The following is a 50,741-nucleotide window of genomic DNA, read 5'->3' on the forward strand; positions in this document are numbered from 1 at the left end:
CGGTTGCCGAGGCGATCGCCCGCGCCATTTCGCAAACCGTGGTGGTTCCCAGGTCGCCGCTAGCCGAGATCGCCGCCGTCATCGGCGGCTCGGCGCTGGTCATCGGCGCCGACACCGGCCTGACCCATCTCGCCAGCGCTTTCGGCCTGCCGACGGTGGCGATATTCCTCGCTACCGAGCCTGGCCTGACCGGTCCGCGCGGGCCATTCTCATCGACGCTGCTAGCCAGGCCCGGCCACAGCGTCACGCCGCCGGAGGTGATGGCGGAAGCCGAAAGGCTTGTGGAGCGCCAGACGCTTGGTCAGGCCGGTGGCCGCTGATTTGCTCAATCAATTCAATCGGAAAGGTCAGCGTTGCCCCTTCCCTTCTCCCCTTGTGGGAGAAGGTGGATTGGCGCGCAGCGCCAAGACGGATGAGGGGTGTTGGACGGAGTGCGGAGGGAGCCAAGCTGGAACACCCCTCATCCGACCTCGCTTCGCGAGGCCACCTTCTCCCACAAGGGGAGAAGGCAGAGCAGCGCCAATCCCCTAGATGAACTGCACCTGGACGATCTCGTAGCCCCTGGCGCCGCCTGGCGCATTGACCTCAATGGCGTCGCCGACTTCCTTGCCGATCAGGGCGCGGGCGATCGGCGAGGAGATCGAGATGCGGCCGGACTTCACGTCCGCTTCCTGGTCGCCGACGATCTGGTAGGTCTTTTTCTCCTCGGTATCCTCGTCGACCAGCACCACGGTGGCGCCGAACTTGACCTTGTCGCCGCTGAGCTTGGTGACGTCGATCACCTCGGCCCGCGCGATCAGGTCCTCGAGTTCGTTGACCCGGCCCTCATTGAGGCTCTGTGCCTCTTTTGCCGCGTGATATTCGGCATTTTCGGATAGGTCGCCATGCGAGCGCGCTTCGGAAATCGCCTCGATGATACGCGGCCGCTCCTGTTGCTGGCGCCAGCGCAGTTCTTCCTTCAATGACGCGAACCCCTCGCCTGTCATCGGGACCTTGTTCATAATGCCTGACCTTTCCTGCCGCCGCCCCCGCAATCGGGAGCGACCTTGTCGATGGTACAAAAAGAAAACGGTCCGGCAGCCTCGGGCTAACGGAACCGTCTCACCACAATTTCGCAAGATATAGCAATCTTCGCGGGTTTTTCACGTCCAAAAAGTCGGTTTTTGAAAAATCATCCACCGATTGCACGGCTGACCCCACGTCAAGCGGCGGTTTCCAAGATCGTATCGTGTACCGTGATGCCAAATCTCGGTTGTGGCCAACATGTGCAGCACAGCAAAAAACCGGCTGCGATCGCTCACAGCCGGTTATGAGGAGCGTTCCGGAGGATCAGCTCCTCATGAAATGATCGATCTGCTCCGACAGCATGCCGTATTCGCGAGACCCCTTGCCCGTGCGCTTCTCGATCTCGCGGAGCTGTTCCTGGGCGCCGGCAAGATCGCCGATCTGCAGGTGCGCCTCGCCGAGATATTCGCGCACCAGCGTGTAATTCGGGTCGATGCGCAGCGCTTCCTCGTAATAGCCGAGGCCGACGGTGACGCGGCCGGAATGGCGGTGCGAATAGCCGAGATAATTGAGGATGCGCGGATCCTGCTTGTTGGCGGCGAGGCTGAGCACGCCGATCGCCTCGTCGTAGCGTCCATCCATCGCCAGCGCGCGACCGGCATCGTAGATGCTGTCGTCGTCCAGCATGCCTTGCTTCGGGGAGACGCATTTCTTCTGTTTCTTGTCCCACGCCTCCCCCTTCTTGCACTGGGACTGGCCGCCGCCATTGCCGCCGCCACCGCCACCTCCCCCGCCTTCACCAGCCGAAAACGCCGGAGCCGCAATCAGCGGCAGGGCGGCGATGGCCATGGCGTAAATCAGCAATCGTCTGCGCATCGAATTCTCCTTTGAACCTGACAATGCAACACTAACGCCGGCCCAACGCCGTTTCGTCCCGGAAAATGTCATCCTATCTCAAAACCGCGATCTCTCCCAGCAAGGCCATCTTATCCGGGAAGAGAGGGCATCGAAATCATGCTTCACGATCAACGCCGCCGCGCAAGATAATGTGACGAGCGCTGCAAATCCGCTATCATCGGGCCGACCGAGCACGAAGCAGGGAGACGGCCGGTGCAGCAACGCGTTGAACGAGACTGGGAGCTTTCGATCGGTCCCGACACCGTGCGCCTGTTCATCCTGAAGGCGAAGGCGCTCAGCGCCGCCGTCAACGAAGACTATGCCGACGGCGCCGAGCACGAGGTAGAGCTCGACGGCAACGCGCACGACAACCACCATCATGACGGCCTTGCCGAGGAAAGCTCCGAAGATCTCACCGAAGAAGAACTGCGCGAGCTGATCGACGATCTCAATGTCGACGAAGCGGCCGAACTGATTGCGTTGGCCTGGGTCGGCCGCGGCGACTATGACGCGACGGAATGGACGGACGCGCTGTCCGCCGCCCGCGAGCGCGCCAACAAGCGCACGGCAAAATATCTGCTCGGCATGCCGCTGCTGGCGGACTGGCTCGAGGAAGGCTTGGAAGCGATCGGCGCGTGACGGCGCGGTTACCGATTGTGATCGGCCGCCCCCCTCGCTCAAGGCAACTTCCCTGCATTCTGGCCGTTGCGACGTAATGGCGGCGTTTGGCTTTTTCAGATTGGGCAGATTGCTGCTGGCCGTTGCGGCTACGCCGCTGGCGGGACCCGTTTTAGCCAAGGCACCCGACCTACCGCAAACTGCACCAGTTCCGCAGCTCAACCAGCAAGTCACTCCGCCGCCACCAACCGAGATCCCGGTCCCCGAACCGCGCCCGGAGGATGCTCCGGAGCCGCCGGCGATTGCACCGCAGCCGCCCGAAAAGCCGGCACGGGCTGAGCCGCCGGCAGGCCCACCAGGCGCGCCACCAAACCCGGCCGAGGCAGACGAGAAGGCGGAGCAAAAAATCCTTCCTGATCCTCGATCGGCCGCCATTGCCGGGAGAGAAATGCCGGCCGAGGAATTGGCCTGCCGCAGGCGGCTGAAGTCGATGGGCGTCGATTTCGAGGAGCGCAAGCCAGAGCATGATACGTCAGTCGGTTGCTCGATCCCCTACCCGATCGCGCTGAAGACGCTCGGCAAATCCATCGCCATCGGCCCGGAGCCCGAGCTGAATTGCCAGATGGCGGAAGCGGCCGCCCGCTTTGCTGCGTCCGTCATCCAGCCTGCCGCAAAGGCCGAGTTCGGCGCGGATATTAAATCGATCGGCCAGGCCTCCGCCTTTGTCTGCCGGTCGCGCAATGGCGGCGGCAAATTGTCGGAGCACGCCTTCGGCAACGCGCTCGACATCGCCAGCTTCAAGCTTTCGGACGGGAAGGAGATCGATGTCGGCCCGGCGCCGCCGGAAAAGGACGCGAAATTCCTGAACGCAGTGCGCAAGGCAGCCTGCGGACCGTTCAAGACCGTGCTTGGCCCCGGCAGCGACGCCGATCATTCGCAGCATCTCCACTTCGACCTCGAACCGCGCCGCAACGGTGGTACGTTTTGCCAGTGACCTTAGCCTATGGGGGCGCCGCAATTTGGCCGCAGGCGTGAACGGCGCCGCTGATTTTTCCTTTACTCTTCAGGTTTAGAGTCTGTGCCATCTGGGGACAGGAACCCTTCCGATGGCCGGGCTATTTCGCGCTGCGCTTGCCGCTGTGCGGCACACAGAATGCGCGCGCATAGCCGGCAGGCTTGCCGCCCTGCTTGCCATTGCGGCGGTCTCGGCCTGCAATACCGGCAGCGTGCTGTCGCTGCAGCCGGCCGTCGATGTCGGCAGCCAGACCGCTGCCGTCCCGCCCAATTCCGACCCGCAATATTCCGGCGCGCAAGATTCCGGGCCGCAATATTCGGGTATGCAGCGCCTCGTCCCGTCCAATCCCTTTATGACGGCCGCCTATCCGCGCCTGGACAACCCGATGTCGCCGGCCGAACAGATGCCGGCCACAGAGATCGATTGCCGCAAGGAATTGAAACGCCTCGGCGTCGTCTACACCGACGTTGCGCCGATCCATGAAGGCCAGTGCGGGATCGACTATCCGGTCAAGGTCTCGGCCATCGGCAGTGTCGAGATGAAGCCGGCCGCGACGCTGACCTGCGACATGGCCGCCACCTTTGCCGGCTGGACCAGGAACGAACTCGTGCCGTCGGCCCGCTGGCGCTATTTCTCAGGCGTCAAGACCATCCACCAGGGCTCGAGCTATTCCTGCCGCAGGATTGCCGGCGAAGGTGTTTTGTCGGAACACGGCAAGGGCAATGCGCTCGACGTGATGAGCATCGAACTCAACAATGGCGACGATATCGACGTCCGCAAGCCCGGCCTGTTCGCCTTCCGCACCCGCGGCTTCCTCAACAATGTCCGCGCCGACGGCTGCCAGTATTTCACCACCGTGCTCGGCCCCGGCTACAATTACGATCACCGCAACCATTTCCATTTCGACATCAAGAACCGCAAGAACGGCTATCGCGCCTGCCGCTGATTGCAGCCCCTGCCCAAGACTTGCTGCGCCGGTTAAGATGGTGCGCAGACGCTTGGGTGGTGCCTCTTGAGCCAACGAAGCCTGCGACGACGTGCAACGACCTGGCTGGTGGCATGCTGTGCCGCCTATCTTTCGCTCGCCTATTTCGCCGCGCCTGAGTTCTGGACGTTGCGGGACCGCAATTTTCGCAATCAGCAATTCGAGATGGTGACGCACACGCCGCAAGGCATTCCGGGCGATCCGATCAATGTCGGCCTTGTCGGCACCAAGAAGGAGCTTGTCCATGCTTTTGCCGTCGCCGGCTGGGATACGGCAGACGCCATCACGCTGAAGACGGCCATCGAAATCGGCGAAAGCGTGCTGTTTGACCGCCCCTATCCCGACGCGCCGGTCAGCCGGCTGCTGTTCGAAGGCCGCGCCCAGGACCTCGCCTTCGAAAAGCCGGTCGGTGACAGCGCCGACCGGCGCCACCATGTCCGCTTCTGGCAGACCGATGCGACCGGAGACGACGGCCGGCCGCTCTGGCTCGGCTCGGCAAGCTTCGACCGCGGCGTCGGCCTCAGCCATGACACCGGCGCGATCACTCATCACATCGGCCCCGACATCGACGCCGAGCGCGATGGGCTGATGCGCGACCTCTCCGCCGCCGGCATGCTGATCTCGACCAGCGAGATACCAGGCGTCGGCGCCACAAAGGCCGGGCGCAACGGCGAAGGCGATCCCTATTTCACCGACGGCAAGACCATCATCGGCGTCCTGCTGCAACTGCCGTAGGCGCGCGATCAGCCTTCCCGTCTGACAGCCATTTCGTCCCGACGGGGTCAGGGCATGGTGATCACGATCTTGCCGAACGGTCCCGTCTCCAGACGCTCAAATGCCTGCGGCACCTCGTCGAAGCCAAACACCTTGTCGATTACCGGCTTGATGGCAAGCGTCTCGATCGCCTGGTTCATTCGCTCGAAAGCGCGACGGTGGCCGATCGATATGCCTTGTACGACGATCCGGTTGCGCAGGAACGGAATGATCGGGAAGCTGAGTTCCATGCTGCCGAGAAGGCCGATAACCGACAGCCTGCCGTCGGCACCCAGCGCATTGAGCGAGCGCCGCGCATTGTCGCCGCCGACCATTTCCAGCACATGGCTGACGCCGGCCCCGTTTGTCAGTTCGCGCGCCGCCTCGTCCCATGCCGGCTGGCTGCGATAATTGATCCTCTTCCAGGCGCCGAGCGCCTTCGCCCGCTCGAGCTTCTCGTCGCTGCTCGAGGTGATGATGGTGCGCAGGCCGAAGGCGGCGGCAAATTGCAGCGCAAACAGCGACACGCCGCCGGTGCCTTGGATGAGAACGGTTTCGCCCGGGATCGACTTGGCCGCCTCGACCAGCGCGAACCACGCCGTCAGCGCCGCAATCGGCAGCGTCGATGCCTCGACGTCGCTGAGCGACGGCGGCGCCGCCACGGCGGCATCCTCATGAAAAAGCACATGCTCGGACAGCATGCCGGGCAGTGACGAACCAAGCGTATGCTTGTGCAGCACCGGCGGGGCGTCGCCGTCCGGCCAGTCGGCGATCACCTGGCCGAGCACGCGCTGCCCGATGCCGAAGCGGCTGACTTCGCTGCCGGTGACGACTACTTCGCCTACCGCGTCCGATGTCGGCACGAACGGAAAGCTGAGGTCCGGTATCAGCACGCCATCGACGATCATCCTGTCCTTGTAATTCAGCGATACCGCTGTGACGCGTACCAGGAGATCATGCGGCCCGGGTTGGGGCAGCTTTCCATCAGCCGGCTTCAACCTGGACAGGCCGAAACCGTTCATCTGCCAGGATCTGTTTTCGGTGCTCATTTGGTTCGCGCTCCGTGGTTGATGATTGCGCGAGACATTTACGCCGTTTCACTATGGAGAAAAGTGCTTCCATGTGGCATGTTCTTCAACAGATTAAGGAGCAAAACTCTACAATAGGAGCGCTTCATTGGAATCGGCCAATTTGCAAGGCATCGTCGCATTCGTTCACGCGGTGGAGGCCGGCAGCTTCACCGGCGCTGGCGCACGGCTGCATGTCACCAAATCGGCGGTCGGCAAGTCGATCGCGCAGCTGGAACAGCGATTGGGCGTCCGCCTGCTCAACCGCACCACCCGCAGCCTCAGCCCGACCAGCGAGGGCCTGAGCTATTACGAAGCCTGCGTCAGGGCACTGGCCGAGATCGAAGCCGCCCGGTCGCTGTTGGCTTCCCGCAAGCAGGTGCCTTCCGGGCGGCTGCGCGTCGACCTGCCTTTGGCCTTCGGCCGGCGGTGCGTCGCCCCGCTGCTGTTCGACATTTCCAAAAAATTCCCGGACCTGACGATGGAAATCTCGTTCAACGACCGGCGCGTCGACCTGATCGAGGAAGGCATCGACCTGGCGGTGCGTATGGGCGACCTCGACGACAGCTTGTCGATCGCCGCGCGCCGCATCTATGCCCAAAGTTCGGCCATCTGCGCCGCCCCCGCCTATCTCGACGCCCATGGCAGGCCGCTATCGATCGAGGACCTGGCCAGGCACAGCCTCATCGGCTACGGCCGCGACGGCACGGTCCATCCCTGGACCGTCAGGCATGTCGACGGCCGTCTCGAAAAATTCGCGCCCAAGGCGCGGCTGGTGCTCGGCCATGGCGAACCGATGCTCGATGCGGTACTGGCCGGCTGCGGCATCGTCTATCTGCCGACATGGCTGACGGCCGACTGCATCAGGCGCGGCGAGCTCGAAATGGTTCTGTCGGACTGTCTTGTCGAAAACACCGTGGTGCATGCCATCTGGCCGGTAACACGCAATCTCGCGCCAAAGGTGCGCGTCGTCATCGACGCCCTGATCGAGCATTTTGCCGCGCCGCCCTGGGATGCGGCATGGGTGCCGCCTGATTGCCGGGCTCGCTAAATTTAAAAAGCGCGACCGTCCTATTTTCGAAAACCGCGCGGCAATGCTATGGACCCGGCATGCTTTATGCTGAAATTGCCATCGTGGTCGTCCTCATCTGCGTGAACGGCCTTCTGTCGATGTCCGAGCTCGCCATCGTCTCGTCGCGGCCGGCGCGCCTCAAGACGATGATCGACCGCAACGTCAAGGGCGCCGGCCGGGCCCTGGCGCTCGGCGCCAATCCGGGAAAATTCCTGTCCTCGGTGCAGATCGGCATCACTTTGGTCGGCGTCTTGTCCGGTGCCTTTTCCGGCGCCACGCTCGGCGAGCGGCTGGCCACCTCCCTGGCGTCGGCCGGCATCCGCGAAAGCCTCGCCGATCCGCTCGGCGTCGGCATCGTCGTCGCCCTCATCACCTATGGCTCGCTGATCATCGGCGAACTGGTGCCCAAGCAGATCGCATTGCGCGACCCCGAACGGGTAGCCGTCAGGGTCGCCCCGGCAATGACCATCCTCGCCAGCGTCTCGGCGCCGCTGGTCTTCCTGCTCGATTTTTCCGGCCGCGCCCTCCTGTGGCTGCTTGGCCAGCGCGGCCAGAGCGAGGATAAGGTCACCGACGAGGAGATCAAGATGCTGGTCGCCGAAGCCGAGCACCACGGCACCATCGAATCCGACGAACGGCGGATGATCGCCGGCGTCATGCGGCTCGGCGACCGTGCCGTGCGCGCGGTGATGACGCCGCGCACCGAGGTCGACTGGATCAATCTGCAATCCGACGAGGCGGCCATCAGGAAGCTGCTGATGGACACCCAGCATTCGCGCCTGCCGGCCGGCGACGGCGGCGTCGACGCCATGATCGGCGTCGTCCAGACCCGCGACGTGCTGGCCGCAATGCTCGGCGGCCGCGCTCTCGACCCGCGCCGGCACGTGCGCGCCGCGCCAATCGTGCATGACCAGGCCGACGCGCTGGACGTGCTTGCGACGCTGAAGGAATCCGACGTCCCGATGGCGCTGGTGCATGACGAATACGGCCATTTCGAAGGCATCGTCACCCCGGCCGACATACTGGAAGCGATCACCGGCGTCTTCCGTTCGGATCTCGACGCCGGCGACGAGGAAAACGCCGTCAAGCGCGAGGACGGCTCATGGCTGCTCGCCGGCTACATGCAGGCCGACGAGATGGCAGAGGTCCTCGGCATCGACCTGCCTGAGAGCCGCGACTACGAAACCGTCGCCGGCTATGTGCTGTCGCATTTGCACCATCTGCCGGCGACCGGCGAATGTGTCGACGCGCAAGGCTGGCGCTTCGAGGTCGTCGACCTCGACGGCCGCCGCATCGACAAGCTCATCGCCACCCGCCTGCCCGGCCGCCACCGCGAGGTCGTGCGGTAACGATCGACGCGACTTATGGGCTATATGCTCGCGGCGACGCCGCTCGCACAGTCAAAGTTGATTGGGAATACCGCCTATGGTCGACCACCTTTTCGCCGACCCATATCTCGCTGCCGTCTACGACGCCTGGCACCCGAGATCTGCGCGCGACGACTATGATTTCTACCTGCCCCGCATTCTAACAGCAGACGCGGTGCTTGATGTCGGATGTGGAACGGGCACCCTCCTTCACGAGGCACGCCTGGCCGGACATTCAGGGCGGCTCTGCGGCATCGACCCAGCACCCGGCGTGTTGAATCGCGCACGAACGCGCGCGGATATCGAATGGGTTCTCGGCGATCTCCAATCGGCCGGCTGGACAGCCGAGTTTGATCTCATTGTGATGACGGGGCACGCATTCCAGGCCCTTGTCAGCGACGAAGACCTGAGGGATTTCATGGCGGCTGTCCGACACGCCCTTGTGCCAGGCGGATGCTTCGCGTTCGAAACGCGGAACCCTTCGGTGCGGGCGTGGGAGCACTGGACACCCGAAAATGCGGTCGTCGTTGAGCTGCCTGACGGGTCGCTGGTGCAGATCACAACAGAGGTGATCATGCGGTTCGATGGACAGACGGTGACATTCACCCACAGGTTCGGCGGAAAGCATCCGAGCCTTCCGCAAGTTAGTCGCAGCACCTTGCGATTCCTCGAGACGGACGCCTTATCGAGCCTGCTGGGGAACGCGGGGCTACGGATCGAACAGCAATTCGGCGGCTTTGACGGCAGCCCACTTGGCCCTTCGAGCCCAGAGATCATCACGTTCGCGACGAGATGAAAAGGAGCATCCGCTCTCCAGCCCTGCAAGCAACGACAACTCGCGGACCCATTGCGGACGTGGAGCCGTATTTCGCGGGGACTGCCGCCGACCGTAGGTCAGAGCCAAGCTTGGCAATCGCAGAACTCAGCGATCAATCGATTGCCTCGATACCTTGTGCCTTCAGCCGTTCGAGATGGTCCTTCATCTCTTTCAGCCGCTCGGGGGAGTGGCCCTGCCACTCGGTGACCTCGCCCGTGATCCTGAGCGGCTCGCGGCAGCGATAGGACTGCGTCGGATTGCCGGGAAATTTCTTGTCCGTAAGATTGGGGTCGTCCATGACCGGGCCGGTTGGTTCCACGATGTAGATCCTTTCGCGTCCGTCACCGGCGGCCAGTTCTGCACCCCAGATAGCCGCATCCAGAGTGCCGGTTAGATAGACCCAGGCTGCCTGCTTTCGCGCCCCGTAATTGGAGCTGTAACCGGCTTCGATCAGGTCTCCCGGCTTAAGATCGGCCCGGGTGCCGTGGTAGAATTGGCGCGGCTTGTCGGAGGCTGTCATCGGCTCATCCTCGCTGTCTCAGGCGTCATGGTGTCGTGGCGCGCACTATTTCATGCACGTCATCGAATCAACCGTCTGGCCGTTCGGTTATCGGACGTCCGCCCATTCCGGTCATCCCGCCCAAAGCACGCTTTCGGTCGGCTGGCGGCGCGGTTATTATCGGCGCCTGCACCGTCGCTAAGGTGGAAAATGGATCTGCAAGCCTTCAGGGAATCGATTGCGAAACCACAGCCGCCAGCCGGCTTGAGCCCTGCCCTGCAGGCGCTGTGGTGGGATGCAAAGGGCGATTGGGCTAAGGCGCACGAGTGCGCGCAGCAGCGCGACGATACGGCGGGCATGCACGTGCATGCCTATCTCCACCGCAAGGAAGGCGACCAGTCGAATGCGGAATATTGGTATCGCCGCAGCAACGCGGCGCCGTCGACCTTAACGCTTGACGAGGAATGGCAAGAGTTGGCACGTACACTTTTGCAGCAAAGCTGACGCTTGCTCAGTCATTGTAAAATAGCCGGTCCTGCATCCACTCTCCGGGGTTTCAGCTGGCGCCCTGTGGCTTGTCCCTGCAGTTCCATTCCGCATTGCGCGCCTGCGCCTCTTCGGCGATCAGCTTGAACTCCCGCATCTTCGCAGCTTCGATGGCGAATGCGCGGCTTGGCAGGACGCCAGGGTCCTCCTGACTGTTCTGAAACTGAAAACGGGCCTCCAGTTCGGCCCATATTCGCTCGGGTGCCGTATCCTTGCTGGCAAGCAGCGCAACGACCAGCGCCAGAGTCTCGCGCTGGGCGTTCAGCCGCCCTTCGATCTCTTCATTCGGCAATTCGGACATGCGGGTCGCTTCCAGTTTCTGGCTCAACGGCAAAATCGCACCCTTGTTCCGGAACTCGGGGCTGGCGCGGTCCGGCTGGGCAGCAGATGCTCGCAATCGCAATCGAGATGATCTCTCCTCCTCGATCCTGTTGACTCGGGCCGATGGCACTTCTCGCGCCGCTTGCGTCCAGCCTCTTCGAATGCAGCATGCGGACAAATCTTGAGAGCCTGAAGCGAATTCTCGAGACCGCAGCAGGTGATGCTTTGTTGCAGACTGACCCGCAGCCGACGCTCGGCGGTCTGCCCCGCAACGATCAAAGCCTGTCATCGAGAACGACCATAGGCTGCTGCGAGCACCGGAACAGCTGAGAAGCCTTGGCGTTGTTGGCATCTGGGATCTCGAGCGGACGCTATGAAACCTTCTGATTTTTAAGCCGTTATCGCCGGATGCCCGAGGCTAAATTTAAGCTGAAATCGGTTGACGGCGCCCAATCGCGCGATGCCGAGAAGTCGCGCCGCGAGAAACAGTCGACTGTCGAAGTCGCGTCCGAGGTCGTCGGCGAGCCCGCGCCGCCGCCGGATGTCACCGAACCCGATCCTGAGCTGACACCTGAAGAGGCCGAGCGGGCGCGCAAGAGATACCTGCTTAAGCGCTTCTGGATCAGCGCGCGCGGTTACTGGAGCGGCAGTGGCGACAGGGTCGCCTGGCCGTTGACGATCGGGCTGTTGGTCCTGATCGTCGCCAATGTCGGCTTCCAGTATGGGATCAATGTCTGGAATCGCGCAATTTTCGACGCCATTGAGCAACGCAATGCCCACACCGTATATTGGCTGAGCGCCGTATTCCTGCCACTCGTGATCGGAAGCGCCAGCCTTGTGGTGGCACAAGTCTTCTTTCGCATGAGGATACAGCGCCGCTGGCGGTCCTGGCTCACCACCGCGGTCATCGCGCGCTGGCTCGCAAGCGGCCGCTACTATCAGCTGAACCTCGTCGGCGGCGATCATAGCAACCCCGAAGCCCGCATCGCCGAGGATTTGCGGATTGCCACCGAATCGCCCGTCGATTTCATCGCCGGTGTCATCGTCGCATTTCTGTCGGCCTCGACCTTCATCGTGGTGCTGTGGACGATCGGCGGCGCCCTGACCCTGACGATTGCAGGTTCGACGGTCACCATTCCCGGCTTCCTGGTCATCACCGCAGTGCTCTATTCCGCGATCACGTCCACTTCGATGGCGGTCATTGGCCGCCATTTCGTCCACCTCTCCGAGGGAAAAAATCAGGCGGAAGCCGAGTTCCGCTACACGCTGACGCGCGTGCGGGAAAACGGCGAGAGCATCGCATTGCTCGGCGGCGAGGAGGAGGAGCGCAGCGGCATGGACAAGACATTTGCCCATGTGCTCAGGCAATGGGCGCTCCTTGCAGGCCAGCACATGCGCACGGCGCTGGTGTCTCAGGGGTCGAGCCTGTTTGCGCCTGTCGTGCCGGTCTTGCTTTGCGCTCCAAAGTTCCTCGAAGGCAGCATGACACTTGGACAGGTCATGCAGGCTGCCTCGGCCTTTGCCATCGTGCAGGGCGCGTTCGGATGGCTGGTCGACAACTATCCCCGTCTCGCCGATTGGAACGCCTGTGCACGGCGCATCGCCTCGCTGATGATGTCGCTCGACGGGCTCGAGCGCGCGGAACAGAGCAACACGCTGGGACGCATAAAGCGCGGCGAGACCGGCGGCGATGCGATGCTCAGCCTGAACAATCTCTCCGTGTCGCTCGACGACGGCACCGCCGTGGTCAAGGAAACCGAGGTCGTGATCGAACCAGGCGAGCGGGTGCTCGTCGCCGGCGAATCCGGCTCGGGCAAGAGTACGTTGGTGCGGGCCGTCGCGGGTCTGTGGCCATGGGGTAGCGGCAGCGTCAACATCCGCGCCGACAGACGGTTGTTCATGTTGCCGCAACGGCCCTACATCCCGACCGGGACGCTTCGCCGCGCTGTCGCCTATCCAGGCGCCGCCGACAACTGGACGCTGGATAAGATCAAGGCTGCCCTCGACAAGGTGGGACTCGACTACCTCAACGACCGGATCGAGGAGGACGCGCCATGGGACCAGACCTTGTCGGGTGGCGAAAAGCAGCGCCTCGCCTTCGCGCGTCTTCTGCTGCACCGCCCCGATATCATCGTGCTGGACGAGGCAACGTCGGCACTCGACGAGAAGAGCCAGGACAAGATGATGGAGATGATTATTCGCGAATTGCCGAAGGTCACCATCATAAGCGTAGCGCACCGCGCCGAGCTGGAGGCCTTCCACAGCCGCAAGATCACATTGGAGCGGCACAAGGGCGGCGCAAAACTTGTCAGCGATATCGAACTCGTCCCGCGCAAGGACAGACGGAACTTGCTCATGCGCCTTCTGAGGCAACGGCGCGCCAACGGAAAGCCAGCGCGACCTTGAGCAAAGCGGCGCTGCCCTACGCAAAGAGTGAGGCCGCCGGTCGGAGCAGGCGGACCATCGCCGATTCGAGTCACTGCCCGCATCTGGTCCTGAAAGCACCAGCCGTGGTACCTTGATTCCGGGCAGCTGCTGCTGCCGGAACGTCGATGGCACGAGCGCATTTCCATGTCCGGTGCAACGCCGAGGCCAGCTGTGAAAAACCCGGGTTGATTTCAAAAGCCCCGATTGATTTCGAAAGCAAAGGGACCAGCAATGACAATCGCCAAGAACACGATCTGCCTTTGGTACGACAAGGACGCCGAGGCTGCGGCCCGCTTCTATTCCGAGATTTTTCCCGACAGTTCGGTGAAATCCGTCCACCGCGCTCCCAGCGACTACCCGTCCGGCAAGGCAGGCGACGTGCTGACGGTCGAGTTCACGGTCGCCGGCATCCCCTGTCTCGGCCTCAATGGCGGGCCCGCGTTTAAACACAACGAAGCCTTCTCCTTCCAGATCGCCACCGACGATCAGCAGGAGACCGACCGCTATTGGAACGCCATCGTCGGCAATGGCGGCCAGGAAAGTGCCTGCGGCTGGTGCAAGGACAAATGGGGCATCTCCTGGCAAATCACGCCGCGCGTGCTGACCGAAGCGATGGCCGCCGGCGGCGATGAAGCAAAGCGCGCATTCGAGGCGATGATGGAGATGAAGAAAATCGACGTTGCAGCGATCGAGGCGGCGCGGCGCGGCTGACAGTTCGGGGGTGGCCCGACGCGAAAAGATCAGGGCAGAGCGGCCGGAAATGCTGCCGGCCCATCATCTCCAGGCAGGCGTGCGATGGTGCTGAACTGCGCTGCGTTTTACGACGCCGAACTGCGACGGCACAACGAGGTCTTCAGGGCTGCGGTCAAGGTGGGAACGCGCGATCGCGTGCTCGATATCGGATGCGGTTCGGGACAATCCTCTCGTGATGCTGCCCGTGTCGCGGTGGAAGGCAGCGTGCTCGGCGTGGACGTATCGGCCGAGATGCTCGAGATCGCCCGGAAGTGTAGCGCGAAAGAGGGATTGCGAAACCTCGCCTTTGAGCGCGGCGATGCGCAATTGCTGGTATTTCCGCCTGCCGGCTTCGATCTGTGCATTAGTCGATTTGGAGTGATGTTCTTTGCCGATCCGGCGGCGGCGTTCGCCAATATCGCCCGGGCGATGCGACCAGGGGCACGTCTTGTGTGGATGGTATGGCGATGCCAGGACCGTAACGAGTGGGCAACTGCCATTCAGCGGGCAATTGCGCCGGGGACCGCCATATCGGGGGGCGCCGCCACCCCGTTTTCGCTTGGCGACCCCGCCATCACCGCGGAGATCTTGCGTGCATCCGGTTTTGTTTCGGTCGACTTTGCCGAAGTGCATGAGCCGGTCTTCTACGGCCAGGACGTCGATGTGGCCTATGACGCTTTGCTTGGCCTGCAACTGGTCAAGGATCCGCTCGCCCGCGCAGATGTGGATGTCGACGCGCCGCTGCGGCGGTTGCGCGATCTGCTCGACGCGCATTTGACCGCGGACGGTGTGCTTTTCGACTCGCGTGCCTGGATCGTCACCGCGTTTCGGGCGAGCCGATGGTGACTGCGCGATGTAGACGATCCTGTTCTCTCGGCCTTTCCGTCAGTCCATTTGCGGCGCGACTTCTGAGAGCAGCCAATCCCGAAAAGCCTTGACTTTGCGCTGACGGATCGCCTCTGGCGGGTAGACGAAATAGAAGCTGGAGGGGGATTTCAGGGCGTGGCCGAAGGGGCGGACGAGTCGCCCGGCGGCAAGGTCGGCCGCAACGAGCATGGTCCGGCCGAGCACCACCCCCTCGCCTTGTGCGGCCGACTCCATGGCAAAGGTGGCAGAGTCAAAGGTAATCCCGCTCTGCGGGTCAACGCCCTCGACCCCGGCGCTTGCCAGCCAGGTCGCCCAGTCGATCGGAAAGCTGTCACGGATCAGCGTGTGGTGTTTGAGGTCCTGAGGCGTGCGGAGCGGATGTGCACCCTCAAGAAGCTTTGGGCTGCACACTGGAAACACCTCCTCGCCGGTGAGGAACTCCGACGTGAGCCCCGGATAGTTTCCGTTGCCATAACGGACGGCGACATCGATGCCGTCGCCGAGGAAGTTGGTCAGCTTCCCGCTTGTCGAAACCCGCACATCCACGTCGCTATGCGCACGGTGAAAGCGATAGAGGCGCGGCACCAGCCATCTCCCCGCAAAGCCATCGGAGGTGCTGACGTTCAATGTCGAGCTCGAATAGCGGGCTGTTGCTGCAGCGGTGGCGGTGGCCAACTGGGCGAGCGCCTCGCGCACCGCCCGCACATAGGGTTCGCCGACGGCTGTCAGGCTCACCGAACGCGTACCGCGCTCGAACAGCTGCACACCGAGCTGATCCTCAAGATTCTTGATCGCCCGGCTGATCGCACCGTGGGTGACATGAAGTTCCTCTGCCGCCTTGGAGAAACTCAACAGGCGCGCCGCGGCCTCGAAACTTGGCAAGGTGGTGAGGGGAGGCAGCTTCCGGGGCATGGATCGATACCTGTACGTGTGAGTGATGCTCACACATTGTCGCCGATAAGTCGTTTGTCGTCCAGGCCAGAAGCCGGCATGTTTGCTCGCGTAATCAGTCATTCACCGCCGCTGCAAAAGGCGAGTTTGATGTGACTGATACTCTCGCTGACGAAAGTCGCGGGGCAACTGCTGAAACCAAAACTGCCGCCACTCTGGGAGAGCACCATGAACGCCAAACGAGTTGAACCCATCGTCGACGTCCTGACCGGCATGGCCGGCCGCATCCTCGCCTCGAGCAGCCGGCGCCGGACCGGGCGGCAGATTGCACGCTTCTCGACCCGCCGGCTCGAAGACCTCGGATTTGCCCGCGACTGGGACGGCTCGGTCTATCGGCCGTCGGACCACCGCTAGCCTGAACGAAAGCAACAGCGGACAGGCTCTTCGCCAAAGATCGCTGTCGCAAGGAATTAACGGAGAACGGACATGGCCACCATCCACCCATTCCTCTGGTTCAACACCGATGCGGAGCAAGCCCGCGACTTCTATCTCTCGGTCTTCAAGAACAGCAAAGCGCTCCAGACCATCGAATACACCGACTGGGTGTCCGGAACCAACAAGACGGTCCCGCATGCCACCTTCGATTTCGAGCTCGAAGGACTGCACCTTACTGCGCTCAATGCCGGGCCGCAGCCGCCCTTCAACGAGCGGCTCTCGCTCTACATCGAGACCAAGGACCAGGCCGAGACCGACTACTACTATGAGGCGCTCACCGCCGGCGGCGGCAGGGCACAACCCTGTGGCTGGCTCACCGACAGATACGGCGTCTACTGGCAGGTCATCCCGGAAATCCTGCCGCGGCTCAGTACCGATCCGGATCGCGAAAAGGCCAACCGCGTCCGGCAGGCGATGTATGGGATGCGCAAGATCATCATCGCCGAGCTCGAAGCCGCCTACGCCGGCAAGGCCTGACTCTCCCACCGCAATCGCAACGAACGGAGAACCCTCATGACATCGCTCGTGGACAGGAAAGTCATCGTCGTCGGCGGTAGTTCCGGCATCGGTCTCGGCGTCGCGGAAGCTGCTCTCAACGGCGGAGCGAAGGTCGTGATCGTCGGACGCTCGCCCGAGAAACTGCTGGCTGCCGAACGGACGCTCAATGCGGGCCGCGTGACAAGCGTGGTCGCCGACATGACCGACGAAGCGGACGTCGCTCGCCTGTTCGACGAGGTCGGTCCCTTCGATCACCTCGTATCGACCGCCGGAACACTGCCGCCCGGCGATCCCATCGGCAGTACCGACATGGAGGCTGTGCGAGGCTTCGTCGATAACAAGCTGATTGGCGCCGTCTTGCTCTCCAAGCACGCTGTGCGCACCCTGAAAGCCGGCGGCTCGATGACCTTCACCTCGGGAATAAATAAGGATCGGCCGCCGGTGCCGGGAGGCTCGGTCGTCTCCGCGATTGCCGGTTCATTCAGCTACTTCGCCCGCGCCCTGGCGCTCGAACTGGCCCCGACGCGCGTCAATGTCGTGTCGCCCGGATGGGTCGACACACCGATGTGGGACATTGTTGGAGAAGCCAAATCCAGCTTCTTTGCCGACATGGCTGCCCGGTTGCCATCGAGAAAAATTCCGACCGCTGCGGACGTCGCCGCCGCCTACCTCTACCTCATGGAAAGCGACTTCACCACCGGCGAGACGATCCGCATCGATGGCGGCCATAACCTGATCTAGCCGCCATTTGCACGCCGCCTGAATGGGTTGAGCCGGCATGACCGCTAGTCCGGTGCACTGCTGCCGAAGGCGACGAACGCCGGCGGGTCATGCCGGCGTCGCTCAATCGGGGTTTACATCGGCAGCCAGGTCCCTAGTTTTAGCGTTTCGCGCCACGCACCTAAGTGCGTGGATGATCGAGGACGGGACCGTGAGCTTTGGCCGGCCCCTCGAAACTTTCAAAGGATGGCTATCATGACACAGGCCAAGAATGGCGACACCGTGCGCATTAATTACAATGGACGCCTGGCAGACGGCACCCAATTCGATTCTTCCGGCAACGAACCGCTGCAATTCACGCTGGGTGAAGGACAAGTGATCCCTGGTCTTGAAACCCATGTCGAGGGCATGGAGGTGGGCGCGAAAAGCACCGTGACTGTTCCCGCCGAGGCCGCCTATGGCCCCCACCGCCCCGAAGCGGTCATGACCATCGACCGCGGCCGCGTGCCAGACAACATCAACGTCGATATCGGCACTCGATTGCAGGTCAGAACCTCGGAAGGGCGCCCGATGCCGGTAACAGTCGTCGGCGTGGACGACACCAGCGTCAAGCTCGACGGCAATCATCCGTTGGCCGGGCGCGATCTGGTGTTCGACGTTGAACTGGTCGAGATCGTTCAGGCGGCGTAGGACACGGCCAAGGCCGCGGTGGCTATGATTTCGGGTGACGCGCTTCTGCTAGCGGTTTCGGCGGTGCGTCACCTGTCGGAGGGAAAGACCGCGACGGCGGAAATCGTGTTACACCAACCCATAGAGACATTCGGCATCTGGAATGTCCAATTCAGCGTCGCAGTTTCGAGGACCTGTGGAAGGGTAGTGTCTCAGTTTGAAATTAAGACGACGGTCCATCGTAGTCAGGCGGTGGCGGCGTGCCTGGCCACCGAAGCACGACTTCCTCGCAGGAGTCTTGCATGCGCATGACGCGGACGGCGTTGCCAATCACATCGGCGGGGCGCTTCTGGCCTTTAGGTCCGTTGGGCAATTGCTGCCTCCTGAATTGGCCAGCGCTTATACGCGACGACCCAGAGAATGATTATCATTCCCAACGGGACCACAGAAAGAAGCACCCACGCCCGAGACATTCTTAGTCGCCCAAACAGCACCCACGCGGGGATTGCTGTGAGGACTGTCAACAAGGCGAATGGTAGCAGCTGAATCGGATCTGACATTGGGTGCCTTCCATGCTTTCCGCTGAGCACATAGGCGGTTTCGCCTAGGCGAGCAAACCGGGATAGGCGCTTTCGCATATTTCAAATTTCAAACTGAGACACTACCTGTGGAAGACCTCGCTTGACAGCCGACTTCTCGTGACAGCAAAGTCTCGTGATGCGGGCGATTGGCTGGAATAGAATTGCGCGTGCCGGGGCAATCGTGCTGATGATCGGCACAAATGTTCCTGCGCCGGCGCGTTCCGACTCGCTCCTTCTCACAAGCCCGTCCCAGCCAGCCAATGTCGGCGATGCGATGCTGGCGGCTGCCAATTATCATGATTCCGGCGACTATGACCGCGACCTGGCCACTGTGGCGAAGCAGGCAGGCGACTGGGTCATCAAGCGCGCAATGGAGGTGCCTCGGCCCGCACTGGTGCTCGATATCGACGAGACGGCTTTGGCCAACTGGGAAGTGATCACACGTGACAATTTCGGCCGCCCGATTGGCGGCGCCTGCGACATCGCAATCGACGGTCCCTGTGGCTGGGCCGCCTGGGACCAGCTTGCGAAGGATCCGGCCATCGACCCGGTGCTGGAGGTCTTCCGGCAGGCGCGAACGGCGAAAGTCGCGGTATTCTTCATCACCGGACGTCCGGAGGACCAGCGTCAGGCAACCGAACAGAACCTGCAGTCGGCCGGCTATGCCGGCTACGAGCACCTTTACATGGTCCAGCCTGGGGCCAAATACGGCTCCGCCGCAGATTTCAAGTCACCCATAAGGGCCGAAATCGAAAAGGCCGGCTACACGATAATTGCCAATGTCGGTGACCAGCCATCCGACCTGTTCGGGGGGCATGCGGAGAAGCTGTTCCTGCTGCCAAATCCGTTCTACCGGGTTCGCTGACGGCCTGTACGGCACAACCCCGGATCCTTGCGGAGCACCTACTAAGGTATCAAGACGACCTTGCCGGTCGCGCCGCGTTCCTCCAGCAGGCGATGCGCCTGGCTGGCCTGGTCGAGCGGGAAGCGGCCGCCTCTGGTCACCTTAAGCTGACCGCCTGCGACCAGATCGAAAAGCTCTGAAAGGCTGGTTCTGAGGGCATTGGGCAAAAGCAGCGGCAGCAGGGCGAAGCCCCTCAGCGACTGGTTCTGGCCGATCATCTTTTCCAGCTCCAGCGCGCCGAGCGCGTATCTGCCAAGTGCCGCAAATACCAGCTCTCCGCGAGGTGACAAAGCATCTAGCGCGGCCGCCGTCGTCGGGCCGCCGACGATGTCATAGACGATGTCAACGCCGCCGCAATCTGCCGCTTCCCTAACGCGTGCCGGCCAATCCGTCCTGCTATAGTCGACGGCAGCGTCGGCTCCCAGCGACAAAGTAAGGTCGAGCTTGGCCTTGCTGCCGGCTGCCGCGATGACACGGCTCGCGCCGGCGCGCTTGGCAAGCTGGACGAGCAACGAACCGACGCCGCCCGCGGCAGCGGCGACCAGCACCGATCTGCCGGCCGGCGGGCTTTGCCGCGATAGATACAATGCCGTCAGTCCTTGCACCATCAATGCCGTCGCGTTTTCGAACGAGAGCGAATCCGGCAAGGGCACGGCCAGGCTTGCGTCGATCGTCACATACTCGGCATAGCCGCCAAACGGGCGGCTCGAGGCGAACAACGGCGCGGCGACGCGCGTGCCGAGCAAGGAAGCGTCCACCCCCTGCCCAAGCGCCTCCACGATCCCGGCGGCCTCGACGCCAGGGATCATCGGCAGTTGCGGCGTCACCGCATAGCGATCCGCGCGCATCAGCACTTCGAAGAAATTCACCCCGGCCGCATGAACGCGGACCAAGACCTCGCCGGCTTTCGGCTCCGGCTTCGGCACCGCGACTATGTCGAGAACGTCGGGCCCGCCGAAGCGGCTCAGTTGAATGGCTCTCATCGCATGCACCGATCGCTGTTGGCATCGGCCGCTGTTTGCCACTATCTGCCTGGCTTCGACTACACACCGATTTGTCCGCTGCTGACCGGGAGGTGACCATGGCCAAGCTGATCAAGAGACTGCCGACGCTGCCGGCGGAGCGCGCGCTGAAAGTGATTTCGGGCCGCTGGAAGGCGGTCATCCTGTACCATCTCTTCGACGGGCCCCGGCGGCTGTCGGCGCTGCAGGCGCTGATGCCCGATATCACCCAGAAAGTGCTGATCCAGCAGCTTCGCGAAATGGAAGAGCACGGCCTCGTCCGCCGCGAGATCTTTGCCGAGATACCTTCGCGCGTCGAATATTCGGCGACGCGGCTCGGCCTCAGCCTCGAGCCGATCCTGCTGGCACTTTGCCAGTGGGGCCAGCATCACGCCGACGAGCTGAATGAGATGGACCGCCTTGCCGATTGCGTCATCAGACCACGGCAAGCCCAGGACGCCCATGCCGTGTGAACAAAAAGGGCGGCGCATGCGCCGCCCCAATGCTTGGGAGAATTAATCCTTGGGAGGACTGCTCGAACCTGTGCTCAGGCCGCCTTGACTTCCTCGGCGACGGCATCGGCCTGACGCGCCGTCTTCAGCACCCTGGCCCACCATGCAATGTCGTTGACCAGCGCGGTTGCCGCCTGGTTGAGGTGCTCGAACTCATCGAGCTTCTTGTCGCCTTGCTTGACGGCAAGGAAATCGGCCCAGGCGATGTGTACGGCGGACTTCACCGGCGCCATCTGCAGCTCGACCGCATGCAGCCTCAGCTGCTCGACCGCGCGCGCGCCACCGACGCTGCCATAGCCGACGAAGCCGGCCGGCTTCTTGTTCCACTCGTTGGCGGCGTAGTCGATGGCGTTCTTCAGCACAGCCGTCGGGCCATGATTGTATTCCGCGGCGGTGAAGATGAAGCCGTCGAATCCGGCGACCTTCTTTTGCCAGCGCTGCGCCACTTCGTTCTGCGACGGCACCCAGGCGGAGGATGCGACCTCATCGAAGAACGGCAGCGGGAAATCGCGCAGGTCGACGACTTCAACGTCGATGTCGGCGTGCGACTTGGCGATCTTGGCAATCCATTGGGTCGGGACGTCGGCAAAGCGCGCCGCGCGGGTTGAACCAATGATGATGGCGATTTTGGGTTTTGACATAGAGGGGGCTCTCCTTACGGGAATACTGGTATCGTTTAGATACCTGAGCTATATGAGTAACTGGCCGCTCAATGTGCAAGGAGGCACTTTTTTGTTACCAAGGCACCCGCACCGCACCGAGGACTGCCGCGCCATCTCGGAAATCCTGCAGCGCGTCGGCGACAAATGGACGGTGCTCGTCGTCGGCAAGCTTGGCAACGGGCCACTGCGTTTCAACGAGTTGCGCAGCGCGGTCGGCGGCATTTCGCAAAAGATGCTGACCACGACCTTGCGCGGGCTCGAGCGCGACGGCTTCGTTACGCGCACCGTGTTCCCGACCATCCCGCCGCGGGTCGACTACGAATTGACCGATCTTGGCTACGAACTGCTGGTGCCGGTCGATGCGCTCGGCGAATGGGCACGCAAGAACACCGAGCGCGTCAAGGCGGCGCGCGAGAAGTTCGACGCCATGCACAGCTGAACCCTTGTGCTGCAAGGGTTTGAACCTGCCCGGGAGCCTCCGGATGAGCGCTACTGCTGTAACTGCATCTTGCTCTTCGGCAGCTTCTCGATCCGGTTCCATTTCGGGTTGGGACTGACCACCTTGCCGCCAATCGTGCAGGTCGTGGTCGTCTCCTTGCGGCAATTGCTCACCGTCGTGCCGCTGGTGTCGCATTTCGTCGCCGAGCAGATCTCGCACTTGGCCGCCTGCCCGTTGATGGTGCGGTTTTCCGACGTGCAGGTGGCGCCTGGATCGCCTTTTTTGACCTCGGCAAAAGCGCTTGCGGACGACAGGCAGAGCAAGGCTGCAAAGGCACCCGCCTGGGCAGCGTTCAGCATGTGTTGACGCATTGTCTTTCCTCCCAATATCCCGTCGGTCGCGCTGCAGGCGCGCATGCGGGAACCCGTTAGCCAAAGACCACGCGGGATCGCTGTCCGCATCCCCCGCGCGGGAGAGACGGCTGTTTAAATCCGTCTTCTGGAATCAGGCCGGGTCAGCCTTCGGCCGGAACCGCCTTCGGCTTGCCTTCGCCGTCCAGCGCCACCATGACGAAGTCGGCATGGGTGACCTTCTCCATCAGGTCGGAGAGATAGCGCTGCGCCCAGGCCTCGACCTTGAGCGTCATCGAGGTGCGGCCGACGCGTTCGACATGCGTATAGATGCACAGCGTGTCGCCGATCTTCATCGGCTTGGCGAAGGACATTTCCTTCACCGCCGCCGTCACCACGCGGCCCTTGGCGCGCTCGGCGGCGCGGATGCCGCAGGCGAGATCCATCTGCGCCATCACCCAGCCGCCAAAAATGTCGCCTGCCGCATTGGCGTCGGAAGGCATGGCCAGCGTCCTGAGCGTCAGATCGCCGATCGGCCGCCCGTCCGCGTAATGCACCATGCCGAAAAAACCTTGCGATCGATTGTCCCGATCCGTATCGGCGGGACGATGATACGTCAACGCGCTCTCCGCACCTGGGTTGCCGGTATGGTGCGCGGCGCACGTACTAACGATAGAGTGCGTAATCGATGGACTTCTCACTTGCTTCTAGGGCGATACACACCGCCATCACGTGCGAAAGGCTCTATATCTCGACAATCAGGAGGGGCTTTAACGGCGGCCATCCTTGCCAACAGGTACGGGACTCGAAACTCATCCATATTATTTTTTTGCATTTTCTCCACAGCGTTCGAACTGACAGAGTAATCGGGGCAAGTGATGAACGCTTGGAGATATCCACCCCATGCCACCGCCGCTGCATAGATTTTGTACTGTGAACTGCCACGCGGCGCCGCATTGAGTAGACTTAGCATCTCGTCGCGGGGATTCGGGGTTCCAATATCTAAATCTAGAATTTCATAGCTGAGGTCATCGCACTCTGTTCCGGGTACCCCGCCGCCTTTGGCGCTCCAAGTGGTTTGTGCGTCGGAGTAGTGCTTTTGTACCAGCGCGAGGTCTGAAGGACTAAGGCTCCAAGTCAGCTTCTTGTAGTAATTTTCGAATGCCTTCATGTCTATCAGCGGAACCAAGTCGCACTTGTCGTCAAATTCTTTGTGTCTCGTCAGCGCGTTCATCATGCGGCCGAGTATGTCGGCGCGAGCCAATGAATCTTGGCTGGCCACGTTGTGATAGACCTCCTCCGCCAAAACGGTCGACGACGCGAGAGATGCGAGAAGCGGCAATACAAAGATGAGGCGCATTTGAGACTCTTCACGTGAGCGTCGCCGATTTTGTCAGATGCAGCAGACCCTAACGAAGGACTGAGATAACAACAATATAGGAATTACGGTTCTACCTACCGATAGACTGAACGGCCTCGAAGAATTCACTCGATGCCGAGCCCTTGCTTTGCGTGCCGGACAGGTGTCCGACGTTCGAGCGCTCGACGCAACGTCGGCGCCTCTTGCTGGATATAGTCCCACAGACGGTTCGAGATCGGCCCGTGCGGCCGGTCGCGGCGGCGCGCCACCACCAACTCTTCAATACGGCCTGGCAGATGACGACCGGCCATGGATTGCAGGCGTCCGTCGCGCAGCTCTTCCTCGATCAGGAAGCGGGGCATGTGGCCCCAGCCGAGGCCTTGCAGGATGATTTCCTTCTTCATGCCCTGATCGGCCACCATGCATTGAGGCGCACCCTCGATCATGAAGAAGTCTTGTTGCGGTGCATGGCGGGCCGTGTCGCGCATGACACATTGGGTGAACGCGTGCATCTGATCCGGCGTGATGGGGTGCTTGATGCGCTCCGCCAGAAAGCCCGAAGCCACCACGGGAACGAATGGCACCTTGCACAGATCGATCCATTCCACCCGCGGATCGCTCTTGTCGATCCAGTGCAGGATCAAATCGGCTTCGTCGTCGAAGAGGCGCTCCCACGGGCCGCCCACCGCCTCGAAATGCAGATGCAGGCGTGTGCCCGGACACTGGGCGAAGAACCGTCCGAGCATGCCCAATGCCTGCGGGCGCGGGCAAAGGTCGCCGATCACCACATGGATCTCGCTTTCTTCGCCCATTGACAGCTGAGCAGCATGAAGCCGCAAGCCCTCGAGCTCGCGCAGCAGCGATTGTGCCCTGCGATGGAACGACAGCCCTGCCTCGGTGGGGCGCACGCGATAGCCGCTGCGATCCAAGAGAACGAGGTCGAGTTGCCGCTCCAGCTTTGCAACGGCTGCGAACACCGCCGGGTGCGAGCGATGCAGCATGGCCGCCGCAGGCTGAAAGCCGCCGCAGCGGACCACGGCATCGAAGCATTGCAGGTCGTGCAGGGTGAATTCGGCCATGTCAGCTTCTATTACAGAGATAGTCCTATCTTTGTAATATCATCAAAAGCGCGCCGCAGCTAGGCTTTGCCACGTTCAACGCTCCAAGAAAGAAGGTGTATTCACCATGATTGAGCTGGATTTCGTGACCGTCGGCGATGGCACGCGCATCGCCTACCGCATCGACGGCGACGCCGGGCAGCCTGTGTTGGTGCTGTCGAATTCCATCGCCACCACGCTGCGGATGTGGGACATGCAGGTCGACGAGTTGTCGAAGCATTTCCGTGTTCTGCGCTATGATTTTCGCGGCCACGGAGGGTCGAGCGTTCCGGCCGGTGCTTATTCGCTCGACCGGCTTGGCCGCGACGTGATCGAGCTGCTCGATGCCCTGGGCATTGAACGCGTACACTTCCTCGGTCTGTCGTTGGGCGGCTTCGTCGGGCAGTGGCTCGGCATCCACGCGCGCGAGCGGATCGAGCGCTTGATCCTGAGCAACACCTCATCCTACCTCGGACCGGCAAAGCAGTTTGACGAGCGGATTGCCGCCGTGCTGCAGGCGCCGGATATGTCCGAAACCGCCGAGATGTTCCTGGGCAACTGGTTTCCTGCAAAAATGCTGGCGGCCAACGGGCCCGTCATCGAAGAATTTCGCACCATGCTGCTGGCCATCGACCGGCAAGGCTTGGCTGGTCTGTTCGCGGCGGTTCGCGATGCGGACCTTCGCCGAACCATTCCGCTGATTTCCAGGCCAACGCTGGTGATCGCCGGCCGGCACGACACTGTGACAGCCGCCAGCCATAGCGAGCTGATCGCGGCGACGGTGCCGGGCGCGAAACTGGTTGTCCTGCCCGCGGTCCACTTGTCGAATGTCGAGTACCCCGCCGAATTCATGGAGGCCGTGCTCGGTTTTCTGCGCTGAGTTGGTGCATGACGGGGATGCTGAGTGAAACCCCGGTTTGAACATCCCCGCATGGACCGCAACCTATGATGCGCTAGCGCGCAGTGCAGGCTAGAATGAGCAACATCAATAGCGGATGACGGCTGACATGGAACTTGGCTTTCGCCCACTAACGCCCGATCTGTGGCCGGCGCTCGAGGACCTGTTCGGTGACAGCGCCGTCTGCAGTCGCTGTTGGTGTATGTACGGACGGATCGGCAGTTCTTATCGAAAGCGACCCGGCGAGGAAAACAAGGCAGCGTTCCGGCAGGCCGTCCAGCATGGTCCGCCTCCAGGTTTGCTCGCTTTCGACGGCGATACCGCTGTCGGATGGTGCCAGGTGACACCGCGAGATGCCCTGCCCTGGCTCGATCGGCTATGGCAGCTCAAGCGCGTGGACGACAGGACGGTCTGGTCCCTGTCCTGCCTCTACGTGCGAAAACAATACCGCCGACGGAGCGCAACATCCCAGCTGATTGCACAGGCCCTGGAAGTCGCAAGGCGCGCAAATGCTCCGGCACTCGAAGCCTATCCTTTCGACGCCGACGTATCGCCGAGCGCTTCCGGCAGCGGCTATGCCTCCACCTTCGCGCGCGCCGGGTTCAGGGTCGTCGCTCGCAGGACGCCGGCCCGCCCGATCATGCGCTATGATTTCAGGTAGATTGCCGATCATCGCCTGTAATGGTTGGATCGCTTGTCGAGGAAGCGCAGGCACTTCGAAATGAAGCCGGATCGTTTTCAACTTTTGGTCAGAGGCACAACGTGGATTACTTCACACGACGCAAGCCGTTCTCGGGCGCTGCGAAGTCAGCTTTCCCAGTCAGCACGTTGGCCACTGTGGCGGAGGACGAGCTGAAGCCTTTTGTCGACGACACTTATCGGACGCCGTCCAGACGTCTCATTTCTGATGGAGCGGGCATCTATATTCCTGATCGGTTACATTTTCTACCAGGTGTGGGAGAGCATCACCTCGGCTTTTCGTTTCCGTCGCATTGTCTGCTGACACGATCGACAGATGGCTTTTTGCGGCAGAGATCAGCCAGGGTGATCCTTTCGCTGAACGAAAGTTGGAGCATCGCCTTCGTCGTGCTGCTGTTAGGCGAATATGTCGTCGAAATCGCCGAAGATATCTACGCGGCAGTACCTGATCTGGACGCATCGGCCTATGCCAGTTTCGTCCGACAGAACCGAGACGTAATGCGTACGACGCGCGCCAAGGCCACAAGTTATTGGAATGTCTATTACAGGCGTGCTTATCCCAACCGGAAATCCTATCCGGCGATTGCTGTCCTCAATCAACTCGACGCGTGGGCAAGCTAGGTTCTTTTCAAAAAACTCTTCTTGGCGCTGGAAGTCGAAATTCTAAACGAAGTTGCCGGTCGCTTTTTTCACATCAGATGCCGGAAGACCCGGCGACGCCGCGCCGCGCGCGAGTCTAGGTTAGAGGCCGAATTCCGGAGCCGACCGCAGCCACCATGCAGACCTATGATTTCATCATCGTCGGCTCCGGTTCGGCCGGCTCGGTCCTGGCCGAGAGACTGTCGGCTTCCGGCCGCTTCTCGGTGCTGGTGCTGGAAGCCGGCGGCAGCGACCGTCGCTTCTACGTCCAGATGCCGCTCGGCTACGGCAAGACCTTCTTCGACCCGGCGGTCAACTGGAACTACAAGGCCGAGCCGGACCCCGGCCTCGCCGGCAATGTCGACCACTGGCCGCGCGGCAGGCTGCTCGGTGGCTCCAGCTCGATCAACGCCATGGTCTGGATCAGGGGCGCGCGCGAGGATTTCGATGCTTGGGCAGCGGCCGGCAATCCCGGCTGGGGCTTCGACGACCTGCTGCCTGCGTTTAAAGCGCTGGAGGATAACCAGGCCGGCGCCGACCAATGGCGCGGCGTCGGCGGGCCGCTGCACGTCACCGACTGCTCCACCTCCGTCCACCCGCTCACCAAGCGCTATCTCGCCGCCGCCAACCAGGCCGGCCTGCCGCTCAACCCGGATTTCAACGGCGCCTCGCAGGAAGGCGTCGGCGTCTACCAGATCACCACCAGGAACGGCCGCCGCATGTCGGCGGCGCGCGCCTTCCTGCGCCCGGCGATGAAGCGCAAAAACGTCCGCGTCGAGATCAACGCGCTGGCGACAAAGATCCTGTTCGAGGGCAAGCGCGCCGTCGGTGTCGAGTATCTTCAGAATGGCGAGACAAAGACCGCCCGCGCCGGCCGCGAGGTCATCCTGTCGGGCGGCTCGGTCAATTCGCCCCAACTTCTCCAGCTCTCCGGTGTCGGCCCGTCGGCGCTTCTTGGCGCGCTCGGCATTCCTGTCGTTCACGCCAACGAGAATGTCGGGGCAAACCTGCAGGACCACGTCGGCATCAACTACACCTTCAAGGGCAGGTTGCCGACGCTCAACCAGATCCTGCGCCCATGGTGGGGCAAACTGCTGGTCGGCATGCAGTACGTGTTTTTGCGGTCGGGCCCGCTGTCACTGTCGATGAACAATGCCGGCGGCTTCTTCCGCACCGATCCGGCCACGGCACGGCCCAACATGCAGCTCTATTTCCAGGCGTTTTCGACCGTCATTCCGAAGAGCGGCGAACGCCCGATCCTGACGCCCGATCCATGGCCGGGCTTTTCCATCGGGCTGTCCAATTGCCGTCCGTCGAGCCGCGGCGAAATCATGATCCGTTCCGCCAATCCGCGCGATTATCCCAAAATCGTCGCCAATGCCTTTTCGACCGAGGCGGACGTCGCTGAAATGCTGGCGGCGGTGAAATTCGTCAGGAAGATCGCCTCGATGCCGGCGATGGCCGAGATTATCGAGGAAGAGGTTTTGCCCGGTCCCTCGATCACCTCCGATGCGGATCTCATTCAGGATTTCAGGAAGCGCTCGGGCACCGTCTATCACCCGGTCTCGACCTGCCGCATGGGGCCGGACGCGGCGCACGCCGTCGTCGATCCGCGCCTCAAGATACACGGCCTCGAGGCGTTGCGCGTTATCGACGCCTCGATCTTTCCCGACAACATAACCGGCAACACCAACGCCGCCGCGATCATGACCGGGTGGAAGGGCGCCGAACTGGTTCTGGAGGATCAGAAATGAAAATCACCGACGTCAAGACCTGGGTGGTCGGCAATCCGCCGCCCGGCATCGGCGGCAAGTATTTCATCTTCGTCAAGCTCACCACCGATGGCGGCGTCGTTGGCTATGGCGAAGCCTACAACGCCACCTTCTCGGCTCATGTCACGGCGAAAATGGTTGAGGACATGGCCGAACGCTATCTGATCGGCCGCGATCCGCACGATATTGAGACCTTCTTCCGCCGCGCCTATTCGTCCGGCTTCACCCAGCGCCCCGACGTCTCCAGCATGGGCTGTTTCTCGGCGCTCGAAATCGCCTGCTGGGACATTATCGGCAAAGAGGCCGGCAAGCCGGTCTACAAGCTGCTTGGCGGCCAGGTTCACGAAACGCTGCGTTCCTATACCTACCTTTACCCGCACAGCGGCAGCGTCCACTCCGAGGACGCCCGCGGCAAGAACGTCTATAACGACCCCGATCTGGCCGCCGCCTGCGCGCTCGAATATGTCGAGCAGGGTTTTAACGCGGTCAAGCTCGACCCAGCCGGCCCCTACACCGCCTTCGACGGCCACCAGCCGCGCCTCGTCGACATCGATCTCTCCGCCCGCATGGTCAAGGCGATCCGCGAGGCGGTCGGCACAAGAGCCGACATCCTGTTCGGTACGCACGGCCAGTTCACCGCATCGGGCGCGCTGCGCCTCGCCCGCGCCATCGAGCCCTATGATCCGCTGTGGTTCGAGGAGCCGGTGCCGCCCGACATGCCCGAGGTCATGGCTCAAGTGGCAAGGGGCACGTCGATCCCGATCGCGACAGGGGAAAGACTGACCACAAAATTCGAATTTGCCCGCGTCATCGAAAACCGTGCGGCGACCATTCTTCAGCCCGACCTTGGCCGCTCCGGCGGCATTCTCGAAACCAAGAAGATCGCCGCCATGGCCGAAGCCTACCACATCCAGGTCGCGCCGCACTGCTATTGCGGACCGATCGTCGGCTCCGCCAACATCCAGCTTGCGGTGACGCTGCCCAATTTCCTCATTCTGGAATCGCTGAAACAGTGGGACGGTTTTCACGCGAAGCTGCTCAAGAAGAAGATCGAATGGCAGGACGGCAACGTCATCCCGTCGAAGGAGCCAGGCCTCGGTGTCGAACTCGACGAAGCCGTCTGCGAGGCGCATCCCTGGACCGGCAAGGACCTGCATTTGCAGATGATGCAGACACCGTTGATGCCGTGACCTGTCGAGCGGGCGACAATGTCACGCGATTTCAACGCGTTGGACGTGGGATCGGAATCACCGCCGAAAGAACTTGAATCAATCCCTCAATGCCTTGATTCAATATCTCAGCGTCAATGCGCCGGGCAGGATCTCGAAAGTCGCTGGTATGCGACCCGGCGATTCGCCGTCTATGTCGATCAGCGCGGCGTTCTTTTGCACATCGCCGAGCGGCTCGACAACCACTTTCTTGCCGCGCAGGATGGTGATCGCCGGATGGTTGCGGTGCCGCCCGCCATAGAGCAGGCGGATGTCCCAGATCAGCTTCAGCTTGCCGGCGGCGCGCAGGATGACGATGTCGAACTCGCCGTCGTTAAGCTCGGCGTCGGGCGCGATCATCATGCCGCCACCGAAGAATTTTCCGTTGGCCACCGCCACCAGCGCCATGCGCGCCTCAACCGGGGCACCGTCGTCGACGGTGATCGCAACCTCCTGGAACCGGTAGCGGAGGAACTCCCAGACCGTGCGCCAGTAGAACAGCGCCTTGGCCGAAACCTTGCCCTTGCGCTTGTCGGCGTTGACCGCGCGGTCGGTGGCGCCGGAAAGCCCGAGACTGGCGATGTTGATGAAATGGCGGCTGGCCAGTGCGCCATGGTCGTCGACATAGCTGATGCACCCGGCATCGACCTTGCGCGGCTTGGCCTCGGCAATCCGCTTCAGCGTCAGATCGACATTGTTCGACAGGCCGAGCCCGCGGGCGAAGTCGATGCCGGTGCCGCAAGGCAGCAGCCCGAGTTCGGCCGTCCGGCCGCTTTCCCGGAAAGCCTTCAGCAGCCCGTCGGCGACTTCGCTGGCGGTGCCGTCGCCGCCGGCCGCGATCACCAGCTCGAAGCCGATGGCGGCAAGGTCGAGCGCCAGCCGTTCGGCATCGCCCTCGGCCTGCGTTTCACGGAGCTCGAAATCGCCGAAATGTCTTTTCAGCGAAGCCGCAACCTCGGGCCAATGCCGCTTGAGCCTGCCGCCGCCGGCGATCGGATTGAGAACCACCGCGACCTTCAAGCCTGCCTCCCCAAGGCCATCGAAAACGCCTTCCAATCATTTGCCGGCATTGAAGCCCGCGCCGGGCCGCGGGGCAAGGGTCGATTACCCGACAATGCGGCTTCGGCATCGAGGCGGCAAATCCCGACCGGCGGCGGCAGAGATCGGAAAGTCGCTATTTGGCAGGGTCAGTCCCCGATAATCCCGCTATCCACAGGCATGCGGCAGTTCCGCCAAACGCTTATCCGACGTACGTTAAAACCCATCTCAGGCGGCTACCGATCGCCACGCCGAAAGGCAAAGCGGAACGGCGGATTTCCTGAGGCCCGTACGGCCCTGAACGGGAACAGGCTTGCTTGTTGGAGGGATGGACGCCGAGACCTACGGGGCCGCGGAAAGCGTGCGAACGCCGACGGCGGACCGATGCTGCCATGAAGGACGGCAAAAACCTTCGATGGCGCGCTGGGCAAAGCTCGCAAGAGTGGAGACCGGCGTGGTCCGGAACGGACGCTGCCTTCGGGCGGCGACTGGCAGGACCGTCAAAATCAAGGCCGGCATGGCGCGACATCTTTCGGGAGTTGCTGCCGCGACCGTGTCCTGATCTGACAGGGAGGCGCTGGGAGAAATCCCGGCGCCGACTGTCTTTGTGGCCCGCCTGACAATTTTGCCGGCGACGCTTCACGCTGCGCCAAAATCAGCTACTATCCATTTGCCGTCGGGGGCCGTTTAAAAGGGCTGACGGCAGGGGGACATTTCATGACGCTCATCCAGAAGCTTGCTGTTGCCTATGCTTTCCTGTTCTTCGGCGTTGTTGCCATCGGCTATGTGCCGGCTTTCAACGACGCCGGCGGCAAGCTGTTCGGCCTGTTCTCGCTGCAATGGTATGATGATTTGCTGCACGCCTTCTCCGGCGTCTGGGCGCTGGCCGCCGCCTTCATCTCGCACCGCCAGGCGGTGTTCTATTTCAAGCTGTTCGGCTCGGTCTATCTGTTCGACGGCGTGCTCGGCCTGGTCACCGGTTCCGGCTGCCTCGATGGCGGCATTTTCATCAACGGCTTCCGCTCCCTGAACGACATCGAATTCCCGGCCCGCTTCTTCGCCAACCTGCCGCACATCGTCATCGGCGGCTTCGCCGTCTATGTCGGGTTCTGGCTGTCGAAACGTGTGTACGACCATTTCGCCACGGCCTGACCGGCCATGTTCCTGTTCCGCTGGCTGAAGCGCATCATCAAGGCGATCCTCTGGCTCGTCGTCATTGTCGTGTTGATCCCGATCGCCGGGCTGGCCTACGGCTTTCTCACGACGCCGTCGTTGGACACAACACCATTGCCGGGCGTCACCGAGGGTGCCCCGCCGAAGGCGCTGGCCGACAAGGTCCGTGCCGAGATTCCCGGCTACCAGCGGCCGGAGGAATCGACCTTTCTCACCTATCCGGAATGGGCCATCGTCTACGCCGCGCGCGAATATGCCGGCTTCGTCGACAAGAACCAGCCGAGCGGTTTTCCCTATCTCTCCTATATCGGCCGCTTCTGGCAGGACTATGCGATGGTCATCCGCGCCAGTTCCACCTACAAGTTCAACCTCGACAACCACCAGATGCTGGTGATCATCGGCACCAGCCACACGATCGAGCACGCCATCCAGTGGGCCTATGAAAATACGGTCGGCCGCATTGCCGAAGCGACAGCCGGCAAGCGCACCGCCGTCGACATCTACCAGGCCAAGGTCGCGGCCGACTACGCCGGTTTTCTCGACCAGGTGCCGTGGTACCAGTTTCCCTATGCCGAAAAACGTGCCGGCCTGTTTGCCGTCCAGCCGGCAGCGGACGACAGCGCCTTCCGCACTAGCGAACGCAAGCTCGCCTTCGGCCTCGCCGACACCATCAAGCAGGGCTACGCCGATCTGATCAAGTCGGCGCTCGCCGCCACCACCGACCCGGCCTTGCTCGACATTCACGTCTGGGCCAAGGGTCCGGTCAGCGAGGTGACGCGCAACGAGCCCGACACCTTGCTGGAGCGCGATCTCGGCGCCGACGGCACGGTCTTCGTCACCAGGCGCTATCAGGTGTTCACCGACATGATCCCGCGCCTGATCGACAAGGGCGTCTCCTTCGTCGAGATCGGCGGCAATGACGAGATCATGGTCACCATGCTTTCCAATGACGAGATCAATGTTCCCGAAGGTGCACGCACCTTGTTCAGCTACCCGCTTCCGGCGGAACCCTCCACGCGCCGCACTGGCCTGACTGTCGCCGTGCGCAAGCTGCACATCGTGCTGCCAGCGCTGATGACGGCGGGCGCCAGGCTCGAGCATGTCTACGATTACTGAGGCCTTTCGGTCACAGCCGGCCTCGGCAAGACGTTGCGTGATGCTCCGCCACGCTCATTCCACAATCGCGGCCAAATCCCGCCTTGTTCCGCAACGATTGATGATGCCGTAGACACGTTGTCTTGCGCACATGTGCCAGGCAACTCGGAGGGACAAGACCGTGATCAAGACCGCCCTTGTCGCCATGACCATCGTCGGCTGCGACTGCGACGCCAGGCTTTGCGAATATATCGGCGAGACGCCCGCCAAATGGTCGACCATCGCCGAATGCGAAGCGGCGATGAAAAGCCAGATGCTGCACGAGCGCAATTTCGACTATCCGCTGGTCTCCGGCATCTGCCGGACACAGAACTCGTCTTCGTCATCGCAGCTCGCTGCGACCGCTTCCGAGCCTGAATTGACGACGGCCAGCACCGCAGCGACAGACCCGCTGCCACCGGAACTGAGCCATCGGCCCAGTGCTGCGGTCGGAACGCAGCCCACGGCGACGGAAACGGAAGCCGTCCGGCCGGTCGCCTATGAAGCGGCGGTCGATGGCGGCCGCGCCGTGCTCTACCGCACGAAGGCCGGCTACGCCGTGGTCAAGACCGATCTCGGCCGCGCCGCATCGGCAACGATCGGCATCGCCAGGCGTTCGGCGAACTGGCTGGCGGCGAAGCTGCCTGACGGTCTGTAGCCGCCGCTTCAGGCCGTGCCGATCAGTGCCTTGACGGCGCGATAAAAAATCGACGAAAACAGCTCGCCCGGATCGTATTGCAGCTTCTTCGCCAGGAAGGACGGCAGTTCCGGATAGGAGGCAAGCAGCTCCTTGCCTGTGTAGTGGAGCTGGTAGGGCAGAAAAAAACGCCCGCCATGCTTGATCGTCACGTCGATCAGCGCCCTTGTCAGCGCCCGCATCCTGGCATTGCCGTCGGCGTCTGTCGGCTGATTGATGTAGAGCACCAGCGAATAGGCCGGCTCCGGCGCATAATTCAGCGCCACATCCTCCTTGTGGACGATGCGTACCGACGCGTTGAGCACCGGCAGGGTCTGGTTGCGCAGGATCCCGCGCGCTTCCGCGATGAACGGGTTATAGGCCGCCCGCGGGATGAAATACTCGTGCAGGATGTCGGTCTCATCGAGCAGATCGTTGAACAGATAGGGCACTGAATCGTGCATCGGATTGTTGCGCGTGACGAGGCAGGCCTCGCCCTCGGCCATTGCCGTCGTCCGCGCCACCGTGCAGTTCTCGAATTGCGGCTCCAGCGTCTTTTCGGTGAACCATTTCAGCTCCTGGAACAGGCTGCCCCATTTCGCCAGGTTGATGATCACCCGCTTGAGCCCGACCGAACCCGGTTCACCGATTGCCGGCTGGTCGGCCGGCGGCTGGTCGGCCACCTTGTCATAGCGGTAGACGATCATATCCTCGAGGAAATTGCCCGGCGCAGTCGACAGATGCCCATAAAACAGACCGATCGCCCTGTTTGGCTCCAGAACCTCGGCGAAGAACGTCGGGAAATCGTCCGATTTGATGATCTCGCGCGAGGTCCGGTAGACGGCGTTGTCGACGATGTCGAGTGTCGCCTCCAGCACCACGCCGAACAGGCCGTAGCCGCCGACGACGTGGCGGAACAGCTCGGTATTTTCGGCCGGTGAGCAGGTCGTCACCGAACCGTCCGCCAGCATCACCCGCATCGATCGGATCGAGCCGGCGACCGAGCCGGCCTGGTGGTCCATGCCATGCGCGTTGACCGACAGCGAGCCGCCGACCGAAAAGATGTCGGTCGACTGCATCGCCTTCACCGCAAAGCGCGGGTGCAAAAGGTTCTGGATGTCGTGCCAGCGCGCGCCCGGCTGCAAGGTGATCGTCTTCGCCGTCGGGTCGACACTGACCTTGTTGAATTTGCGCATGTCGAGGACCAGCGCGTTGTCGTCGAAGGCGTGGCCGCCCATCGAATGGCGCACCGCCGCGACCGAGACCTTCAGGCTATTGGCGCGGGCAAGGGCCAGCGCGCTCGCGATGTGGTCTTCCTCGCTGACTTCGATAACGCCGTAGACCGGTGTCATCGACAGGCCGCTGGCATCGTTGATGTTGCCGCCCTTGGTCAGCCATGGCAGCGCCGGATCGTAGGCTGGCGGGCCCTCCAGCGGCTTCTGCGCCAGGTCGATCCCGTCAATGTCGGCGATGCGCCCGGAATTCTTCTGCCCCGACGGACCGCGCGCCAGCCGCGCCACGGTCGTCCCGCCCCAGAGCATCGCGCCGCCGACCACCGCCGCACCCAGCAGCAGCCGCCGCGACAGGCGAAACCCCTTGCGTTCCTCGATCATAGCCCCACCCCACTGTCCCAGGAATAGCGCCAGATGGAGACAAAAACCAGTTGCCATCAGACGTTCGGCAAATGATGATCACAGTCGTTCTGGCGAAAGCGTCGAAAGCAGCCGCACCATGAAGCTTGCCGTCCGTGCCACGATTGCCCTGGTACTCGCGTTTGCTCCGGTCTCAGCCGACGCCCAAAGCGGTGAAAAGGGAGTCCTCGGTGTGGCAAGGGACGATCCGGAGATGGCGGCGGCGATTGAGCAGGCCCGCGCCAGCCTGGATGACTTCCTGATCCTGTCCGAGGCGCCGCCGTCCGGAACAGCCACGTTCAAATTGAAGGTAAGGATCGAAGACGGAACCGCGACGGAACATTTCTGGATCATTCCCTTTCACCGAACGGCGAGCGGATTTTGCCGGAATTTTAGCAAACGAGCCGCAGGCAGTGCACAACGTCGTCGCCGGCCAGGAGATCGAATTCACCCGGGACGAAATTTCGGACTGGGGATACACCAAGAACGGCCATCAGGTGGGCAGCTTTACCGTCTGTGTGATGCTCAAGAAGATGTCGAAGGAAGACGCGGACTATCTCCGCGACAATTACGGCTTCGACTGCTGATGTCCGAGCGCGAGGCGCTTTAGCCGCTACCCCGCCTCCTCGTCCTGCGCCCCGATCTTGCGCACCAGCGCCGCGGTCGCCAGGATCGTGGCCATGTCGGCGATGATCGGCGCAACATGCTTGACATAGTCGAGCGGCACAGAGATGTCCGGCAGCTCGAAGAAGTTCTTCGTCTGCGGAAGCAGCAGAAAGCCGTCGCTGCCGTTGAGCGCGACGCGTGCCGGTTCCTTCGGCCATGTTTCGCCAAGCCATTCGAGTGCCTGCGCCAGCCGGCCGGTCACCAGCGGCCGCGCCGCCTCGATATTGTCGGTGCGGAACTCGTAGGCGGCATCGAGCTCCGGCACGCCGCTGGACAGTTCCTGCATCTTGCTGCCTAAGATGCCGCGGAAGAAGCCGACGACCTTGTTGGTCCGGCGCGCGGCCACCAATGTGCCGGGGAACGGCACGATCGTCTCGAAGGCGACGATGACGCCCTTGAACACTGCCGTCGTGCTCTTGCCCGTCCCTTCCCGGAGATCTGCTTCGTAAAGCTCGAACGGAAACCCCTCATAACGGCCGGAAAAAACATCATCGAAAGATTGCCGGTTGAACGGACCAACCGTCTCGCGCGGCAACCGGTCGAACGAATTCGGCTTGATGTTGTGCCGGTACCGCATGTCGTCGATGAAGCCGAAGATGATCGGCAACAGCGTGCTGCGAAACGACTGCTGCAATTTGCTCGCCGGCTTGATCGCCTGGAAATAGAGCAGGATCGCGGCCAGGAATCCGCCGATATAGAGGAACACATGCGGGGTCGAGAACCACTGCTCGTTGGGGTCGGCAACCCCGTTGAAGAGCCAGGCCACAAGCGCCACGAACACCAGCACCAGCCCGATGAAAAGTGGCACCCGCCAGCGCGTCCGGCGATGGGCCGAAGCTCGTTGCGCCTCATAGGCCTCGATGTTCTTCCTGAGGCCGGCGATCACCGCTTCGCTCGGCATGAAATCCGCAGTTTCCATCACCCACCCGCCGCCACAAGCCTGCCCGCGCTGGGCATGATAGCCGGTTTGGTGGACTGCGTCAGCGCACGGCACCGAAGACCGCATCGAGGCGGGCTAGAACCCTTTGCCTGGATTTTCCCGCCAGCGTTTCAAGCGGGACCAGCCGCTCGTGATCGCCGGCGCGCAACCGCATGAAGGCATGCAGCCGGTAGGCGGCGATGGCCCCGCGCGTGCCGGGATCGTCGCTGATCTCGACGACGAGAATGGCGCCGATGCGGCCGGGCCATGGCTGCCGCGCGAAGGCGGTGCCGATGAAATCGCCGAGCCCATAGGCAACGAGCGTCTTGCCGATCCGCTCGATCGGCTGCACGACATGGGCATGATGTCCGGCGATCAGGCCGACGCCATGTTCGGCCAGAAGTCGCGCCATTGCCCGCGTCTTCGCACGTGGAAAATGCCGGAATTCCCAATCCCAATGCGGCACCGCGCAGAGGAGGTCGACACCCAAAGCGGCAGCGTGCGGCCATTGCGTCGGATCGGCTTGCATCGAGACTCGGCCCGCGAACTGAGCCTCGTCGGTATTGCGCCACAAGGTAAAGGCGGCAAGGCCTATGGTCAGCGAACCAACCGCAAACCGCTCGACCGGAGCCGCAGTGCCGATCGTGCGGATGCCTAATTGCTCCAGCGCGGCGACGGTCTCGTCGAAGCCGGCAATACCCTGGTCGAGCACATGGTTGTTGGCCAGCGACAGCACCAGTTTTTCACGCGAAATGCCGGCGGCGGCCAGCGCCTCGGCAAGGAACCGCTCGCTCATCGCGTGGTGCGTGCCAAGCCTGGTGCCCAAAACAGCGCTCGGCCGCTCCACCACCGGGCTTTCGCAATTGCCGACCACCAGATCGGCCGAGGCAAGCAGTGCCGCAATCGCCGGATCGCAGTCCGGCGCGCGGCGATTGGCCACCGCCGAGATATCGCCGACGAAAACCAGCCGCACCGTCCGCGCCGGCAGTGGTTCGAGCACGGCTGCGGCCGCCGGAGCAAAGCCGCGCGCGTCGCCATCGAGCGAAGGCCGGAGGAAGCGTGGCAGCCACGACAGTTTGTAGGAAAGCGGATAGTTCGACACGCGACGCCCAATCGTTTGCCTTGTGTAGACCGTCCGCCGGATTGATTGAAGCGTCGACTGTTGTGGGTGAACCACAGGGCCACAGGCGCAGCGAACCAAATGCGTGTATGATCCACTGCGGAGCGACAAAAGGGGCGATCACGATGAAGCGTTTTTCCAGGCTGGTGGCGTGCGCCATCATTCTTCTCCTGCCGCTGGCTTTACCCAGCGCCGCGGCTCCCGAAGCGGCGGCCCTGTTTGAGGCAAAAATCGTAGCCGAACGCGACAGCGCTCTTGCCGCTCTGGAAGCCGCCGCGCCAGGCGATCCGGCAGCCGCCTACGCCGCCGGCGCCGGCGAATTCTTCACAGCGCTGGAGATCCTGGCCGGCGGTCTGCACCGCCACGGTTTCGACAGCCCGCAATCCTTCATGCTGCCGCTGATGCGGCTGCCGGTGCCGGACAATGCCAATCCCGAGCCGCTGACCTACGAACAATTCCGCGCCATTCTCGTCGCCTTCCGCGACCGGCTGGAGAAATCCGCAGCCACGCTGGGTTCGGTACCCGCCGACGCGGACATCGGCATGGTCATCGACCTCACCCGCCTCGGCATCGACCTCAACGAGGACGGTACGATCGCGCCGGACGAAAGCGCCGCGGCGATCATGGCGTCTCTGTCACGCGGCGGCGGTGCGCCAGACGCGGCCGCACCCGCCCTCATCTTCCGCTTCGACCGCGCCGACGGCTACTGGCTGCAGGGCTATGCCGAGTTCCTGATGGCGCAGGCCGACTTCTGGCTGGCGCATGATTTCAGGGACACGTTCGACGGCTCCTTCCACATGCTGTTCCCGCGCGCCAAACTACCGCTGCAGGACACGCTCGTTCCGCCGGACGGCGGCATGAGCGGCGGCATTCTGTCGTCCGAATGGCGCATCGCCGATTTCATCTCGCTGGTCCATCTCATCAACTGGCAAGTGGTCGAGCCGGAGCGCCGGCAAGCGGCGCGCCGCCATCTCATGGAAATGATCCGGCTGTCGCGCGAGGACTGGAAAGCCATCCGAGCCGAAACCGACAATGACCGTGAATGGCTGCCCGGCCCGCAGCAAAAAGGCGCCAGCCCGCTGACCGGCCTCGAAGTCGGCGAGCAGCAGGTGCAGGCCTGGCTCGCCGCCTTGGCCATGGCCGAGGATCTGCTGGAAGGCCGCACCTTGCTGCCGCATTTCCGCATCGCCGACAAAGGCATCAACATGAAGCGCTTCTTCGACGAGCCGAAGCCCTTCGACCTGGTGCTGTCGATCACCGGCCCGGCCATCGCGCCCTATCTCGAACGCGGGAAGATTCTCACCAGCGAGGAGTTCGATCAGATCCAACGCCAATTCGGCGGCGCCGGGTTTCTGACGTTCGCGCTTTGGTTTAATTGAGCGGGAAACGTGGAGGGTGCTCCTGACACCCTTCTGTCAGCAGCTGGATTGCGCCTCGCGCCACCCGCCACTCCGCTCTTTCCATTTTGGCCGATACCTCCCATATTCGGGCCATGGCCAGACTGTCCGACAAGAAAACGCCTCCGCCGGCGAATGACGAGCGCGCTTCACCGCCCAAGCGGCGCAGTCCGCTGACCGATTTCCTCGATGCGTCGGAGCCCCTGTACAAGGGCGGCTTTGCCGAGGCGCCGCAGACCGAGTTCACCGGCGCCCCGCTGACCGGCTCGATCGCCGACTGGGCCGAGCAGATAGAGCAGGAAGCCGAGAAGGAAGGGCGCCAAATCTCCCCCCTCGAGGGGGAGATGTCGCCGAAGGCGACAGAGGGGGTCGCCGGAGGCAGCGCGGGACGCAAAGGAACGTCGAGTACTGCCGCACCGACCCCACCCGGCGGCTCCGCCGCCACCCTCCCCTCGAGGGGGAGGGAAGGCGCCAAGTCTGCCAAGAAAATCCCCGAGCGCTCCTCTTCCCCCGGCCGTACGGCACGCGGTACCTCGATGGGCGGCGCGGCTTCGGCGCGGGAGCGCACTGCGGCCGGTCTCAACCCTGTCGCCGGCCTCGATGTCTCACTGGAAGAGGCCGAGACAATGGCCTCGGGCGGCGTCACCGCCACCGTCGCGGCGCTGTCGGCGCTGATCGAATCCGGCAATCCGTTGCATAAGGACGGCGTGCTGTGGACGCCGCACCGTCCCGCCCGGCCGGAAAAATCCGAAGGCGGCATCGCCATCAAGATGGTCTCGGATTTCGAGCCCGCCGGCGACCAGCCGACGGCGATCAAGGATCTCGTCGAGGGCGTCAGCAGCAACGACCGCACCCAGGTTCTGCTCGGCGTCACGGGCTCGGGCAAGACCTTCACCATGGCCAAGGTGATCGAGGAGACGCAGCGCCCCGCTCTGATCCTGGCGCCCAACAAGACGTTGGCCGCGCAGCTCTATTCCGAATTCAAGAAATTCTTCCCGGAAAACGCCGTCGAGTATTTCGTCAGCTACTACGACTATTACCAGCCTGAGGCCTATGTGCCCCGGACCGACACCTACATCGAGAAGGAATCCTCGATCAACGAGCAGATCGACCGCATGCGCCATTCGGCGACGCGCTCGCTGCTCGAGCGCGACGACGTCATCATCGTCGCCTCGGTGTCCTGCATCTACGGTATCGGCTCGGTCGAGACCTACACGGCGATGACCTTCCAGATGCAGATCGGCGACCGGCTCGACCAGCGCGCGTTGCTCGCTGACCTCGTCGCCCAGCAGTACAAGCGCCAGGACATCAACTTCGTCCGCGGCTCGTTCCGGGTGCGCGGCGACACGATCGAGATCTTCCCGGCCCACCTCGAGGACCGCGCCTGGCGCATCTCGCTGTTCGGCGACGAGATCGAGGCGATTACCGAATTCGACCCGCTGACGGGACAGAAGACCGGCGAGCTGAAGAGCGTCAAGATCTACGCCAATTCGCACTATGTGACGCCGCGTCCGACCCTCAATCAGGCCATCAAATCGATCAAGGAAGAGCTCAAGCACCGGCTGGTCGAACTCGAACGGGCCGGTCGGTTGCTGGAGGCGCAGCGACTTGAGCAGCGCACCCGCTTCGACCTGGAGATGCTGGAAGCGACCGGCTCCTGCGCCGGCATCGAGAATTACTCGCGCTATCTGACCGGCCGCCAGCCGGGCGATCCGCCGCCGACCTTGTTCGAATACATCCCCGACAATGCGCTGGTCTTTGTCGACGAAAGCCACGTCACCATACCGCAGATCGGCGGCATGTATCGCGGCGACTTTCGCCGTAAGGCGACGCTGGCCGAGTATGGGTTCCGCCTGCCGTCCTGCATGGACAACCGGCCGTTGCGCTTCGAGGAGTGGGACGCCATGCGCCCGCTTTCCGTCGCGGTTTCGGCAACGCCCGGCGGTTGGGAGATGGAGCAGTCCGGCGGTGTCTTCGCCGAACAGGTCATCCGCCCGACCGGCCTGATCGATCCGCCGGTCGAAGTGCGCCCGGCCAAGAGCCAGGTCGACGACGTTGTCGGCGAAATCCGCGAGACCACCAAGGCGGGCTACCGCACGCTGGTCACCGTGCTGACCAAACGCATGGCCGAGGACCTGACCGAGTATCTGCACGAGCAGGGCATTCGCGTGCGCTACATGCACTCCGACATCGACACGCTGGAGCGTATCGAGATCCTGCGCGACCTGCGCCTCGGCACCTTCGACGTGCTGGTCGGCATCAACCTGCTGCGCGAAGGCCTCGACATTCCCGAATGCGGCTTCGTCGCCATTCTCGACGCCGACAAGGAAGGCTTCCTGCGCTCCGAGACATCGCTGATCCAGACCATCGGCCGTGCCGCCAGAAACGTCGACGGCAAGGTCATCCTCTACGCCGACCAGATCACCGGCTCGATGGAGCGGGCGATGGCCGAGACCAACCGCCGCCGCGAAAAGCAGATGGAGTGGAACGCGGCCAACGGCATCACCCCGGAATCGGTCAAGTCGCGCATTTCGGACATCCTGGACTCGGTCTACGAGAAGGACCATGTCCGCGCCGACATCTCGCAGTTCACCGACAGTGCCGGCGCGATGATGGGCAACAATCTGAAGGCGCATCTCGACGCGATGGACAAGCAGATGCGCGACGCCGCCGCCAACCTCGATTTCGAGAAGGCAGCCCGCATCCGCGACGAGATCAAGCGGCTGCGCGAGATGGAGCTGTCCATCTCCGACGATCCGCTGGCCAAATATGCCGACATGGAAAGCCCAGTCTCGGGCCGCGAGAAGGGCAAGCACAACAAAGGCGTGGCCAAACATCGCACATCAGAGGAACAGGAGCGTTTCCGCAAGCTCGACGAGGCACGTGCCGCCGAAGAGGCGGCCCGGCCCAATCTCTTCCGCAAGCCGGCGCTCGACGAAATGGGTGCCGATGGCGCCGTGCCGGTGAAGAAGCCGCTGTTTTCGAAGCCCTCGCTCGACGCCATGGGGCCGGGCACGGATATGCCGACTCCGGCCGGCGCAGTGTCGCGTTCGCTGTTCAAGAAGCAGTCGGCCGAAGAGGCGCACGGCTCCGATTTCGGCATCCCGGGCGAACCGACCAAGCCGCTGTTCAAGAAGAACTCGCTCGACGAGATGACCGTGCGGCGCACCGAGAAGCCGGTCGAGGGAAAAGTTCCGGCGAAGCAGCAGCCGATCTCCCCCCAAGTGGGGGAGATGCCCGGCAGGGCAGAGGGGGGCGCGAAGGAACGCAACGATTCCGCCAAACCCATTGTCCGCCAGCGCAGTGGTATCGGCTCCTACGAAGACCCGGCCGACGCCCGCCGCGAAAAGCGCCGGCCTGGCAAGACGGGTCGGCCGGGGCGGTAAACGGGCTGCATACCTGTTGCGAGCATTCTCAACCGGTGGCTAGAATGCTTGATGGTCGTCACTCGCAGACTTCAGGAAGACGAATTCAAGGCTTGCTTCGCGGAGCCTATGACGAACGTCACCGCCACGGCAGAGGCTGCAGTAGACATATGGCCATATGTCGAGGCGCTGGATCTGGATGAGATCGGGCTGCCATATTTGAACGACGTCCACTATGTCTACCGAGACGCCCAAAACCGATTTGATCAGGTTTTGATTGGCACCGGCAGGTTCAACGCCCTTCTTGTGATCGTTGTCGATCTCGGCAGAAGCTCGGTGTTCGGACATTTCCTGCTGGATTTGAACAAGGAATACGGAGTAAGCGGTGGCCACTTGAGGTCCGTGGGACAGTCCTGCCGAATGCCAACCGTCATTGCCATTGCCTCCGGCAATCCGCCGTGGCGCTCCTTTGAAGCCACCGCTATTCTCATGCCATCGCTTGGGTGGGTGCAGATGATGACGCGTCGTTTCTTTGGACTTCTCGCAGCCGTCGCCGCAGCTTTCCTGCCGCCCCGCGCGGCGTCTCAAACGACGAACGCGCCGCGGCGCTTGCAGGATGACATTCCGATAGCCGCGCAGTGGATATCCAAAGCACTGCAAAGTTCGGGCTATGACGCGAATTTCACACCACGGAGCATATCGGAGGTGGAGCGCTTCTTTCGCGAGCAGACGAAGGACGGGGAGCCCATCTCCGGCGGTTTGATGTCGCAAGATATCGGGCCGCGCTTGTTTGCGTTGGGCAGCTATTGCGGCGAGGTGCTCCGCAGGGAACTTGGTGGGCATTGGCTGACGAATGATGATGATCCCGAAGGGGAAATCAACGCGGCTCTCGAAGTTGGAAGCGGCGTTACCTGCTGGCCCATGCAACGCGTGATGAAGCGACTGCGCAGCGGCGAGGACGACCTGGTGGCTTGGGCCGCAGGGATCAGGTGAGGCTGAAAGGCGCGGCGAGGCTCTGCCCTAACCTGCTTCGTATTTTCGGATGAATGGAACACCATTGAACGTTTGTGTACAACAGGAACAGCTTGGCTTCATGTCTTCCAACCTGAGTTCGGGATCGACCAGCGCCAGGCGATTGTCCTGATCCAAGTACAGGCCACTGTAATATGAATTTTCTCCCACTCGGACGAACGAGTGCTTGTCGGCATCGTTGAGTGCAACGATCCAGAAAATCGGGTCCGGTCGATCCAGTCGCGCCACTGCCTGACTGTGAACATCGGACCAATCCTGTCCAACTTTCGAAAGCAGGAATCTGAACAACGGCGTGTAGTCGCGGCCCCATTGTTTTTCGCCATGCATGGAGCCGCGGCTCGTCTTGTCCTCTTTCTTGATATGCCGGGAAAATTTGTAGTCGCCGCCGCCATGGCGAACGCCGTGGGTTCGCGTGTTTTCCCGTCGGTAGAGTGGTTCTCTGTGTCGCATCCAGAAGATCCGCAGCCGCGTAACACCACGCTGGTCCGGCAGTATTTTTGCCGAACACCCCAATGGGTGCAAGAGGACGTCGGCTTCTCAGGTACCATTCATCGTTGACTGCATAATGCTCGTCGACATGCAGGAGCGTCGGATCGGCGTGCTGTCGGGCGGACAGAAGGCGCGGCTGATGATGCTGGCGCTGAGGCTCGCCAATCCCAATTTCTATTTACTCGACGAGCCGACCAATCATCTCGATATCGATGGTCAGGAAGCACTGGAAGCGGAATTGCTGGAACATCAAGCGAGCTGCCTGCTTGCCTCGCACGACCGCTCCTTCATCCGCGCGGTTGGCAACCGCTTCTGGCTGATCGAGAAACGGCGATTGACCGAGATCGACAGCCCGGAGGAGTTCTTCCGGGAGGTTGCCGAAGCCGGCGGCTGAAGGCTTGCGGAAAAAAATTCCGGCGCTCTGTCGGATGATGATCGCATGCCACGTCCTTGGGTTGCCGACACGGTGATGCCGGCGCCAATCGAGGAGAAAGCATCATGTCTATTCTGTCATCCATAGGTCACGCCGTGACGCGTTACTCGGCGGCTCGCGCCCGTTATCGCAGCGAACGCGCCATCCTTTCATTGCCGATCGAGCTGCGCAAAGATATTGGCTGGCCGGAAATCGTCATAGACGCGCAAAACAGCCCGCGGATTCGCATCGAAGGTTGAAGGGTGGCAATTGGCCGTCGCGGCAGGCGCCATTTCGAATCCAAAAAACCATCGGCCGTGTAGGATCGTCGCCGTTCCGTTCGTCCTGTGGTTCGCAAAGGCAAACCAGACGCAAAGAGGAGCATGACATGAATGACCAGCCGCAGACCCAGCCCGCCGCCAAAGTGCTTGGCGGATTGACGCCCTACCTTCAGCTGGACGGCGCTTTCAAAGCCGCAGAATTTTACCAAAAGGCCTTCGGTGCCGAGCAGGTCTTTGCCTATCCGCCGGATGAACAGGGCCGCACCATGCATATCCATCTCCACATCAACGGTTCGACCCTGATGCTTTCCGACTTCTATCCCGAGCATGGAATGGCCGCTGTGAAGCCGCAGGGCTACACCATGCAGCTCCATCTCGGCAGCGACGACATCGACGCCTGGTGGAAGCGGGCCATCGAGGCGGGCTGCGAGGAAGTCGTGCCGTTGCAGGTGATGTTCTGGGGCGACCGCTGGGGCAATATGCGTGATCCGTTCGGCGTCGAATGGGCAATGAACGCACCGGTGAAGAAGGCTTAGCATTCCACACAGGCTGTGTCTGAAATCACCTCTCCCGCTCCAGAGGGAGAGGAAAACGATCGCATGGAGGAAATCAGATGTCCTATGTCGACGGTTTCGTACTTGCCGTACCGAAGGCAAAGCTCGATGCTTACAAGAAGCTGGCGGAAACCGGCGGCGCCGTCTGGAAGGAGCACGGTGCTCTTGCCTATGTCGAATGCGTCGGCGACGACGTGCCTTATGGCGAGCTCACCTCGTTCCCGCGTGCCGTTCAGGCCAAGGACGACGAGATCGTCATCTTCTCGTGGGTGGTCTATGAATCGCGGCAAAGCCGCGACGTGGTGATGGCCAAGGTGATGGCCGACCCGCGCCTCAAGTCGGACTGGGAGACCATGCCGTTCGACGGCAAGCGCATGATCTTTGGCGGTTTTCAGCCCTTCATCGAGCTGTAGGCGCCCCTCGATCAAGTTTGTCGTGCAGCGGCTTCAGCCGGTCGCCATAGCGCTTCCACAGGTCGACCGAGCCCTGATACATCGGCTGGCGCACTTGCGCAGCCGACGCCGTTCGCACCGGCCGGTCGGTCTGGTGGAACGACAGCACGGCGTCGTCCCACGGCAGGCCGAGATGGGCGATCAGCGCCCGCGACTGGCCTTCCTGGTCGGCGACGAAATCCTCGTAGCGAACGTCGTGCACGACATCAGGCAGCACGGCGTGCCAGTGCGCCATGATGTCGGTGTACAGATTGTGGAAATCGGCGAGCTCGTCGAGATCGTAGCCGTAGCGATGGCTGTCGCCGCGGAAGTGCACCTTGTAGATCGACAGGCAGGTCGCCGCCGCATCGCGCGCGCAATGGATGATCTTGGCCTTCGGCAGCATCAAATGGATGAAGCCCACCAAGAGGAAATTGCCGGGCATCTTGTCGGTGACGTGCCGAGAACCTGGATAGCGGGCGTGCAGCATGTCGAGATAGGCCTGGCCGGCCTCGGCATAGGCCTTGTCGGGCATGTCGGCGATGCCCCAGGGAAAGCCGCCCTTCATGCTGAGCGGAAACTGCTTGCCGACCGCCGTCTTCAATATGCTGAGCTCGCCGGCGCCGTAGACCTGCGGATGGCTGGCGATGATCTGCTCGACCAGCGTGGTGCCGGAACGCGGCATGCCGACGACGAAGATCGGCGTGTCGTCGGCTATCCCGCTCGGCCTGTGCCTTTCAAAAAAGGCGTTGTCGAACACCGCCTTCATCGCCTCGAACTCGCCGCGCGTCTTGCCGGCGTCGTAGTCGATGCCCTGGCGGCGGATCGCGTTGCCTTCGGCGAAATAGTCGAAAGCGCGGCCATAATCCCTGAGGTCGTCATTGGCCTTGCCGAGGCCGAAGGAAAGCTGCATGCGCGCCAGGCTGCCTTGCGGCGCCTTGGCGTGCTCCGCCTCCATGCGGGCAAGCTCGGCGTCGCGCTCCTTCTGGCGCTTGACCTGGGTAAGCATCAGCCAGGCCCTCGCCATGCCGGGGTCCACAGCCAGCGCCTGCCTGAAAAGATCCGCAGCCTCGTCGAGATTGCCCTTTTCCATCAGCCCGACGCCCAGGCCGTGCAAAAGATCGGCATCCTTCGGCCGGATCGTCAGCGCCTCGCGAAAAACAGCCAATGCCTCATCCAGCCGGCCCGCTTCCTGCAGCGTCTCGGCAAGCCCGACGCGGGCGCGGACATGGAACGGGTTGCGGCCGATCGTGCCGCGATAAATATCCTCGGCGCCTTCGAATTGGCCGAGCTGCTTCAGCGACGAGCCGAGATTGTCACGCGCCGCCAGCTGGTCCGGCCGAATCGCCACCACCTTGCGGAAGAGATCGGCGGCGGCCGCGACCCGGCCGAGGTCGCGCAGCACGGTGCCGAGATTGTTGAGGAAATCCGGATTGTTCGGTTGCAGACGCACCGATTGTTCGATCAGCGCCAGCCCCTCGGCGCTGCGCCCGGTCTGGTGCAGCAGAAGCCCGAGGAAATGCGCAGCAGCCGGGTGGTTGGCCTTTTGCGCCAGCACCTGTCGGTAAAGCGCCTCGGCTTCCTGCCGGCGCCCGGCCTGGTGCAGCTGCAGCGCCTGCTGCACGTGCTGGTCGAGCCCCAGCGGCGGCTGTCCGCCTGAGCCGTAACGTGCGCCTGCCGGTTGTCTCGGATCTCTGTTGATGGGAAACCTGCCGTGTTGTCCGCCTGCCGCGATCTAGGCCATCGCTGCGGCGCGTGCAAGAGCAGACGGCGGTCGCTACGAAGCAAACCTTCGAACCCGGGGGAGCCTACCGAAAGTCGGCCGGCGTCAGCACATACATGTTCCTGCGGCCGTGCGAGTAGGCTTGGCGCGCAATCTCGTGGATCGACGAACGCTTGGCGTCGAAGGCGCTGAGAAATTCGGCCTCGGCTCCGCTTGCTGCCGGGTTTGCCGCCGAAAGTGCCGCGACCTCGACAAAGAACGGGACTTCGAGCATGCCGTCATGGCCGACGAAACGAATGCGCTTGGCCGCCGCGTCATAGGAGCGGCTGGGATTGGGAAAATTGAGCGTCATGGCTTGCGCGTCAAATCAGGCGGTTGCTTTCGGCAAGCTGGCGCGCCCGCCGCGCCGTGCCGTCGGTGTCGGCAATCCTTCGCCTTGCCGCCTCGTCGCTTCTTATCGTGAGACGCGGCGACAAGACCTTTATCGGCTTTGCGACAGGACTGACTGCAACTGTCGGGACATCCGGTGTTCTTGCGGAGTTCATGACTCTCTTCCTTCCATTGCTAGATAAATACAAATGCCGGAGGAATTTTTTCGGAAGTTCTTCAAACAATTTTTGAGGTGCACCGGGACCGTATCATCGTTCTGCGGATAACTATAGAAAAGTAATTTGACGTTGGTAGGGGTAAGAGGCCGAAAACTTCTTGAATAAGCCGTATTTTCAGACTATTGGTATGAAACCGTTTTGGGCCATGCTTGGCCCCGCGGTGTCAGGGATTCTCGGCCCGCCAAACTTATCCAAATCGCCGACACCTGGTACCGCAATGCAGGCTCCGCTTCCGGGGCAGGCCGGAAAGAAACTTCAAGGCACGAGAACTTCAAGGCACAAGCGAGAACTTCGAGGCACAAGAATGTCTGCTCGCACCACCCATTCCATAGCGCATTTCGCGGCACCTTTCGTGCTTGGCGGGCTGGATGGCGTGCAGCCGGCCGGCGACTATGACATCGACCACGACGAAGAACTGATCGACGGCATGTCCTGGCCTGCCTGGCGCCGCGTCGCCACTTTCATCCATCTGCCGGCAAGGACAGTGAAAAGCGCGACCAGCCAGCTTGTCGCCATTGACCATGCCGAGCTCGACGCAGCGCTTCGGCACGACCAGGAGAATGTCACATGATCCGCTTCCAGCAGAATGCGCGGCGCACGGACACGCCGGCGCATATCTTCACCGTCGGCCAGACCGTCCGCATGAAGAGCCGCACCGGCCTTGCCCAAAAGACCGCGGAGCTGTTCCAGATCAAGAGCCGGCTGCCGGTCAAGGACGGCTCGCCGCAATATCGCATCCGCAGCGATCAGGAGACCTATGAGCGGGTCACCACGGAAGACAATCTCGAACCGGTCGACAACCCGGCCAACTGAGCCGACGCGCCGCAACGCTGCTTCACATGCTGATGGTGCCGCAGATCTGCGTCGCCTGCGCATCTCCAACGGGAACGGCGCTGAGCTCTACGCCGGCCCCCAGATGGTGCTTATCCGGCCAGGCTGTAGGTCGGTGCGCTAGCAGGGCCCGTCATCGACGACGCGATAATCCGCCGCGCGGGCTTCGCATTCGTTGGGGAATGTGCGCAGTTCGCCATGGCGACGGGCACAGACCGGGCGGTATTCGCGGGTGCAGAATGTCTGCTCCTCACCGCCACCACCACCGCCGCGGCACTCGCCCTCGCGAATGATGCGGTATCCGGCCCGTTCGGCAAGGCAGGCATTGGCGAAGGTCTGGCGGTCGCCGCCGCGCCGGGCACAGACCGGGTCATATTGCCTAGTGCAGAATTGCGGCCCCGGCCGTGGCGGGCGCGGCCCCGGCCCCTCATCATCCACCACGACGGTGCAGGCTGCGAGAATTGCCGACAGGAACAGGATGGAAAAAACCTGCCGCGGAAAGATTGCCGCAAGAAACCGCATGAATGTTCCCTCCCTCGAAACTCCTGCCTGCACAAATGGTGCCTGGGTCAGGCCGATCCTCGTCATTCCGCTGCCAGATGCAACCCCTGTTTGCAACTGGCGAGCCAGGGCGGTATGCCGGCGCAAGCCAAGACAGCACCTGCCCCGCTGGCTGGACCATGCCTGGGTGAAGTCTGGCCGATGACCGCGCAGAGAACCGGGACTATCGGTGCGATGCGTAGGGATGCGCCTGTTGGGGCCGCCCGCGGCTGTGTCTGTCGGTAGCTTTTCAAGTTGTCCGGTTTTTGTAGCACATCAGATGTCCGCTTCTGTTTGTTGCAGGAGGTGCGTCGAAGCGGTTCACGCCGCACTCCTGA

At 62.4% G+C, this 50,741-nt stretch carries 58 protein-coding genes (1 of these 58 only partly in view); 37 read left to right on the top strand and 21 right to left on the bottom strand.

Annotated features, from left to right (window positions below; all coding sequences use genetic code 11):
* Positions 1–320, top strand: partial view of a lipopolysaccharide heptosyltransferase I gene (gene waaC / locus NKI29_RS25355; protein WP_352567963.1) — the 3' end only. The gene continues 664 nt to the left of window position 1, outside the view; only the last 320 of its 984 coding nucleotides appear in the window; the start codon falls outside the window, past its left edge; the stop codon is at positions 318–320.
* 207 nt (positions 321–527) lie between these two features.
* On the opposite strand, the gene greA is transcribed toward waaC, so the two are convergent.
* Positions 528–1,001: a transcription elongation factor GreA gene (greA, locus tag NKI29_RS25360; RefSeq protein ID WP_023719113.1), complete on the bottom strand. Its 474-nt coding sequence runs from the start codon at positions 999–1,001 to the stop codon at positions 528–530.
* Between the two features lie 328 nt (positions 1,002–1,329).
* Complete coding sequence (locus NKI29_RS25365; protein WP_352756411.1) at positions 1,330–1,881, bottom strand: tetratricopeptide repeat protein; 552 nt, start codon at positions 1,879–1,881, stop codon at positions 1,330–1,332.
* Between the two features lie 234 nt (positions 1,882–2,115).
* On the opposite strand from NKI29_RS25365, the gene NKI29_RS25370 reads away from it, so the two are divergent.
* From NKI29_RS25370 to NKI29_RS25385, 4 genes are all read left to right on the top strand, one after another.
* Positions 2,116–2,541 (top strand): DUF3775 domain-containing protein, encoded by a 426-nt coding sequence (locus NKI29_RS25370; RefSeq protein ID WP_023678354.1) that lies wholly within the window; start codon positions 2,116–2,118, stop codon positions 2,539–2,541.
* A gap of 427 nt (positions 2,542–2,968) precedes the next feature.
* On the top strand, positions 2,969–3,514 hold the full coding sequence (locus tag NKI29_RS33515) for an extensin-like domain-containing protein (RefSeq protein WP_023678355.1): 546 nt from the start codon (positions 2,969–2,971) through the stop codon (positions 3,512–3,514).
* 112 nt (positions 3,515–3,626) lie between these two features.
* Complete coding sequence (locus NKI29_RS25380; protein WP_023678356.1) at positions 3,627–4,481, top strand: extensin-like domain-containing protein; 855 nt, start codon at positions 3,627–3,629, stop codon at positions 4,479–4,481.
* Between the two features lie 66 nt (positions 4,482–4,547).
* Positions 4,548–5,255 carry an LssY C-terminal domain-containing protein gene (locus NKI29_RS25385; RefSeq protein WP_352567966.1) on the top strand — a complete coding sequence of 236 codons (708 nt, stop codon included), beginning with the start codon at positions 4,548–4,550 and terminating at the stop codon, positions 5,253–5,255.
* Positions 5,256–5,302: 47 nt separating this feature from the next.
* On the opposite strand, the gene NKI29_RS25390 is transcribed toward NKI29_RS25385, so the two are convergent.
* Entirely contained in the window at positions 5,303–6,322 is a 1,020-nt protein-coding gene (locus NKI29_RS25390; protein ID WP_352645001.1) for a zinc-dependent alcohol dehydrogenase family protein, read from the bottom strand.
* A 127-nt stretch (positions 6,323–6,449) separates the two neighbouring features.
* On the opposite strand from NKI29_RS25390, the gene NKI29_RS25395 reads away from it, so the two are divergent.
* The 3 genes from NKI29_RS25395 to NKI29_RS25405 all read left to right on the top strand — a co-directional run bounded on the left by NKI29_RS25395 (position 6,450) and on the right by NKI29_RS25405 (position 9,575).
* Positions 6,450–7,391: a LysR family transcriptional regulator gene (locus NKI29_RS25395; RefSeq protein WP_352645003.1), complete on the top strand. Its 942-nt coding sequence runs from the start codon at positions 6,450–6,452 to the stop codon at positions 7,389–7,391.
* 59 nt (positions 7,392–7,450) lie between these two features.
* Positions 7,451–8,761: a hemolysin family protein gene (locus NKI29_RS25400; RefSeq protein ID WP_352623125.1), complete on the top strand. Its 1,311-nt coding sequence runs from the start codon at positions 7,451–7,453 to the stop codon at positions 8,759–8,761.
* A 76-nt stretch (positions 8,762–8,837) separates the two neighbouring features.
* Positions 8,838–9,575 (top strand): class I SAM-dependent DNA methyltransferase, encoded by a 738-nt coding sequence (locus NKI29_RS25405; RefSeq protein ID WP_352456965.1) that lies wholly within the window; start codon positions 8,838–8,840, stop codon positions 9,573–9,575.
* Positions 9,576–9,708: 133 nt separating this feature from the next.
* Here NKI29_RS25405 and arr read toward each other — a convergent pair whose 3' ends face one another.
* Positions 9,709–10,116, bottom strand: a complete 408-nt coding sequence (gene arr / locus NKI29_RS25410) for an NAD(+)--rifampin ADP-ribosyltransferase (protein ID WP_352456964.1) — start codon at positions 10,114–10,116, stop codon at positions 9,709–9,711.
* Positions 10,117–10,305: 189 nt separating this feature from the next.
* On the opposite strand from arr, the gene NKI29_RS25415 reads away from it, so the two are divergent.
* Positions 10,306–10,599, top strand: coding sequence for a hypothetical protein (locus NKI29_RS25415; protein WP_352541050.1), 294 nt, complete (start codon positions 10,306–10,308; stop codon positions 10,597–10,599).
* Positions 10,600–10,651: 52 nt separating this feature from the next.
* On the opposite strand, the gene NKI29_RS25420 is transcribed toward NKI29_RS25415, so the two are convergent.
* Positions 10,652–10,942 carry a hypothetical protein gene (locus NKI29_RS25420; protein WP_352797546.1) on the bottom strand — a complete coding sequence of 97 codons (291 nt, stop codon included), beginning with the start codon at positions 10,940–10,942 and terminating at the stop codon, positions 10,652–10,654.
* Positions 10,943–11,370: 428 nt separating this feature from the next.
* Here NKI29_RS25420 and NKI29_RS25425 point away from each other — a divergent pair, with 428 nt between their 5' ends.
* The 3 genes from NKI29_RS25425 (at position 11,371) to NKI29_RS25435 (ending at position 14,967) form a co-directional block, all read left to right on the top strand.
* A complete protein-coding gene (locus NKI29_RS25425) occupies positions 11,371–13,368 on the top strand; it encodes an ABC transporter ATP-binding protein/permease (RefSeq protein ID WP_352456961.1) in 1,998 nt (665 codons plus the stop codon).
* A 258-nt stretch (positions 13,369–13,626) separates the two neighbouring features.
* Positions 13,627–14,100, top strand: a complete 474-nt coding sequence (locus NKI29_RS25430; protein ID WP_352450557.1) for a VOC family protein — start codon at positions 13,627–13,629, stop codon at positions 14,098–14,100.
* Positions 14,101–14,184: 84 nt separating this feature from the next.
* The gene (locus NKI29_RS25435; protein ID WP_352690675.1) at positions 14,185–14,967 is read left to right on the top strand and encodes a class I SAM-dependent methyltransferase; all 783 of its coding nucleotides are present in this window, start codon (positions 14,185–14,187) and stop codon (positions 14,965–14,967) included.
* 39 nt (positions 14,968–15,006) lie between these two features.
* On the opposite strand, the gene gcvA is transcribed toward NKI29_RS25435, so the two are convergent.
* Positions 15,007–15,900, bottom strand: a complete 894-nt coding sequence (gene gcvA / locus NKI29_RS25440) for a transcriptional regulator GcvA (protein ID WP_352568303.1) — start codon at positions 15,898–15,900, stop codon at positions 15,007–15,009.
* 207 nt (positions 15,901–16,107) lie between these two features.
* Between gcvA and NKI29_RS25445 the strand changes: the two genes are divergently transcribed.
* From NKI29_RS25445 to NKI29_RS25465, 5 genes are all read left to right on the top strand, one after another.
* Positions 16,108–16,293 carry a DUF1127 domain-containing protein gene (locus NKI29_RS25445; RefSeq protein WP_352567970.1) on the top strand — a complete coding sequence of 62 codons (186 nt, stop codon included), beginning with the start codon at positions 16,108–16,110 and terminating at the stop codon, positions 16,291–16,293.
* A gap of 72 nt (positions 16,294–16,365) precedes the next feature.
* Positions 16,366–16,851 carry a VOC family protein gene (locus NKI29_RS25450; protein ID WP_352797549.1) on the top strand — a complete coding sequence of 162 codons (486 nt, stop codon included), beginning with the start codon at positions 16,366–16,368 and terminating at the stop codon, positions 16,849–16,851.
* A 36-nt stretch (positions 16,852–16,887) separates the two neighbouring features.
* Positions 16,888–17,613 carry an SDR family oxidoreductase gene (locus NKI29_RS25455; RefSeq protein WP_352567972.1) on the top strand — a complete coding sequence of 242 codons (726 nt, stop codon included), beginning with the start codon at positions 16,888–16,890 and terminating at the stop codon, positions 17,611–17,613.
* Positions 17,614–17,847: 234 nt separating this feature from the next.
* The gene (locus tag NKI29_RS25460; protein WP_352567973.1) at positions 17,848–18,282 is read left to right on the top strand and encodes an FKBP-type peptidyl-prolyl cis-trans isomerase; all 435 of its coding nucleotides are present in this window, start codon (positions 17,848–17,850) and stop codon (positions 18,280–18,282) included.
* A gap of 696 nt (positions 18,283–18,978) precedes the next feature.
* Positions 18,979–19,707, top strand: coding sequence for an HAD family acid phosphatase (locus NKI29_RS25465; protein WP_352797587.1), 729 nt, complete (start codon positions 18,979–18,981; stop codon positions 19,705–19,707).
* Between the two features lie 41 nt (positions 19,708–19,748).
* Here NKI29_RS25465 and NKI29_RS25470 read toward each other — a convergent pair whose 3' ends face one another.
* On the bottom strand, positions 19,749–20,729 hold the full coding sequence (locus tag NKI29_RS25470; protein ID WP_352797552.1) for a quinone oxidoreductase family protein: 981 nt from the start codon (positions 20,727–20,729) through the stop codon (positions 19,749–19,751).
* 98 nt (positions 20,730–20,827) lie between these two features.
* Between NKI29_RS25470 and NKI29_RS25475 the strand changes: the two genes are divergently transcribed.
* A complete protein-coding gene (locus NKI29_RS25475) occupies positions 20,828–21,220 on the top strand; it encodes a winged helix-turn-helix transcriptional regulator (protein WP_352456953.1) in 393 nt (130 codons plus the stop codon).
* A 74-nt stretch (positions 21,221–21,294) separates the two neighbouring features.
* Here NKI29_RS25475 and NKI29_RS25480 read toward each other — a convergent pair whose 3' ends face one another.
* On the bottom strand, positions 21,295–21,900 hold the full coding sequence (locus NKI29_RS25480; protein ID WP_023678377.1) for an NADPH-dependent FMN reductase: 606 nt from the start codon (positions 21,898–21,900) through the stop codon (positions 21,295–21,297).
* 91 nt (positions 21,901–21,991) lie between these two features.
* Between NKI29_RS25480 and NKI29_RS25485 the strand changes: the two genes are divergently transcribed.
* Positions 21,992–22,360, top strand: a complete 369-nt coding sequence (locus NKI29_RS25485; protein ID WP_023678378.1) for a winged helix-turn-helix transcriptional regulator — start codon at positions 21,992–21,994, stop codon at positions 22,358–22,360.
* Positions 22,361–22,410: 50 nt separating this feature from the next.
* On the opposite strand, the gene NKI29_RS25490 is transcribed toward NKI29_RS25485, so the two are convergent.
* The 4 genes from NKI29_RS25490 to NKI29_RS25505 all read right to left on the bottom strand — a co-directional run bounded on the left by NKI29_RS25490 (position 22,411) and on the right by NKI29_RS25505 (position 25,149).
* The gene (locus NKI29_RS25490; protein ID WP_352623116.1) at positions 22,411–22,731 is read right to left on the bottom strand and encodes a hypothetical protein; all 321 of its coding nucleotides are present in this window, start codon (positions 22,729–22,731) and stop codon (positions 22,411–22,413) included.
* 143 nt (positions 22,732–22,874) lie between these two features.
* On the bottom strand, positions 22,875–23,270 hold the full coding sequence (locus NKI29_RS25495; protein ID WP_023678380.1) for an acyl-CoA thioesterase: 396 nt from the start codon (positions 23,268–23,270) through the stop codon (positions 22,875–22,877).
* 137 nt (positions 23,271–23,407) lie between these two features.
* Positions 23,408–24,070, bottom strand: coding sequence for a hypothetical protein (locus NKI29_RS25500; RefSeq protein ID WP_352623115.1), 663 nt, complete (start codon positions 24,068–24,070; stop codon positions 23,408–23,410).
* Between the two features lie 125 nt (positions 24,071–24,195).
* Positions 24,196–25,149 (bottom strand): LysR family transcriptional regulator, encoded by a 954-nt coding sequence (locus NKI29_RS25505; RefSeq protein ID WP_352797555.1) that lies wholly within the window; start codon positions 25,147–25,149, stop codon positions 24,196–24,198.
* Positions 25,150–25,255: 106 nt separating this feature from the next.
* On the opposite strand from NKI29_RS25505, the gene NKI29_RS25510 reads away from it, so the two are divergent.
* From NKI29_RS25510 to NKI29_RS25530, 5 genes are all read left to right on the top strand, one after another.
* A complete protein-coding gene (locus NKI29_RS25510; protein ID WP_352797556.1) occupies positions 25,256–26,047 on the top strand; it encodes an alpha/beta fold hydrolase in 792 nt (263 codons plus the stop codon).
* Between the two features lie 220 nt (positions 26,048–26,267).
* Positions 26,268–26,726, top strand: a complete 459-nt coding sequence (locus NKI29_RS25515) for a GNAT family N-acetyltransferase (RefSeq protein ID WP_352797589.1) — start codon at positions 26,268–26,270, stop codon at positions 26,724–26,726.
* Between the two features lie 20 nt (positions 26,727–26,746).
* Positions 26,747–27,385 carry a hypothetical protein gene (locus NKI29_RS25520; protein ID WP_352797559.1) on the top strand — a complete coding sequence of 213 codons (639 nt, stop codon included), beginning with the start codon at positions 26,747–26,749 and terminating at the stop codon, positions 27,383–27,385.
* Between the two features lie 155 nt (positions 27,386–27,540).
* Positions 27,541–29,157, top strand: a complete 1,617-nt coding sequence (locus NKI29_RS25525) for a GMC family oxidoreductase (protein ID WP_352797562.1) — start codon at positions 27,541–27,543, stop codon at positions 29,155–29,157.
* Complete coding sequence (locus NKI29_RS25530) at positions 29,154–30,365, top strand: mandelate racemase/muconate lactonizing enzyme family protein (protein WP_352797565.1); 1,212 nt, start codon at positions 29,154–29,156, stop codon at positions 30,363–30,365. Before NKI29_RS25525 ends, NKI29_RS25530 begins: the two co-directional genes overlap by 4 nt.
* Before the next feature lie 99 nt (positions 30,366–30,464).
* Here NKI29_RS25530 and NKI29_RS25535 read toward each other — a convergent pair whose 3' ends face one another.
* Complete coding sequence (locus NKI29_RS25535) at positions 30,465–31,403, bottom strand: diacylglycerol/lipid kinase family protein (RefSeq protein ID WP_352567985.1); 939 nt, start codon at positions 31,401–31,403, stop codon at positions 30,465–30,467.
* Between the two features lie 735 nt (positions 31,404–32,138).
* On the opposite strand from NKI29_RS25535, the gene NKI29_RS25540 reads away from it, so the two are divergent.
* The 3 genes from NKI29_RS25540 (at position 32,139) to NKI29_RS25550 (ending at position 34,386) form a co-directional block, all read left to right on the top strand.
* Positions 32,139–32,573, top strand: coding sequence for a DUF4383 domain-containing protein (locus tag NKI29_RS25540; RefSeq protein ID WP_352797566.1), 435 nt, complete (start codon positions 32,139–32,141; stop codon positions 32,571–32,573).
* A 6-nt stretch (positions 32,574–32,579) separates the two neighbouring features.
* Positions 32,580–33,710 (top strand): hypothetical protein, encoded by a 1,131-nt coding sequence (locus tag NKI29_RS25545; RefSeq protein WP_352797568.1) that lies wholly within the window; start codon positions 32,580–32,582, stop codon positions 33,708–33,710.
* 160 nt (positions 33,711–33,870) lie between these two features.
* On the top strand, positions 33,871–34,386 hold the full coding sequence (locus NKI29_RS25550) for a hypothetical protein (protein WP_352797570.1): 516 nt from the start codon (positions 33,871–33,873) through the stop codon (positions 34,384–34,386).
* Between the two features lie 8 nt (positions 34,387–34,394).
* Here the strand turns inward: NKI29_RS25550 and NKI29_RS25555 are convergent, their stop codons facing one another.
* Complete coding sequence (locus NKI29_RS25555) at positions 34,395–36,074, bottom strand: FAD-binding oxidoreductase (protein WP_352797572.1); 1,680 nt, start codon at positions 36,072–36,074, stop codon at positions 34,395–34,397.
* Positions 36,075–36,135: 61 nt separating this feature from the next.
* Here NKI29_RS25555 and NKI29_RS33520 point away from each other — a divergent pair, with 61 nt between their 5' ends.
* Positions 36,136–36,645: a hypothetical protein gene (locus tag NKI29_RS33520; protein WP_502896725.1), complete on the top strand. Its 510-nt coding sequence runs from the start codon at positions 36,136–36,138 to the stop codon at positions 36,643–36,645.
* 3 nt (positions 36,646–36,648) lie between these two features.
* Here NKI29_RS33520 and NKI29_RS25565 read toward each other — a convergent pair whose 3' ends face one another.
* Positions 36,649–37,620: a hypothetical protein gene (locus tag NKI29_RS25565; RefSeq protein ID WP_352586803.1), complete on the bottom strand. Its 972-nt coding sequence runs from the start codon at positions 37,618–37,620 to the stop codon at positions 36,649–36,651.
* Positions 37,621–37,681: 61 nt separating this feature from the next.
* The gene (locus NKI29_RS25570; protein ID WP_352697574.1) at positions 37,682–38,722 is read right to left on the bottom strand and encodes a CapA family protein; all 1,041 of its coding nucleotides are present in this window, start codon (positions 38,720–38,722) and stop codon (positions 37,682–37,684) included.
* 143 nt (positions 38,723–38,865) lie between these two features.
* Here NKI29_RS25570 and NKI29_RS25575 point away from each other — a divergent pair, with 143 nt between their 5' ends.
* The 3 genes from NKI29_RS25575 to NKI29_RS25585 all read left to right on the top strand — a co-directional run bounded on the left by NKI29_RS25575 (position 38,866) and on the right by NKI29_RS25585 (position 44,495).
* Entirely contained in the window at positions 38,866–40,119 is a 1,254-nt protein-coding gene (locus NKI29_RS25575) for a hypothetical protein (protein ID WP_352697572.1), read from the top strand.
* A 113-nt stretch (positions 40,120–40,232) separates the two neighbouring features.
* Complete coding sequence (gene uvrB / locus NKI29_RS25580; RefSeq protein WP_352797575.1) at positions 40,233–43,523, top strand: excinuclease ABC subunit UvrB; 3,291 nt, start codon at positions 40,233–40,235, stop codon at positions 43,521–43,523.
* Between the two features lie 48 nt (positions 43,524–43,571).
* Positions 43,572–44,495: a hypothetical protein gene (locus NKI29_RS25585; protein WP_352797577.1), complete on the top strand. Its 924-nt coding sequence runs from the start codon at positions 43,572–43,574 to the stop codon at positions 44,493–44,495.
* A 27-nt stretch (positions 44,496–44,522) separates the two neighbouring features.
* Here NKI29_RS25585 and NKI29_RS25590 read toward each other — a convergent pair whose 3' ends face one another.
* The gene (locus tag NKI29_RS25590) at positions 44,523–44,984 is read right to left on the bottom strand and encodes a hypothetical protein (protein ID WP_352690638.1); all 462 of its coding nucleotides are present in this window, start codon (positions 44,982–44,984) and stop codon (positions 44,523–44,525) included.
* Positions 44,985–45,027: 43 nt separating this feature from the next.
* Here NKI29_RS25590 and NKI29_RS25595 point away from each other — a divergent pair, with 43 nt between their 5' ends.
* From NKI29_RS25595 to NKI29_RS25610, 4 genes are all read left to right on the top strand, one after another.
* Positions 45,028–45,417: an ATP-binding cassette domain-containing protein gene (locus NKI29_RS25595; protein ID WP_352637252.1), complete on the top strand. Its 390-nt coding sequence runs from the start codon at positions 45,028–45,030 to the stop codon at positions 45,415–45,417.
* 104 nt (positions 45,418–45,521) lie between these two features.
* On the top strand, positions 45,522–45,695 hold the full coding sequence (locus NKI29_RS25600) for a hypothetical protein (protein ID WP_352797579.1): 174 nt from the start codon (positions 45,522–45,524) through the stop codon (positions 45,693–45,695).
* Between the two features lie 128 nt (positions 45,696–45,823).
* Positions 45,824–46,252, top strand: coding sequence for a VOC family protein (locus NKI29_RS25605; protein WP_352615584.1), 429 nt, complete (start codon positions 45,824–45,826; stop codon positions 46,250–46,252).
* 77 nt (positions 46,253–46,329) lie between these two features.
* Complete coding sequence (locus NKI29_RS25610) at positions 46,330–46,683, top strand: DUF1428 domain-containing protein (protein WP_352797582.1); 354 nt, start codon at positions 46,330–46,332, stop codon at positions 46,681–46,683.
* Here NKI29_RS25610 and NKI29_RS25615 read toward each other — a convergent pair.
* The 3 genes from NKI29_RS25615 to NKI29_RS25625 form a co-directional block, all read right to left on the bottom strand.
* Entirely contained in the window at positions 46,670–48,325 is a 1,656-nt protein-coding gene (locus NKI29_RS25615) for a tetratricopeptide repeat-containing sulfotransferase family protein (RefSeq protein ID WP_352797584.1), read from the bottom strand. The genes NKI29_RS25610 and NKI29_RS25615 overlap by 14 nt on opposite strands.
* A gap of 184 nt (positions 48,326–48,509) precedes the next feature.
* The gene (locus NKI29_RS25620) at positions 48,510–48,776 is read right to left on the bottom strand and encodes a DUF1488 family protein (protein WP_023678405.1); all 267 of its coding nucleotides are present in this window, start codon (positions 48,774–48,776) and stop codon (positions 48,510–48,512) included.
* Positions 48,777–48,786: 10 nt separating this feature from the next.
* Positions 48,787–48,969 (bottom strand): hypothetical protein, encoded by a 183-nt coding sequence (locus NKI29_RS25625; RefSeq protein WP_023678406.1) that lies wholly within the window; start codon positions 48,967–48,969, stop codon positions 48,787–48,789.
* Between the two features lie 367 nt (positions 48,970–49,336).
* On the opposite strand from NKI29_RS25625, the gene NKI29_RS25630 reads away from it, so the two are divergent.
* Positions 49,337–49,603: a hypothetical protein gene (locus tag NKI29_RS25630; RefSeq protein ID WP_023678407.1), complete on the top strand. Its 267-nt coding sequence runs from the start codon at positions 49,337–49,339 to the stop codon at positions 49,601–49,603.
* Entirely contained in the window at positions 49,600–49,845 is a 246-nt protein-coding gene (locus NKI29_RS25635) for a hypothetical protein (RefSeq protein WP_023678408.1), read from the top strand. Before NKI29_RS25630 ends, NKI29_RS25635 begins: the two co-directional genes overlap by 4 nt.
* A gap of 138 nt (positions 49,846–49,983) precedes the next feature.
* Here the strand turns inward: NKI29_RS25635 and NKI29_RS25640 are convergent, their stop codons facing one another.
* The gene (locus NKI29_RS25640) at positions 49,984–50,385 is read right to left on the bottom strand and encodes a Kazal-type serine protease inhibitor family protein (RefSeq protein WP_023678409.1); all 402 of its coding nucleotides are present in this window, start codon (positions 50,383–50,385) and stop codon (positions 49,984–49,986) included.
* Positions 50,386–50,741: the final 356 nt, after the last annotated feature.

Origin of the sequence: Mesorhizobium sp. M0678, from assembly GCF_040320505.1 — a bacterium.
GTDB lineage: Bacteria > Pseudomonadota > Alphaproteobacteria > Rhizobiales > Rhizobiaceae > Mesorhizobium.

Excerpts from the sequence above, each read along its gene's own strand:
- greA (WP_023719113.1), bottom strand. The coding sequence starts at position 1,001 with ATGAACAAGGTCCCGATGACAGGCGAGGGGTTCGCGTCATTGAAGGAA.
- NKI29_RS25365 (WP_352756411.1), bottom strand. The coding sequence starts at position 1,881 with ATGCGCAGACGATTGCTGATTTACGCCATGGCCATCGCCGCCCTGCCG.
- NKI29_RS33515 (WP_023678355.1), top strand. The coding sequence starts at position 2,969 with ATGCCGGCCGAGGAATTGGCCTGCCGCAGGCGGCTGAAGTCGATGGGC.
- NKI29_RS25380 (WP_023678356.1), top strand. The coding sequence starts at position 3,627 with ATGGCCGGGCTATTTCGCGCTGCGCTTGCCGCTGTGCGGCACACAGAA.
- NKI29_RS25390 (WP_352645001.1), bottom strand. The coding sequence starts at position 6,322 with ATGAGCACCGAAAACAGATCCTGGCAGATGAACGGTTTCGGCCTGTCC.
- NKI29_RS25400 (WP_352623125.1), top strand. The coding sequence starts at position 7,451 with ATGCTTTATGCTGAAATTGCCATCGTGGTCGTCCTCATCTGCGTGAAC.
- NKI29_RS25405 (WP_352456965.1), top strand. The coding sequence starts at position 8,838 with ATGGTCGACCACCTTTTCGCCGACCCATATCTCGCTGCCGTCTACGAC.
- arr (WP_352456964.1), bottom strand. The coding sequence starts at position 10,116 with ATGACAGCCTCCGACAAGCCGCGCCAATTCTACCACGGCACCCGGGCC.
- NKI29_RS25415 (WP_352541050.1), top strand. The coding sequence starts at position 10,306 with ATGGATCTGCAAGCCTTCAGGGAATCGATTGCGAAACCACAGCCGCCA.
- NKI29_RS25420 (WP_352797546.1), bottom strand. The coding sequence starts at position 10,942 with ATGTCCGAATTGCCGAATGAAGAGATCGAAGGGCGGCTGAACGCCCAG.
- NKI29_RS25425 (WP_352456961.1), top strand. The coding sequence starts at position 11,371 with ATGCCCGAGGCTAAATTTAAGCTGAAATCGGTTGACGGCGCCCAATCG.
- NKI29_RS25435 (WP_352690675.1), top strand. The coding sequence starts at position 14,185 with ATGGTGCTGAACTGCGCTGCGTTTTACGACGCCGAACTGCGACGGCAC.
- gcvA (WP_352568303.1), bottom strand. The coding sequence starts at position 15,900 with ATGCCCCGGAAGCTGCCTCCCCTCACCACCTTGCCAAGTTTCGAGGCC.
- NKI29_RS25445 (WP_352567970.1), top strand. The coding sequence starts at position 16,108 with ATGAACGCCAAACGAGTTGAACCCATCGTCGACGTCCTGACCGGCATG.
- NKI29_RS25450 (WP_352797549.1), top strand. The coding sequence starts at position 16,366 with ATGGCCACCATCCACCCATTCCTCTGGTTCAACACCGATGCGGAGCAA.
- NKI29_RS25455 (WP_352567972.1), top strand. The coding sequence starts at position 16,888 with ATGACATCGCTCGTGGACAGGAAAGTCATCGTCGTCGGCGGTAGTTCC.
- NKI29_RS25460 (WP_352567973.1), top strand. The coding sequence starts at position 17,848 with ATGACACAGGCCAAGAATGGCGACACCGTGCGCATTAATTACAATGGA.
- NKI29_RS25465 (WP_352797587.1), top strand. The coding sequence starts at position 18,979 with ATGCGGGCGATTGGCTGGAATAGAATTGCGCGTGCCGGGGCAATCGTG.
- NKI29_RS25470 (WP_352797552.1), bottom strand. The coding sequence starts at position 20,729 with ATGAGAGCCATTCAACTGAGCCGCTTCGGCGGGCCCGACGTTCTCGAC.
- NKI29_RS25475 (WP_352456953.1), top strand. The coding sequence starts at position 20,828 with ATGGCCAAGCTGATCAAGAGACTGCCGACGCTGCCGGCGGAGCGCGCG.
- NKI29_RS25480 (WP_023678377.1), bottom strand. The coding sequence starts at position 21,900 with ATGTCAAAACCCAAAATCGCCATCATCATTGGTTCAACCCGCGCGGCG.
- NKI29_RS25490 (WP_352623116.1), bottom strand. The coding sequence starts at position 22,731 with ATGCGTCAACACATGCTGAACGCTGCCCAGGCGGGTGCCTTTGCAGCC.
- NKI29_RS25495 (WP_023678380.1), bottom strand. The coding sequence starts at position 23,270 with ATGGTGCATTACGCGGACGGGCGGCCGATCGGCGATCTGACGCTCAGG.
- NKI29_RS25500 (WP_352623115.1), bottom strand. The coding sequence starts at position 24,070 with ATGCGCCTCATCTTTGTATTGCCGCTTCTCGCATCTCTCGCGTCGTCG.
- NKI29_RS25505 (WP_352797555.1), bottom strand. The coding sequence starts at position 25,149 with ATGGCCGAATTCACCCTGCACGACCTGCAATGCTTCGATGCCGTGGTC.
- NKI29_RS25510 (WP_352797556.1), top strand. The coding sequence starts at position 25,256 with ATGATTGAGCTGGATTTCGTGACCGTCGGCGATGGCACGCGCATCGCC.
- NKI29_RS25515 (WP_352797589.1), top strand. The coding sequence starts at position 26,268 with ATGTACGGACGGATCGGCAGTTCTTATCGAAAGCGACCCGGCGAGGAA.
- NKI29_RS25520 (WP_352797559.1), top strand. The coding sequence starts at position 26,747 with ATGGTTGGATCGCTTGTCGAGGAAGCGCAGGCACTTCGAAATGAAGCC.
- NKI29_RS25525 (WP_352797562.1), top strand. The coding sequence starts at position 27,541 with ATGCAGACCTATGATTTCATCATCGTCGGCTCCGGTTCGGCCGGCTCG.
- NKI29_RS25530 (WP_352797565.1), top strand. The coding sequence starts at position 29,154 with ATGAAAATCACCGACGTCAAGACCTGGGTGGTCGGCAATCCGCCGCCC.
- NKI29_RS25540 (WP_352797566.1), top strand. The coding sequence starts at position 32,139 with ATGACGCTCATCCAGAAGCTTGCTGTTGCCTATGCTTTCCTGTTCTTC.
- NKI29_RS25545 (WP_352797568.1), top strand. The coding sequence starts at position 32,580 with ATGTTCCTGTTCCGCTGGCTGAAGCGCATCATCAAGGCGATCCTCTGG.
- NKI29_RS25555 (WP_352797572.1), bottom strand. The coding sequence starts at position 36,074 with ATGGCAACTGGTTTTTGTCTCCATCTGGCGCTATTCCTGGGACAGTGG.
- NKI29_RS33520 (WP_502896725.1), top strand. The coding sequence starts at position 36,136 with ATGAAGCTTGCCGTCCGTGCCACGATTGCCCTGGTACTCGCGTTTGCT.
- NKI29_RS25565 (WP_352586803.1), bottom strand. The coding sequence starts at position 37,620 with ATGGAAACTGCGGATTTCATGCCGAGCGAAGCGGTGATCGCCGGCCTC.
- NKI29_RS25575 (WP_352697572.1), top strand. The coding sequence starts at position 38,866 with ATGAAGCGTTTTTCCAGGCTGGTGGCGTGCGCCATCATTCTTCTCCTG.
- uvrB (WP_352797575.1), top strand. The coding sequence starts at position 40,233 with ATGGCCAGACTGTCCGACAAGAAAACGCCTCCGCCGGCGAATGACGAG.
- NKI29_RS25590 (WP_352690638.1), bottom strand. The coding sequence starts at position 44,984 with ATGCGACACAGAGAACCACTCTACCGACGGGAAAACACGCGAACCCAC.
- NKI29_RS25600 (WP_352797579.1), top strand. The coding sequence starts at position 45,522 with ATGTCTATTCTGTCATCCATAGGTCACGCCGTGACGCGTTACTCGGCG.
- NKI29_RS25605 (WP_352615584.1), top strand. The coding sequence starts at position 45,824 with ATGAATGACCAGCCGCAGACCCAGCCCGCCGCCAAAGTGCTTGGCGGA.
- NKI29_RS25610 (WP_352797582.1), top strand. The coding sequence starts at position 46,330 with ATGTCCTATGTCGACGGTTTCGTACTTGCCGTACCGAAGGCAAAGCTC.
- NKI29_RS25620 (WP_023678405.1), bottom strand. The coding sequence starts at position 48,776 with ATGACGCTCAATTTTCCCAATCCCAGCCGCTCCTATGACGCGGCGGCC.
- NKI29_RS25625 (WP_023678406.1), bottom strand. The coding sequence starts at position 48,969 with ATGAACTCCGCAAGAACACCGGATGTCCCGACAGTTGCAGTCAGTCCT.
- NKI29_RS25630 (WP_023678407.1), top strand. The coding sequence starts at position 49,337 with ATGTCTGCTCGCACCACCCATTCCATAGCGCATTTCGCGGCACCTTTC.
- NKI29_RS25635 (WP_023678408.1), top strand. The coding sequence starts at position 49,600 with ATGATCCGCTTCCAGCAGAATGCGCGGCGCACGGACACGCCGGCGCAT.
- NKI29_RS25640 (WP_023678409.1), bottom strand. The coding sequence starts at position 50,385 with ATGCGGTTTCTTGCGGCAATCTTTCCGCGGCAGGTTTTTTCCATCCTG.